We start from the raw sequence: 57671 nt of genomic DNA, 5'->3' as shown, positions 1-57671 counted from the left end.
AGTGTGTTAATAAACCATGTAGTCCAATGAGATACGTTTTATTGATATTGCTTACAGCTATAAGTGTGATTTCAGTGAATGGAGAGTCTGTTGATTCCCCTCTTGTTGTCGAGCATATCGGACTGAGGGATGGGCTGTCGAACAATTTTGTGACAGACATAACACAGGACAAACACGGATTTATATGGATTGGAACCGAGGCAGGACTGAACCTATTTGACGGAGAGAATTTCAAATTATTCAGTGAGAGTAACACTGAATTGAAAGGTAATTCAATCAATGCCTTGTTTTATGACGACAGGTTAGACAAACTTTGGATAGGCTCTAAAAAAGGACTGGATGTGCTTGATTGCAAGACATGGAAATTTGAGAAATTGAAATTGCCGGAAAATCTTGGTAGCATAAATGTTGTCGATTTCTGTAGATCTGCCGAGGGCGGTATATATATAGTTAACCATTATGATTTCATTCTGCATTATGATCCTAACGATAACAAATACACTATATATCGTCAAGAAGATTTACCTGGATTGCCGATGTCATTCAGAAGCATTGCCGATGACGGACAAGGCAAATTGTATATCGGGCATGCCAATTATGGATTCAGTGTCGTTAATCTTAAGACGAAAAAAATAGAAAATTTCATTCATGAACCGGGTCGCATCAACAGTCTCCCCGGTAATAATGTAAAAGATATATTTATTGACCGTTATAAAAATATCTGGCTTGGTACCGATTGCGGATTGGCCCTTTTCAATCCCGGGGCGAAAAACTTTTCTACATTCTCACATGGCAGCTCTGACTTGGGGGACTTGACCGCCCATAATGTTTATTCGATAATGGAGTCTAAAGACGGTTTGTTATGGATTGGTAGCGACATTGGCGGTGTGTGTATACTTGATATCCGTGATTTGTCATTGTCCAATTCGGATAGACTTAAATTTACCATGCTTCCATATGACGGAGACCGTAACGGTATATCATCTGTAAATGTTCATCGTGTTTTCCAAGATACATTCGGCAATATATGGATTGGTAATTATAGCGAGGGACTTGATTTTATAAGTAGAACACAACCTTCGTTTAGTCTATTGCCATATTATTCAACAAAGTATGGTCGTGTTAAAGAAAAACCTGTCTGGTCTATTTACACTGACAATGATGGAAATGTATGGGCCGGCGGAGAGAATGAAATAGTATTATTTGATAATGGGAAGATAAAGCGAATCTATAATCTCTCGACTTATCTTAAAGGTACTCGTAAATATGTATGTGCTTTGGTAAAAATTAATAATGAGATTCTTTTCAGTTCTTTTGAGGACGGCATATTTATCCTTGATGTCAATAGTGGGAATGTCAGGCAAATAAGTACATCTATTGACCGAAATTATGCCAACAGATTTGCCGTAATGCCGGATGGGAAGGTATTGTTGGGTATGCAAGGAGGCTTATTTGAATATTCCGGAGGACAAATTTATAAACTTGAGAAAATATCTGCGGCAATATCCAATCTTATTCCTAACGGAATTGAAGTAGATAGGCAAGGAAAGTTATGGATTGGCACTTATGGTAACGGAATTTTTATATTTGATAAAGAGGGAAATGTTAAATTTCATCTTGACAATGCGCATGGATTGTCCTCGAATGCGGTAAAACAGCTTTATATGGATTCACGGGGATGGATGTGGGTGGCCGGTCAAGACGGTTTGAGCCGGATAAAGGATACAGGTAATCCTCGTTCTATAGTCAATTATGATTATGAGTCAGGGCTTAATGACATTCATATTCGGGCGTTACAGGAGGACTCTGAAGGTAATATATGGTTCAGCACGAATAATGGTCTGTCCAAGTGGAATAAGGACAACTCTAAAATAGAGAATTATGATTATCATGACGGACTTCCGCATAGCAGTTTTATGGATAGGGCAGCATGTAAAGCTCCTGATGGCAACCTTTATTTCGGCTCGCTGAATGGTATCTGCATGTTTAATCCTGAACATTTCCATGATATAGAAGAAAGAATCCCTGTACGGATTGTGGAATGTCAGAGTATCATCACACCAAAAGAGAATATGCAGAATTTTATGGTAGACTCGAATGGTGAAAATGAAATCAAGATTCCATACGACATGAACTCTCTCCGTATTATATTCTCTGTGCCCGACTATTCACAAAGCCGTGTAGTCGAATATTCATATATGGTAGAAGGCCTTGATTATGGCTGGATAATGGCGGGTCGTGAACATGAGGCGACATTACGCAATCTTTCACCGGGAACATATACATTTAAAGTAAGGGTGCGTCTGAGGAATCAAGATTGGAATGATGCCAATGTTTCCGCATTGAAAATAATAGTGACTCCACCGATATGGCTTACATGGTATGCGAAACTTTTTTATCTGTTTGTAGTCGTTGGAATTGTCTATATTATAATACGTGTGTATAAGCACAGGCTGTTGCTGAAGAGCTCTTTGGAAATGGAGCGTCGTAAAAGCGTTGATGAACAGCAATTGAACAACGAGCGTCTGCGCTTCTATACCAATATCACGCATGAACTCCGTACACCTTTGACTCTTATACTTGGACCATTGGAAGACCTTGTTGCTGACAGACAACTCCCGGATGTTTATAAAAAGAGGATCAAAACGATTCATTCAAGTGCTTGCCGTCTTCTGAATCTTATCAATCAGATTCTTGAATTTCGCAAAACCGAGACGCAAAACAGACGATTGTCTGTCGCCAAAGGTCAGATTGTGCCTATTGTGACTGAAATAGGATTGAGATACAAGGAACTGGGACATAATGAAAGAGTCTCAATCGAACTGAATATTGACAATAATATTCCGGATATATATTTTGACAGTGATATTATTCACACAATCTTGAATAATCTTTTGAGCAATGCTGTCAAATACACTCCCGAAGGTTCTATTTCTCTTAGTACTAAAAACGTTAGCATTAACGGTGAAGATTTTGTAGAAATCGCAGTTTCTGATACCGGCTATGGTATTGAAGAGAAGTCGTTGCCTCATATTTTCGATAGGTATTACCAAGTCGTAGGCAAACATCAGGCATCCGGTACTGGCATTGGGCTTGCATTGGTAAGAGCATTGTCTGATTTGCATGAGGGAACTTTGTCGGTTGACAGTAAAGTAGGAAAAGGCACAGTCTTTACATTCAGATTGAAGGTAGACAATACTTATCCGACAGCTTTGCATAAGGAAAACACCAATAAGCCGATAGCGGAATCTGAAGATACGCAGGCTGATGAAACATCAGACAAGCAGCCGGTGATTCTTGTCGTGGAAGACGATGAGGGCATACGGGAATATATTGACGATTCGTTACAATCGAAATATCGTATACTGACAGCAACAAACGGAAAGGAAGGAATTGTGCTCGCCAGAAAACATATTCCGGATGTTATTATAAGTGATATAATGATGCCTGTGATGGATGGTATGGAATTATGCAAGTTAATCAAAGACGATATAAGTACAAGTCATATTCCCGTTATACTCCTGACTGCCAAAGATTCAATACAGGATAAAGAGGCTGGATATGAAACTGGAGCGGATTCCTATCTTACAAAACCGTTTAGTGCAAGGCTGCTAATAAGCAGGATAAACAATATTCTTGAATCAAGAAAGTTGCTTGCCTCAATCATTTCGGCGAATGCGAATGGTACTAATTCCGGTCCAGAAACTGTCATTGCCGAGACGCAGGAAGTAAAAACATACTCGCAGGCATTAAGGCTCAGTAAACTTGATGAAGAGTTTATTCAAAAATTCACAAAGATTGTGGAGGACAATCTGACTTTGTCAGAACTTGATATGACCTATATGCAAAAGTCTCTTAACATGAGTCATTCCACCCTTTATAGGAAAATAAAAGGGTTGACAGGCATGTCTGGCAATGAATTTATTCGTAAAATCAAATTGAAACGGGGGTATGAATTGCTTAAAGACGGATGTAATGTGTCAGAAGCGGCTTATTCGTGTGGATTCAATGATGTAGGATATTTCCGTAACTGTTTTAAGGATGTATACGGAATGTCGCCATCTCAATTTATAAAAACAACTTCACTAAAAATGGATGGATAAAATAAATTCGGTTCGCTTTAAGCCATAGAAACATATCAGATACTTCGGGCCTTCGGATTTGAGCCTACAGTCGAGCAAACGGTGGCCATAGGCATGTTCTGCCGTTTCTTGATTGACAGGGACTACAGGGTGGCCATGATACAGAACAAACGCGCGTGAGAATATATAGGCTATTGCGAATTTGTCTCAATTTGCGTTATATTGGTTTACCCTGTGCGCTCAATATCCCCCTTTGGGGGATTATAGGGGGTCGATCACCCCTTAGGGGAGGTCGGGAGGGACCACTTATGTCCATTCTTTTCTTAATTTTTCGCACATATTTTCTCTCATTCTGGAAAAACTGTAAGGCCCTCTCTGCTTTCTTTACACGCATTTCTTACATGGTTTTCTTGCCGTAAGGGCCTCCCGAGGTTCCCGTTACGGCCGTTTCGTCTTCCCGCGACGGCCTCGTCGCAATGCCGGGAGGCCCTTACGGCAATCTCGGGAGGGCCTCTCTGCTTTTCTTACATGGCGCTATTGTGATGTAATGCACGTAACTCGCTAATTATCAGAGTGTCCTGTTTTACCTAAAAATCGCGTTTTTCGGGCTCTCGGCGGCAAAACGCGATTTTGTGATGAGCGACGAAGTGATTTGTAAGAATAAATCAAGGCACTCTCTCAACCTCCACCAAAGGGGAGGGGTGGCAACCTATAATCCCTCCAAAGGGGATGTTGAGCGCACAGGATAAACCGATTTGGAGCATGGTTCGCGTGAGTAATAAAAGGATTATGCCGTTAAAAACTTACAAAGCCATCGGTAATACAAAAGATTTTTTGTAAGTTTGCAATTTGAATGATTGCAGACGAACTTACATATCAGATACTTCAGGCCTTCGGTTTTGCGCCTACGGCAGAGCAGGCCGCAGCCATCGGCACATTCTGCCGTTTCTTGATTGACAGGGACGACAGGGTGGCCATGATACTGCGCGGTTCGGCCGGTACGGGCAAGACCACGCTGGCCGGCGCAATGGTGAAGGCTCTCGCGGGACTGCATCAGCGCATGGTGCTGCTTGCTCCTACTGGCCGCGCGGCCAAGGTGTTTTCGATCGGGGCGGGCCATGCCGCATACACCATTCACCGCAGCATCTACCGGCAGAAGTCGATGGACGAGGCGGGCGCGGATTTCGGCCTTAACTTCAACAAACATTCCGACACGCTGTTTATCGTCGATGAGGCGTCGATGATTTCCGACAGCGGGCGCGGCTCGGAAATGCTGTCGTTCGGTACGGGGCGTCTGCTCGACGACCTTATAGAATATGTGTACAGCGGGCGCAACTGCCGGCTGATGCTCATCGGTGATCGTGCGCAGCTGCCGCCGGTGGGCGAGGAGGAGAGTCCGGCGCTGTCGGCCGAGGTGCTCGGCGGCTACGGGATGACGGTCTATGAGGCTGATCTTAACGAGGTGTTACGTCAGTCGGGAGAATCGGGCATACTGTGGAATGCCACAATGATACGCCGCATGATAACGCACGACGAGTTGACGAAGTTGCCGGAGGTACGTTTGAGTGGCTTTGCCGACATCCGTGTGGTGCCGGGTGACGAGCTGATAGAGTCGCTTGCCACGAGCTACAGCCGTGTGGGCCAGAATGAGACAATGGTTATCACGCGAAGCAACAAGCGTGCCAACGTTTACAACCGCGGCATACGAGCTATGGTGCTCGGACGCGAGGAGGAATTGTGTTCGGGCGATATGCTGATGGTGGTGAAGAACAAATACTTTGAGAATGAAGAATGCAATAAAAATGAAAAATTAAGAATGAAGAATGAAGAATTTGCTGCCGCTGTTCCTGATTATCGTCCCGAAAATTCATCGGGGGCTGCGGAATCGTGTACAGCCTTTGATGGCTCATTGTCATCATCTGGAATAGCTGGGGCAAATTCTTCATTCAAAGAAGATTCTTCATTTTTCATCGCCAACGGTGACCGCGCCAGTGTCCGTCGCGTGCGTAATATCCACGAGATGCACGGCTTCCGCTTTGCCGATGTCACTCTTCTGTTTCCTGATTATGATGACTACGAACTGACGGAGACTGTCATTCTCGACACACTGACTACCGATGCACCGGCGCTGACACGCGAGCAGAACGAACGGCTTTTCTCAGCCGTCATGGCCGACTATGCCGATGTGCCGCGCAAGGCGGAACGTATGAAGATGTTCAAGAAGGATAAATATTACAATGCCATGCAGGTGAAGTTTGCCTATGCAGTGACGTGCCATAAGGCGCAGGGCGGACAGTGGGCACACATATATATAGACCAAGGATATATGACCGACGACATGCTCACGCCCGACTATATCCACTGGCTATATACCGCTTTCACCCGCGCCACCGAACGGCTCTTTCTTGTCAACTGGCCCAAGACGCAGATTGCCGGAGAATAACATCGGTCATGGAATATGGAAAACAATGAGAAAGGATATCGTGAGTTTGACAATAACACATAATGATTATGCTTTATATAGACGATGACATCGAATCGCTTGATTGGGATAAACTCATCACCCGTATTCCACAACAACGGCGGGGGAAGATCATGAGTCTGCGCAATGAGCGTGACCGCAGGCTCGGTCTGGCGGCATATATGTTGCTGTGCGAGGCTCTGGCCGTAGAGTATGGCATCGAAGCTATGCCACATTTCGCTTATTATGAGGGTGGCAAGCCTTTCATTGCAGACCGGCCGGACATCTGTTTCAGTCTGAGCCATTGTCGCAAGGGAGCGGCATGTGTTGTGGACTACGCCCCTGTGGGTGTGGATATGGAGACAATACGTCGTTACAATCCGGAACTGGCCCGCAGGGTTCTCAGTGACGAAGAGTTGGCGGTGGTAGAGTCGTCTGTCAGGCCGGATATAGAGTTTATAAGGCTATGGACGATGAAGGAGAGCTATCTGAAAATGACCGGTGAGGGAATCCGCAGCGATTTGAAGAAAGTCCCGCTCTCGACAGCTGCCTTTGAAACAACTGTAAATACAGCCCGCGGTTATGTGTGTACCGTATGCCGCGGGATGAGGGAATAATAGTTTCACATCAATCAATTACATAAGACAAGCATGACAATATTATACATCATCATCGGTATGCTTATCGGAGCCGTTTCCGCATGGATAGTCGCAGGCCGAAAGGCATCGGAAAAAGCGGCAGACAGAGAGAGGTCAGCCGTGCAGCAGACTATTGAACTGGAGAAGCGGAACACGGAACTCGGGTTGCGTAACGAGCAGTTGCAGCATGTCACCGAACGTCTGGCCGAAGTCGAACGAGAAAACAAGTCGCTCATGGGCCGGACCGAGTCGCAGGCCCGCGAGATAGAGATATTGCGCAGGCAGGCGGTCGAGGAGGCGAACATGCGCAGTGAACAGTTTGCCGAGCAGCTGCGCACGGCCAAGGAGCAGATTGCCAATATGGCCGGTCGGATAATGGAGCAGAACGCCCGCAAGCTGAAAGAGGAAAACACCGAGAATATCGGTAATATCACTCAGCCGTTGAAAGATGCCATAAGCGAAATGCGCAAGGCCATCACTGACAACATCAAGGATTCGGCGCAAAACTCGGCGTCGTTCCGCGAGCAGATAAGGATGATAATCGAAAGCAACCGCGAGATAGGCGAGAAGGCCGAGTCGCTGACCAATGTGTTACGTCGTGATAACAAGGCTGCGGGCAACATGGGCGAAATAATACTCGGAGATCTGCTTGCCTCGCAGGGACTTACCGAAGGCATACATTATGAGGTGCAGGCGCGGCTGCGCGATGAGACCGGCCGTGCACTTAAGAACGATGACACCGGTCGCGAGATGCAGCCCGATGTCATATTGCACTATCCGCAGGGGCAGGATGCCATCATCGACTCTAAGGTGTCGCTTGTGGCTTATCGTAAGTATGTCAATGCCGATACTCAGGAGGATAAGGACCGCCATTTGCAGGATCATATCAAAAGCGTGCGCAGTCATGTCAATGAGCTGTCGCGCAAGGACTACAGCAAATACATCAAGGCACCGCGCGAGGCTGTCGACTTCGTAATCATGTTCATGCCGTTCGAATCATCGCTGCAGCTCGCTCTTGTCAACGATCCTACGCTTTGGCGCGAGGCTTTCGAGCGTAAGGTCTTCATCACCGGCGAACAGAATCTGCTCGGCATTCTCCACATGATACACATCGCGTGGGTGCAGAACCAACAGGCCGAGAACCAGAAAAAGGTGTTCGGACTGGCCGAACAGCTGCTCGACCGCCTTGGCGACTTCGTAAGGCGCTATAATGCACTTGGCGACACGCTTGCGAAAGCGCAGAAGGACTACGATTTTGCCAACAACAAACTGGCTACGGGCGCACAGAGTGTATTCAAGAAGGGGCGTGAGCTTGTGGACCTCGGTGCAAAAGAAAATCCTAACCGTCGTATTCCGCGTCCGGAGCCTGATTTGCTTGAGGGGAATATTTCATCGGAGTATTGATCTTGATCCGGATATAAGGGGCTGAGTTATGATTGACCGTAAGATTATACACATCGATATGGATGCTTTCTTTGCGTCTGTCGAACAACGTGACCGTCCCGAGTTGCGCGGACTGCCGGTGGCAGTGGGCCATGACGGTCCGCGAGGTGTCGTATCAACGGCGAGTTACGAGGCGCGGCGCTTCGGTGTCCGTTCGGCCATGCCGATGGTACGGGCAAAGCGTTTGTGTCCGCAACTCGTTATTGTTCCGGGACGTCACTCCGTGTATAAGGCTGTATCAAAGCGTATACATGAGATATTTTGCGACTATACCGACATTATAGAGCCGTTGTCGATTGACGAGGCCTTTCTTGATGTCACCGAAAACAAGCGTGGCATTTCCTTGGCTGCCGATATAGCCAGTGAGATACGCCGGCGGATACGCGATGAACTGCAACTCACGGCTTCGGCAGGTGTGTCGTATAACAAGTTTTTGGCTAAGATAGCTTCTGATATACGCAAGCCTGACGGTCTCACTGTGATACATCCCGACCGTGCTGCTGACTTCATTGCTGATTTGAAGATAGAGCAGTTTTGGGGTGTAGGTCCACGTACTGCTGACCGCATGCATTTTATGGGTATCTTTACCGGTCGTGACCTGTTGCGCTGTTCGCTGCGTCATCTTACTGAAGTGTTCGGCAAGATGGGGCGCACGTATTATGACTTTGCCCGGGGCATCGACCTGCGCCCTGTCGAGACGGAATATGTGCGCAAGTCAGTGGGCTGTGAGCACACGTTCGCCGAGGATATAAGTGCCTGTTCGGCCGTTATCATAGAGCTTTATCACACTGTCCTCGAACTTGTCGACCGCATAGATAAGGACCGTTTTGAGGGCCGCACGCTCACGCTCAAGATCAAGTTCGGTGACTTCACGCAGATCACGCGCAGTCTTACCCAGCAGAGAATCCTGACATCAAAGGACGATATTCTGCCTTTGTCAAAGCGGTTGTTGAAGGAGGTGGACTATTCAACGGACCGCTCCATCCGCCTTATAGGTCTGGCTGTGTCCAATCCATCCCAGGAGGCAAACATGCATATGGAAGAATGGGTGGAGGGATTTTTGGAGTTCGATGATTGGGAGTAAGGATAAGTAGGTATTCAAATGAGTTGTTGTTGTGATTCTCTAAGTAAATTTATATATCAAACTTATATCCCAAGGACAGTTGCAGCACACGGTTCTTTATGTTCTCCGATTTGACAATATCGGTAAGTCCGAAGTTGTAACGTGCGTCAACAATAATGTTTCCAAGTTCGTACGATATACCGATTGGAATAGAGAAATCAATATCATTCATGTCCGGTATATCTTCTGAGACAGACATGCCGGTACCGTTGATTATGTCTATTTTCTGCTTTCCGTGTACGCATAGCGACGGTTGCAGACCGGCTTTGATGGCAAGTCCTTTTGCCACGTATACGTTGGCGAGCAAGGGGATGCTTATATAGTTGAGCTCGACGCTCAGGTCGGCAACCTTAGTGCCATTGTATGCCAGTTTGTCGTATGTACATCCTTGCATGGAGAATAGTGCTCCGCCAGATACTGAGAATATTTTGCTTATCTGATATTCGGCTTCCATACCGAACACGAAGCCTGTTTTCGTTTTTGATTCGAGAACAATCTCAGTCGTATGACCTATGGTTGTTGGAAAGTTCGGAATATAGGCATCGGCATCAGTCAGATTGCTGAATGTTATTCCGAATTTAGGTTGGAGTGTAAGCGTACCGGCGGCTTTTTGTGCTATTGCGGTGTTGCTGCATGCCAGCCCGAGCAAGAGGGCTGCGGCTAATGTTTGCTTCTTCATAAATCAAATATAATTCGGTTGGTTTGTATTCTTGATATTTTTTACTTTTATTACTTCGTCACATTGGCATTTACGTGTTCGAGCAGCTTGACGGCGTCCACATATTGTGCTATTCCTTCGGCCACCTGTTTGGCGGCTTTCATGGCCAGTACTACCGTCTGCGGGCGGTGAACTACATCGCCTCCGGCAAATACGCCGCGGCGGGTTGTCATGCCGTATGGTCGTTCGGTAGTGATGACATAGCCTTTTTCATCGACGTCGATGCCCTCGGTTGTCGACACGATGCGGTTGGCCGGTCGCGAACCAATGGCGAGGAAGATACGGTCGAATGGTTCTGTGCGTTCGCCGTCTGGTGATACGAGGCGTACTTCTTTCAGACGTCCGCGGGCATCGCCGATGAATTCGGTGGCCTGTGTCTGCCACAGGAATTTCACTCCTTCCTCAACTGCTTCGGTGTATTCGCGCTCTATTGCCGGCATGTCGGCTTGTGTCTTGCGATAGATTACAGTGACGTCGGCACCCAGACGTATGCACGTGCGGGCGGCATCCATGGCCACGTTGCCGCCACCGATTACTCCTACACGTTCTCCGTCGCGCACTGGCACACGGCTGCGTATGGTTGCACCCTCGTTGTATGCCGCCACTTGATGGAGCAGGTGGATTGACTGTATCACTCCGTTGAGGCGTGCTCCTTTGGTGTCTACGGTCTGCGGTAGTGCGGTGCCTGTGCCGATGAAGATGGCGTCGTAGCCGTCTGAAAATATACTGTCGACGGTCATGTCATTGTGTCCTACCATGCAACCCGTACGGAACTCGACGCCCAAAGCTTCAATCTTCTTTATCTCGTTGCGTACCACTTGTTTGGGAAGCCGGTATTCGGGTATGCCGTACATCAGCACACCGCCCGGTTCGTCCTGACCTTCGAATATGGTCACTCCGAATCCTTGACGGGCAAGATCACCGGCGACGGTGAGGCCGGCAGGGCCAGAACCAATTACGGCTATACGCCCGCGTGTTTTTTGCGGTAGCTTTTCGCGGGTAAGATTCATTTCTGTGTCGAAGTCGGCCACGAAACTCTCCAAGCGTCCTATCTGTATAGGTTCGCCTTTCTTGCCGAGAACACAGCTGCCTTGACATTGTTTTTCGTGCGGACATACACGACCGCAGATGGCCGGCAGATTGCTGATTTCGTTTATCACATTCATGGCTTCGCCGAAATTGCCTTTCGACAGCTGGTGTATGAAGTCTGGAATATTGTTGCCTATGGGACATCCTTTTCTGCATTGCGGTACTTTGCAGTGCAAACAGCGCTTGGCCTCTGTGATGGCTTCAAGCGGTGTGAACGGCTCATGGATTACTTGAAACGGTGATTGTTGATCTTCCTGCATATTTCTTTTTTGAGTAGTTTGTGGAGTGGGGATGATTCATATATACGAAATAAGGACATATTCTTGTATTTGGTCGCCAAACATATATATTTGTTATCAACATATTGTAAAACGGACTAATACAAGAAAATGTCCTTACTCGGAGAATTGGATTCAGATATATCCTTTTTGAAAGATATTTACTTCCCGAATATCAGAGTTTGGCCAATTCCAAAACCTTGTCAACAGCAGCACTGAGTCCGTCGGGGTTTTTGCCTCCGGCAGTGGCATAATGTGGTTGTCCGCCACCGCCACCTAGAATCAGTCTGGCCGCTTCGCGTACCATTTGTCCGGCGTTCATACCGAAATCCTTAACCATGTCATCGCTCAGCATGACACTCAGCATGGGTTTGTCGGCAGATTTGGTTCCGATGACGCAGAGCAGACGCTCAGGTACGGCCTGACGTATCTTGAATACCAAATCCTTGGCTGCTGCGGCATCCATCGGGAGTACGGCTGTGATGACTTTTACGCCGTTGACCTCACGTGCTTTCTGTAACAGGCTGTCTTTGGTGCGCTCTACGGCTTGTGCGTGAAACTGCTCTATTTCCTTCTTCATCGTGTCGTGCTCATCGATATACTTCTGAATGACACCCTGCAGATCCTTGGTGTTGTTGAACAGAGCCTTGATAGCCTTGATGCCGTCTTCCAGATTATACATCAGTTCCTCACATTCGTGGCCGGTCTTGGCCTCGATGCGGCGCACGCCGGCGGCCACACTGCTCTCGCTGACAATCTTGAACATGCCTATCTTGCCCGTGGCCGAGGCATGGATTCCTCCGCAGAACTCGCAACTCGGACCGAAGCGCACCACGCGTACCTTGTCACCGTACTTCTCGCCGAAGAGTGCGATAGCTCCCATCTTCTTTGCTTCTTCAAGCGGAGTGTCGCGGTGCTCATCAAGCGGCAGGTTCTGGCGTATCATGTCATTGACGATGCGTTCGGCACGGCGCAACTCTTCGTCGGTAACTTTCTGGAAGTGGGAGAAGTCGAAGCGCAACGTGTCGGCACTGACGTACGAACCTTTTTGTTCCACATGGTCGCCCAGCACCTGCTTCAGTGCATAGTCCAAAAGGTGGGTTGCCGTGTGGTTGGCAGCGCTGCCGTCGCGCTTGTCCGTATCAACGCAGGCCATGAAGTCGGCCTCAGGATGCTTTGGCAGTTCCTTTACGATGTGTATGCTTTGGTTGTTCTCGCGTTTTGTGTCGACCACGGTCACGGTTTCGTATTCGCTCACAAGTACGCCGCAGTCGCCTACCTGTCCACCCATCTCACCGTAGAACGGTGTGTGGTCGAGTACGAGTTCGTAGTATGTATTCTTTTTCTGTGTTACCTTGCGGTAGCGCAGTATGCGGCACTCATGCTCGGTGTAGTCGTAGCCTACGAACTGCTGTTCGCCTGGCATGAGTTCGGTCCAGTCGGAGCTTTCCACTTGTGCGGCGTTGCGTGCGCGCTCTTTCTGCTTCTGCATTTCTGCGTCAAACTGCTGTTCGTCGACCGTCAGTCCGTTCTCGCGGCATATCAACTCGGTCAGGTCAAGCGGGAAACCGTAGGTGTCGAACAGGCGGAATGCCTGTGTGCCGTCGAGTTCTGTGCTGTCTTTGGCCTTTGTCTCTTCCATAGCGGCGTTGAGCAGGGTGATACCTTTGTCGAGGGTGCGTAGGAACGAGTCTTCCTCTTCCTTCATCACGCGTCCTATGAGCTCCCGCTGTGCCACCAGTTCGGGATAGGCACCGCCCATCTCACCGATGAACACAGGCAGCAGACGGTGGATAAAGGCCTCTTTCTGTCCGAGGAACGTATATGCGTAGCGCACGGCACGGCGCAAGATGCGGCGGATTACGTATCCGGCCTTGGCGTTGCCCGGCAGCTGGCCGTCGGCGATGGAGAACGAAACGGCGCGCAGATGGTCGGCTATCACGCGCATGGCCACGTCCACATTCTCTTCCTTGCCGTATTCCTTACCCGAGAGGCGCGCGATTTCCTTGATGATGGGTTGGAAGACATCCGTGTCATAGTTTGAATGCTTGCCTTGCATGGCACGCACCAGTCGCTCAAATCCCATGCCGGTGTCAATGACGTTCATAGAGAGCTTTTCGAGAGATCCGTCGGCTTTACGGTTGAACTGCATGAAGACGAGATTCCATATCTCTATTACCTGCGGGTCGTCTTTGTTTACGAGTTCGCGCCCGGGAACTTTGGCCTTCTCTTCGTCGGTACGCGAGTCGAGGTGAATCTCCGAACAGGGACCGCATGGGCCTGTATCACCCATTTCCCAAAAGTTGTCGTGCTTGTTTCCGTTGATTATGTGGTCGGCCGGTACATGCTTTGCCCAAATGGCTGCGGCTTCGTTGTCGCGTTCGAGATTTTCTTCCTTCGAACCTTCGAATACGGTTACGTAGAGGTCTTTCGGATCGAGTTTGAGCACGTCTACCAGATACTCCCATGCCATGTCGATGGCACCTTCCTTGAAATAGTCGCCGAAACTCCAGTTGCCCAGCATCTCGAACATCGTGTGATGATAGGTGTCATGTCCCACCTCTTCCAGGTCGTTGTGCTTTCCGCTTACGCGCAGACACTTCTGCGAGTCGGCACGGCGGCGTGGTTCGGGCTCGCGTGTGCCCAGAATGATGTCTTTCCACTGGTTCATTCCGGCATTTGTAAACATTAGAGTGGGGTCGTCTTTGATAACCATAGGTGCAGAAGGCACAATGGCGTGTTCCTTTGACTCGAAAAACTTCTTGAACGAGTCGCGGATTTCATTTGCTGTCATCATATTTGATAAGTCCTTTGTTATTTTCCTTTAAAAGTTTTGCAAAGATACGCCCTTTTTGGTTTATGTGCAAATCTTTTTTTATAAATGATAAGCAATGGTTGTTTTTTATTCGTAGTTATAAAAAATATTCCGTATATTTGCCACATCGTTAAATTGATAATATAATCTTAAAGAAACTGTAATGAAGAAACTGCTTATTGTAGTGCTGTTGGTCGTATGTGCCACCGGCGTCTATGCGAAGAAGAAAACTCCTCGGCAGACAGACAGGGAGTATTGGTGTGAACAGGCCTACAGGATGGCACAGCCCGTATTGGAGAATATGGCCAAGGGAGAGCTGCGCAAGAACATGAAGACGGAGTTCAGTCCGTCGTTCGACAAAAGGGACCGCAGGGTGGTATACATGGAGACTTTCGGACGGCTGATGGCCGGAGTGGCTCCGTGGATAGCGCTGCCCGACGACGGGACGGCAGAGGGAGCCAGGCGTAAGCAGTTGCGCGAGTGGGCTTTGGCTGCTTACAGGAATGCCGTCGATCCGCAGTCGCCCGACTATCTGTGTTGGGGCGTGGCAGGACAGAATCTTGTCGATGCCGCCTATATAGCGGAGAGTTTTCTCAGAGCATACGACCGATTGTGGATGCCGCTCGACGATGTCACCAAGCAGCGGTATATTGAGGAGTTTACAAAGTTGCGTAAGATAGATCCTCCATATACCAACTGGTTCCTTTTCTCGTCGGTGATAGAGAGTTTCATGGCCAAGGCCGGAGCACCGTATGATGAATTTCGTGTGAACACGGCCTGCCGCAAGGTGGAGGAATGGTATGTTGGTGACGGATGGTATGCCGACGGACCGGTATTCGCTTTCGACTATTATTCGAGCTACGTATTCCATGCAATGTATCTTGAGACGCTGCAGGCAATGGTCGATGCCAAAGCCAACACGCGCCTTGACTATGCCAGATATCATGCTCGTGCGCTGAAGCGTGCACAGAAGTTCTCCATCATTCTTGAGCGTTTCATATCGCCCGAAGGCACTTTCCCCGTCGTAGGCCGTAGCACGCCATACCGTCTGGCCGCCATGCAGCCGCTGGCCCTCATGGCATGGTACGGAAAACTGCCAGAGGAACTGACAAACGGACAGGTGCGCGCAGCACTGACACAGGTGATGCACCGCATGTTTGACCATCAGAACAACTACAACGACGGCGGATATCTCACGATAGGATTCTGCGGCAGCCAGCCCGAAACGGCCGACTGGTATACCAACAACGGTTCGCTTTACATGACGTCGCTTGCATTCATGCCCCTTGGGCTTCCGGAGTCGCATCCCTTTTGGGCCGACGAGGCGCAGCCGTGGACACAGGTGAAGGCTTGGGGCGGACAGCCGTTTCCAAAGGACCATCGTTGGGGCGATGATATTCAGACGAAGGACAAGTGGTGAATGTGAATCGGGTTGATGATGTATTTTTTGCATAAGAACAGATGAAGACAGCAATATTATCGGTGATGGTGATTGTCATGGCGGTGGCGGCACAGGCCAAGGGAGGGCTTGACAATACCATACGTCCGGGCGAGATATGGCCCGATGACAAAGGTGTGCACATCAATGCCCACGGTGGCGGAGTGATGGAATATAAGGGCATGTATTACTGGTTTGGCGAGCATAAGTCGGACAATACGTCAGCGGCTCTCGTCGGGGTGACATGTTATGCCTCGAAAGACCTTGTGCATTGGAAGAACATGGGTGTGGCGTTGAGCGTGAGCGACGAACCGGGGAGTGACATTGAGCGCGGATGCACCCTCGAACGTCCCAAGGTGGTGTACAATCCGGCAACGAAGAAGTTTGTCATGTGGTTTCATCTCGAATTGAAAGGTCTTGGATATCGTGCTGCACGCGCTGCCGTAGCCGTGAGCGACAAGCCGGCCGGCCCGTACCGTTTTATCCGTTCGGGTCGTGTCAATGCGTATAGGTATGCAGAGGGCGTGACCAGGGACGACATTGCCGAATTGGAGACTATAAGGCTTAACGAATACGAATGGTGGACACCGGAGTGGCGCAAGGTGGTGGAGCGTGGAGCATTCATGCAGCGCGACTTCGAAGGGGGCCAGATGGCCCGTGATATGACAATATTTGTTGATGACGACGGCAAGGCGTATCATATATATTCGTCGGAAGAGAACCTGACATTGCAGATTGCCGAGCTGAGTGCCGACTACACTTTCCATACCGGCCGCTATGTGCGTGTGGCACCGGGCGGGCAGAACGAGGCACCGGCCATATTCAAGAAAGACGGTAAGTACTGGATGATAACATCCGGGTGCACCGGATGGGACCCCAACGAGGCGCGCATGTTCTCCGCCGACAATATCTTCGGTCCGTGGACACAGCATCCCAGTCCGTGTGTCGGACCCAATGCCAAACTGACATTCGGAGGACAGAGCATGTATATATTAAAGGTGAAGGACAAATTCATATTCATGGCCGACATATGGCGGCCCAATCATCCGAGCGACGCGCGATATATATGGTTGCCTATAGAGTTTGATGCGGCCGGAGTTCCTGTGATACGGTGGCGTGACAGTTGGAACATGGACTGACATGTCGGCTTGACACAGGGAATGTAAGGTGGATTATAAAAAACACTTGAAAATGTTTTGCAGAGAAATGCCGTTTTGGTATCTTTGCAAAACATTTTTCATATTGTTTCACAAATACCGTTGAAGTAATGGCTTTGAACACCAACAAGAATCTGAAATTGTATTATTCCATAAGTGAGGTTGCCGCTATGTTCGACCTCAACGAAAGCACTTTGCGGTATTGGGAGCAGATGTTCCCTTACTTGAAGCCAAAGACAAAAGGACCGAGTAAGGTGCGCCAATACAGCGAAAAGGACATAGAGCAGATTCGCCTGATACACAACCTTGTGAAGGTGCGCGGCTTTAAGCTGGATGCCGCGAAGAAGATAATAAACAGCAACCGCAACGGTGCCGAAAGGACGGCCGAGGTTCTCGACAGGCTGATGTCTGTCAGGGATGAGCTGGTGATGCTGAAAAAACAGCTCGATTATTTGGAGTGATGGGAGGAAAAGAACAAAAAGTGACTCTGTGGGTATTTCGTATTTCTTACAGAGTCATATTTTTATTTATATGCCATTTGCTCGTAGTAATTCCTGTATTTCGGCGTCTGTAATGGTCGACTTTTCTGATTTGTCATAAATGGTTAGAAGTTTTATTTCTGTATCATAAGCGGCTACGATAACATTGTACGTAATCACTCTGGCTACGCCGCTTTTACCTTTTCCTTTGGATGTTATACCCCAGTTCGGGATAAGAAAGCACAAAAATAGTAAGCAAAAAGATTGGTAGTCTAATAAATATTTTGTACCTTTATAGGTGAAAATTAAACAGTTACAAAAATATTGATTATGACTACCAGTTACAAAGTTACTGAATTATTTTGTATTATTGATGAGTTCTGCAAACTTTTTGAGGCAGAGAATGCCGGAAAATTGCTTTTAGCGGATGATGGCACAAGGCATAGAAGACGTAAGGCCTCTTTGTCAGACAGCGAGATTATGACCATCTTGTTGCTTTTTCATTTTGGCTCTTTCCGCAATTTCAAGCATTACTATCTGTTTTACATAAAAGGTACGTTAAAGTCTTATTTCCCTGATGCGGTTTCGTATAACCGTTTTGTAGAAATTGAGAGCCGTGTATTCTTCCCGCTTATGTTCTTCCTTAACCTTAAAGCATTCGGCAGATGCACTGGCATCACATTTGTTGACTCCACAATGATACCCGTATGCCATAATCTCAGGCGTTATGCCAACAAGGTATTTAAAGGTATGGCTACTGACGGAAAGGGGACTATGGGCTGGTGTCATGGCTTCAAACTGCACCTGGCATGCAACGACAGAGGGGAGATTATTGCATTTGTGCTTACCGGTGCCAATGTCAGCGACAAAGATCCGGAAGTGTTCAAAGTGTTGGCTAAACGGCTGTACGGGAAGTTGTTCGCTGATAAAGGATATGTCTCTCAAAAACTTTTTGACTCACTTTTTGAAGACGGCATCCAACTTGTGACGGGACTTAGGGTAAACATGAAGAACAAACTGATGCCTTTTTATGACAAGATGATGCTGCGCAAAAGATACATCATTGAAACTATTAATGACCTGCTCAAGAATACTGCTCAAATAGTACATTCACGTCACAGGTCTGTTACGAACTTTATCATGAATCTCATATCGGCATTGGGAGCATACTGCTTCTTTGACAATAAGCCAAAGGCTCTTGTTGGTTATACTATTGAAAACACGAGACAACGGAATTTCTTCTGATTTCTTGTATTTAGCTTTGAGATAACATTACTTGATCCCATCTTCAACTAACGAGGATGGTAAATGCTTCATGCCATTAGGCTAAATACAATATTATCGATGGATATTAGTTTTTTTATCCCGAACTGGGGTATGTTATGGCCATACGTACTTTGCGTATACCTTGACCGAGACCTACCGGTAGTTTCAACTGGCAAGTGCAAAATTAATGATTTGTTTGAAGAATTCTTCTTTCGGGGTTGAGAAATTTAGTTTCTTTCTCGGTCTGAGGTTCAATTTCTTTGCCACTTTCTTGATATAGTTGTCCGAGAATTCATTGAAATTTGCTTTCTTGTGTATATATTGCCTGATGAGTTTGTTAACATTCTCTACCGCTCCTTTCTGCCATGAGCAGTAGCTGTCGGCAAAATAAACAGTCACATCCTCAAGTCCTTTCATCCTTAATCCTGCGGTTATGTCCCGATGTGCAGCAAACTCGCTGCCGTTGTCAGTAGTGATTGTTCTGATGTATTTACGATATGCGAACAAGATTCTCACCACGACTTTTGCCAGTGGCTTTGCTTTCTTTCCATGCTTCAGTCTTTCCATCATGACAAAGCCCGTCATCCTCTCGAGTAACACGAGTATGGCATGTCCGTAAGCGTCAACGATGAGATCCATCTCGAAGTCTCCGAACCGCTTCCCGTCAGCTTCGGCCGGCCTGTCGTGTATGCTTGTGCGGTCGGCTATGTTAGTCGCTTTAGTGGGTTTGCGTTCTCCTTTGGGTCTGCGTTTGAAATTGGGATGGCGGCAGTGCTTGCGCAGTTCCCCGCTTTCATCGGCATTGATGATGTTGTAGATGCTTTGTATGGAAATGCTTATGCCTTCTTTGGACAGCACGCCGCGGATCTGTTCAGGTGACCATTGGTTATTGAGAATCATCTGCTTGATGCGCCAGACGAGAAGACGGTCAAGACGTTTGTTCGTTGTGGTTCGTTTACGACGCTCCAAGGCCTTTGCGTGGGCCTTGTCCCACAGATAGTTACCCGTGGCCGTGGAATTACGTCTGATTTCACGTGAGAGCGCTGATTGACTGCACCCTACTATCAGGGCGATTTCTTTTTTCGATGTTTTTCTTTGCAGTAAGGCGAAAATTTGCGACCTTTGCTGCGAGGTTAATTGTTTATACTTCATATGACAAAACAAAGATAGTTAATCTCGGGGAGACTTCGGTCTCCTTTTTTTGTTTTGTCAGTTAAAAACTTTGGCTCCGTCCTCTCTTGGGGGCGCGCCCCCAAGAGAGGACGGACAATAATCTGAAAGAGGTAATTCCTAAATCAAAATTTTGCACTTCGATTTGGAATCTTCATTAAGAAAAAAGAGGACTATTTATATGAAGTGACTGTGTGTCTCGCTACATGACATATGAAATATGGTAATATGGGGCTTTCTCTGTATTTTTATCGAGGTTGGGATAGAGTTGTTTTTACGGAAATATAACTTTGAAGCTGTACAGTCTCGAATATTTGTGCTACCTTTGCATTCAAACAAGACAATATAATCATTTCAATGAATACGTGGCATACATGAATCGTGGTGCTTTGGAAACAGACCTCAGACAGCCGAAGTCAAGCCTGATAAAAAAGATTGGCTGCAATGCCCGCAATGGAGATATTTGAGGTTATCAAACTCTTGAACGATGACGAACAATAGAGCAGAAATATGGCGAAAGAAAGGGAATATAGAAGCGACATGGCAAAAGAACAGGTCGCAAATGGCGGTCAGTTACTCGAAGTAATCAATATCCAACCGATGATTCGTATTATAAGAGACCGGCAAGTAATGCTTGACAGTGATTTGTCAAAATTGTACGGTGTGGAAACACGAAGGTTGAACGAGCAGGTGAAGCGTAACATAGACCGCTTCCCAGATGATTTCATGTTCCAACTTAGCAAAGACGAACTTGATGACTTGAAGTCGCAAAATGCGACATCAAGTTGGGGTGGAGTACGAAAGTTGCCATATGCGTTCACGGAACAGGGCATAGCCATGCTCAGTTCGGTTTTGAAGTCAAAGACGGCTGTAGAGGTGAACATCCGCATTATGAGGACTTTTGTGTATATGCGTCGCTTCATCGCCACCAACGCCCAGCTGTTCCAACGACTTGAGGCTATCGAGTATAATCAACTGGAGATGAAACAGCATCAGGACATGGCCGACAAACGCATTGATGAGGTTTTCAAGCGTTTGGATGCCAATGTCCTTCCAAAGCAGGGCATATTCTATGACGGACAAGTGTTTGACGCATACCGTTTTGTGTCAGATTTGATACGGAAAGCCAAGTGCTCCATTGTACTGATTGACAACTATTTGGATGACACAGTTCTTACTTTACTTGATAAAAGGGAACAGGGTGTATCTGCCACAGTCTATACGCAGCGTATCAGTGGACAGTTACAGCTGGATGTTGATCGTCACAACGTTCAATATCCGCTTATTGAGATAAAACGGTTTAACAAGGCGCATGACCGCTTCTTGTTCATAGACGATGAGGTATACCACATAGGGGCATCAATTAAAGATTTGGGCAGAAAGTGGTTCGGATTTACCCTTATGCGGGATATCACGGCAAAAGAACTCATCAATAAAATCCGAGACTGATTTGTCTTTTTTGTGCATAATGTACGTTGTAATGGATAAAAAAGAGTTTTTTTGTCCATTACAGTGCGCGTTTTTGGATAAAAAAGTGTATTTTTGCCGTTGGAGAACAAAACGATGAGCGTTATGAAGACAGTTATAATGAATCAGAAGAAGGAGCGTGACGAACTGTTGTCACGCAGTTATCTTATGCGTCATAGCAAGTACGATGCACATGAGTTGCTTGCTAACCCGTTGATAAAGCTGATAACCGGTCCGCGGCGGGTGGGCAAGTCGGTGTATGCCCTGCTCATGCTGCGTGGCACCAATTTCGCATATCTTAATTTCGACGACAAGCTGTTGCTTGATTCGTGGGATGAGGATTTGATTATGGCACTGCTTGACGACGTTTACAGCGGATACGACTTTATGATGCTTGACGAGGTTCAGAACCTGGACGGCTGGGATCTGTGGGTGTCAAAGCTCTATCGCCGTGGTAAGAATCTGGTTATAACAGGCAGCAATGCCAATATGCTTTCGAGCGAAATGGCGACGGTTCTCACCGGACGGTATGTTCAGATAGAGATGTTGCCTTTCAGCTTGCATGAAGTTATGGAGTGGAACGGGCTGGACCATGCCGCCATACAGCCGGAACAGAGCATAAAGGTTGTTGCAGTGAAGGACGACTATATGCGCAACGGCGGGTTTCCCGAGACGATAGGGGCGCGTGGAATAACGCATAACTATCTGTCGACACTGTTCGATTCGATATTGCTTAAAGATGTGTCGCACCGCCACAAGATACGTAACACGAGCGATTTGTATACTCTGGCGGGTTGGTTTCTGGCCAATTTCTGCAACCCTTTCACTGCCAATGGCGTAGCGGAAGAATTGGGATTGGGCAGTGTTACCACGGTGCGGAAATATTGCGACTATCTGTGCGAGCCGTATCTGTTTTATTTTCTGCCGCGTTTCAACAACAAACTGAAACTGATGCTGCGTGCCGCCCAAAAGGTGTATGTGGTGGATAACGGTTTTGTGGGTGCGGCGGCGTTCAACGTTAGTGAGAATCTCGGTCGCCTGCTTGAGAATCAGGTCTTTGTTGAGTTGTTACGCCGTGGTTGTGAGGTGGGTAAGACATTGTTCTATTACAGGTCGCGCAATGACAAGGAGGTGGATTTTGTGGTGCGTCGTGGTGTAAGTGTGGAGATGCTTGTGCAGGTGTGTTACGACTTGTCGTCGGCAAAGACACGCAAGCGCGAAACGGAATCGCTTACCGAATGTGCCGGTGAATTGAACTGTGACAATCTGTTGATCGTGACAAACGACACGACGGAAACGATAGAGCGTGACGGCTATATGATAAAGGTGGTGGCAGTCTCCGATTTCTGAATATTCAGGCGCAGATTGCACGGACACACAATTATTATTCCTTCCGTGCAATCTGCGCCATGTCTTATCTTTCTTATAGTCTGCTTATTTGCTTTTCGGGCATGACGGGGCCCATGTGTCGTTGATGGCGAACACCGTTTCCATCGTTATTTTCTGTGCTTCTTTCTTTGTGAGCTGGCGGGTCCATGCGGCGCGCTTGTCGGTGGCGGCGCCTTCGCCGCGGTTGTTGTACTCCATGTAGCGGGCGGTCTGCTGACGTTCTTTCTGCCAGTGGTGCCATCCCTCAGGACGTATGTGGCGGCCCATGTCGCAGTTCATGAACAGGGTGTAGCCGTAGTCGCGCCACGGACGGCCGAGGTAAACCTTGTCAATATCGGCGTCGGCAGTGAGACGGCAGTTGTTGAAAACGTATCCGTAGGGACGGTCCTGCGGTGTAGATGCGGCCGTGATGTAAGAGTTGGCGCGGCTGTGTATCTCGCAGTTTTCGAACCATGCCGTCGACGGACCGAAGATAAAGTCGGTGGTGCCCTCGATATAACAGTCCTTGAAAAACAACCGCGTGCCGGCTATGCCGGTGTATACTGTGTCCTGATGGCCGAGCAGACGGCAGTTTATGAATATCAGGCGGTCGCCCTCTGTGTGCAGTGCCACGGCCTGACCGAGGCGTGCCGAGTTGTTCTCGATGGTGATGTTCTTGAATGTGATGCTGCTTCCTTCCACCTTCACCGTATATGTTCGGAAAGTGCCCATGCCTTTGCCCGTGAGCGGATTGACGATGTTGGCATGGTCATCGTAGGTGATGACGGTGGCGTCGCGGTCTTCGCCGAGTATCTCGATGTTGGTGAGCCACTGCGGTATGATGAGCTTCTCTTTGTATATGCCTTTCTTTACGTATATCACCTTGTGATACTCCATGAATGCCCGGCACACTTCCACGGCCTCGGAAACGGTGCGGAATTCGCCTGTACCGTCGCGTGCCACAACGATGGTGTCGGGGTTGTCGTATTTGTCTGCCGCTGATGCGCCTGCGGCGAGTGCCAGTATCAGACTGAGCAGTGTAAGTTTAAGTTTCATTGTTACATTATTTGTGTTACTTTTTGCAGATTATCCACTTTTTTCAGGCTTTCGATAATGGCTTTCACATCGTCCTTGTCGTGTATCCTCACTTCGAGAGTACCTTTGAATATTCCCTCCTCACAGCTCAGAACAACCTTGTGCATGTTGATGTTCATTTGCTCTGATATGATTCTTGTCACCTCGTTGAGCAGTCCGATGCGGTCGATGCCTTCTATATGTATGGTGGCGTCGAAGTACAATTTGCGGTGCATGTCCCATTTGGCGTCGAGAATGTGGTTGCCGAAGCTGGTTTTCAGTTTTGCGGCCACAGGGCAGGAACGTTTGTGTATTTCGATTTGTTTCTTTGTATCGATGAATCCGAGTATGTCGTCACCGGGAATCGGATGACAACAGTGCATGAACTTATATTGTCCGATGTTGTCGTCAGTGATGAAGATGGGCTTCTTGCGGTTGAACTTTTCAGGTACGACGAACAGGCTCATCTGTTGTTGCTCGTTGTTCTTGTCTTTGTCCGACTTGATGAACGGCACATACTTGCGCCATCCCTTGCTTTTCTGCGACTTGGCTTTCTTGCCTTTGAGCACGTTGAGGTCGCTATCACCGAGCAGTATGGTCCTTTCGCCCAATGCCTGCAGAAAACTCTCGCGTTTCGGAATGTTGTGTATGGCGGCCAGTTGGTCGGCGGTGGTGTTGGTGTATTGTATGTCGTTCTTTTCGAGAAAGGCACACAGAGTCTCCTCTCCGCGCTTCTGTGTTTCTCTGCTGTCGCGCCGCAATATGGCTTCAATCTTTGCTTTGGCCTTTGCCGTGGATGCAAAGTTTATCCATGACGGCTGTACGTGCTGCGACTTTGAGGTGAGTATCTCCACCTGGTCGCCGCTCTGCAGCTTGTGGCTTAGCGGCACTAACTTGTGGTTGACCTTGGCGCCTATGCAGTGGCTGCCGAGGAATGTGTGGATGGAAAAGGCGAAGTCGAGCGCCGTGCATCCGGCGGGCATGGTCTTTATCTCGCCTTTGGGGGTGAACACGAATATCTCGGATGCAAAAAGATTGAGCTTGATGGCGTCGAGGAAGTCCATTGCGTTGGGTTGCGGGTCGTCGAGTATCTCTTTGATTGTGTGCAGCCAGTCGTTCAGTTCGCCGTCGTCCTCGCTCATTTCAATGTTGCCGTCTTCCTTGTATTTCCAGTGGGCGGCAAATCCCTGTTCGGCCACCTCGTCCATCTTGTCCGAACGTATCTGCACTTCTATCCATCGTCCCTGTTTGGACATCAGTGTGACATGCAGCGCCTGATAGCCGTTGGCCTTAGGATGGTTTATCCAGTCGCGCAGGCGGTCCGGATGCGACTGGTATATCTTGCTTATGGCAACATATATTTTGAAGCACTCGTTGATTTCGTCCTCACGGTTCTGTGGTGTGAAGATGATGCGCACAGCCAAGATGTCGTATATCTCGTCAAACGTTACGTGTTTGGTCTGCATCTTGTGCCATATGGAGTAGGGGCTTTTGACACGTTCCTTTATCACATATTTGATGCCCATCTCCTTCATTGCTTTTTCTATAGGTGCAGTGAAACTGTCGAACAGGATGTGTCTCGATGCTTGTGTAGATTCCAGTTTCTTCTGTATTGCGGCATATTGCTCGGGGTGCTCATAGCAGAAACTGAGGTTCTCCAGTTCGGTCTTTATCTTGTTCAGTCCGAGACGGTTGGCCAAAGGAGCATATATATATAATGTCTCTCCGGCTATCTTATACTGTTTGTTGGCAGGTTGGCTCTGAAGTGTGCGCATGTTGTGCAGACGGTCGCAAATCTTTATCAGTATAACGCGTATGTCGTCGCTCATGGTGAGCAGCAGTTTCTTGAAGTTCTCGGCCTGTGCCGATGCCTTATCGCCGAAGATGCCGCCGCTGATCTTTGTCAGGCCGTCAACAATCTGTGCCACTTTCGCCCCGAAAATGTTCTCTATGTCTTCGGTGGTATAGTCGGTGTCCTCCACCACATCGTGCAGCAGTGCCGCGCATATACTCGTGGAGCCGAGGCCCACTTCTTCGCAGGCTATCTGGGCCACGGCTATCGGATGCAATATGTATGGTTCGCCTGAAAGCCGCCGTACACCTTTGTGAGCCTGACGGGCAAAGTTGAAAGCCTTGGTTATAACGTCTACTTTTTTGCGGTGGCGTGATGCCATGTAGGTGTCAATCAGGTGTTGGAAAGCATCGTCTATCAGTTTTGCGTCGTCGGCTTCTCTCTTTATCTGGTCGTCATTCATGGGGCATATCCTCCTATTGTATAGTTATTTATATTGAAGTATAACTGCTGTTTGTCGTTTATGTTATAAAAAATCTCTTTATCTTATAAACAGTAAACACAATCCCCTGCTTTCTCATCTTCGTGTGAAGATTGAGATTGCAGGGGATCGGTTTATCGTTTTATCTTACTCTGAGTTTCTTTCCGGCACGGATATTGCTGTTTTTCAGACCGTTCAGCCGTTTCAGCTTGGCAACGGTGGTGCCGTTACGCTTGGCTATTTCTGACAGCGTTTGTCCGCTACGGATGGTTATTGTCTTGCCGCCGGAGACTTTGCGGTTGCGTGCCGATCTGCCGGAACGTGCCTTCGGGCGGGAAGATATGGCAGGAGTATTGTCGTTCACAATCACCACACTACGTTTGGGGAGCAGCTCGTCCGCCTTGTATTCATATACTTCTTCTTCATTGTCTATGAATTTGCCTATATCTGTCTGTGGCAGTCTTACGCTTGCTTCTATGGCTGTGGTACCGGGTATGATGTCGCGGCGGTACGACGGGTTGAGAGCCCTCAGCTGCTCGATGTCGATATTGCATACGGCGGCTATCTGCTCCAGATGTACATTGCGCTTGACTACCACGGTGTCTGTCTGTGCCGGCAGTCGTGTGGTCATCGGACAGATGTTGTGTTCGCAGTAATAGTTCATTATGTAGTTGGCGGCGATGAATGCCGGCACGTATCCTCGTGTTTCTTTTGGCAGATACGGGTATATCTGCCAGTAGTCCCGTTCTCCGTCGGCTCTGTGTATGGCCTTGTTTATCTGTGCCGGTCCGCAGTTGTATGCCGCGATAACCAGGTTCCAGTCACCGAATATCTTGTACAGATCGCTCAGATAGTGGGCTGCGGCATATGACGACTTGACGGGGTCACAACGTTCGTCTATCAGCGAGTTCACTTTCAGGTCGTATTGCTTTCCGGTGGCCAGCATGAACTGCCACAGTCCGGTTGCTCCCACGCGTGATACGGCTTTAGGATTGAGTGCCGACTCTATTATCGGCAGATACTTCAGCTCCAGCGGCAGGTTGTAAGCCTCGAGAGCCTCTTCGAATATGGGCATGTAGAAATTGGATGCTCCGAGCATGTAGCTCACCGAATGGCGCAGCCGTCCGCTGTATCTGTCTATAAATTTCTGTACAACGTCGTTATACGGCATCTCTATCACGGTGGGCATGTGTTTGAGCCGCTCTATGTACACTTCTTTTGCAAAGACCGGATTGACATCCTTCATCTGACAGTCGTTGTCCTCGTCAAGATAAGTCTTCGACATATATAGATTCATGAGACTGTCAAGGTCGTAGTTCATTGCTTCCGGAAATGCCACAACTTCCTTGATGCCTTTGTCGTCGGTCACTGTTATCTCGTCAACGGTGACAGTATCGTTTTGTGCCAGTATCGTGCTGCTTCCGCCAATACACATCGTGATGGCCAGCAATATCGTTTTCTTGTTCATTATATAATATGTCAGTATCTGTATTCAGTATGATATTCAAATTGTTCATATTCATGCACGTTTTCTCGCCATGGCAGAGTTTGAGCAAGCTCACTCTGCTCATCTGGCTTAACGAAAACGTTGGATTTCATCCCGCGTTTTCTCGCCTAAAAAGTAAGGCTGCACTGCAATCCCAATGCTGCCGAACCGTCGAGCAGGCTGCACGGACGGTTGCCGCCGATGACGGCAGGCTCTACTTTCAGACTGAGGTCTTTGGATATGTCGAACTCCGACAACTCGGCGTCGACGTATGCGTCTATCACCGAGAGGGCGTACACTCCCACAAGACAGAAGAAACTCATGTCGCGCCACCTGCGGTATCTGTCCTTGCGGCTTTTGAACAGTTTCTTGTAGCGTTCTTCGTTCGAACTGTCAATCTGCTTCCCAAGATGCAGGAACTTGTTGTAGCTCTGCGTTGTAGGGTCATCGTCCATTATGTCGAGATATGCCTGCGAGTAGTCTTTGTACATCATGTTGTTCCAGTTCATGGCGTATAGGCATCCCATCATTCCGCCGTAGAATATAGGCAACTTCCAATATTTTCTGTTGTATATCTGTCCGGCACCGGGCAAAACCATGGCGAGCCATAAGGCCCGTTGCGGATTGGGTGTCCATGTGGCCCAGTCGCGCTTCGTCTTGATTACCGTCAGTGTGTCGTCATCGGCCGTGCCATTTCTCTTTTTCAGCGCTTTCGCCTTGTGGCCGGACACTGACTCTGCCGTTGTCATCATCCTTTCGAGGCTGTCGGCTGATATGGTGTCAGGCGTCGCTTCATAGGTCATGCCAGCCGCCTCCTGTGCCGATGCGACAATATGGCCTGCCGCCAGCAGAAGGCCAAGGGTCAGCATGCGTAGTGTATATGTTATTCCGTAGCTTTTCAAAACATCTGTTTATTTGTTGCCCACACTGTCAAGAGCATTCATGATGCGCTCCAGCTCTTCTTCGTTGGCAAAGGGAATGCTTATTTTGCCTTTCCCTTTTGGCGAGCATGTCATCTGTACTTTGGTCTTGAAGAAGCCCGACAGACGTTCGCGCAGCACGGCAAAATCCTCGGGCAACTGCGCGTGTGCGGCAATCTTCTTTTTGGCCGTCACCACGTCCTCACCGTTTTTCAGCATGTTCACCATCTCTTCAACCTTGCGTACCGAGTATCCGTTCTTCTGAATCTCTCTGAACAGCTTTATCTGTACGCTCGGACTGTCGAGTGCCAGCAGTGCCCGTGCATGGCCCATGTCTATCTCGCGGTTCTTAAGAGCCATCTGTACCTGTGCCGGCAACTTGAGCAGCCGCATGTAATTGGTCACGGCGGCGCGGCTCTTGCCCACACGTTCCGAAATCTTCTCCTGTGTCATGCCGGTGGTCTCCGACAGATGTTCGTATGCCAGAGCTATTTCGATGGCATTCAGGTCCTCGCGCTGTATGTTTTCGACGAGGGCCATTTCCATCACGTTTTCGTCCTCGACAGTACGTATATATGCCGGAATGGCGGTCAGTCCGGCTATCTGCGACGCTCTCCAGCGGCGTTCGCCGGCTATTATCTGATAGCGGCCGTCGGCTGTCTGACGCAGCGTGACGGGTTGTATGATGCCTATCTCGCGTATGCTCGCAGCCAATTCCTGCAGCGCTTCCTCGTCAAATTCGCGTCGTGGCTGGTTGGGGTTAGGCTCGATATGGTCAATGGCTATCTCGTTCAGATTAGACGACCCCTGTGTCTGCACCTCGCCGGTGTCAATCAGAGCGTCGAGTCCGCGCCCGTTGCCCAAGTCGTCAAGTCCGCGTCCCAATACGCTTTTGTTGTATTTCTTGTGTACTGCCATTTCTTTTTCGTTGAAGAATGATTATTGATTGTCGGTCGTGACTGTTTCCCGTCCTCTTGTTCGTGTCCGTCAGCCTTGGGTTTGGCTCAGCCGAGGTGTCCTCGTCAGTTCTTGTTTATTATCTCCTTGGCCAGTGCCAGATGGTTCTTGCTGCCGGTGGAGTCGGCGTCGTAGAGAATCACGGGCAGACCGTGGCTCGGGCTTTCGCTCAGTTTGACGTTGCGCTGTATCACGGTCTTGAACACCAGTTCCTGGAAGTGGCGTTTCACCTCGTCGTAAATCTGGTTGGCCAGACGCAGGCGCGAGTCGTACATCGTCAGCAGGAATCCCTCTATCTCAAGCCTCGGGTTCAGCTTGCTTTTTATTATCTTGATGGTGTTGAGCAGCTTGCTGATGCCTTCAAGGGCGAAGTATTCGCACTGTACGGGTATTATCACCGAGTCGGCTGCCGTGAGCGAGTTGACCGTTATCAGTCCGAGCGACGGGCTGCAGTCTATCAGAATGTAGTCGTATTCGCCGCGTATCGGCTCAAGCATCTTCTTGAGCACTCTCTCGCGGTCGTTGAGGTTGAGCATCTCAATCTCCGCGCCCACAAGGTCGATGTGGCTCGGGATGATGTCCAGACCTTCGATATCGGTGGTATAAATGGCGTCTCTTACATCGGCACGGTCGATGATACACTCGTACAGAGAGCAATCTACAATCTTTATGTCTACTCCGAGACCGCTCGAAGCGTTGGCCTGAGGGTCGGCATCTACCACCAGCACGCTCTTTTCAAGTGTGGCGAGCGATGCTGCCAGATTGATGGTTGTTGTGGTTTTGCCCACCCCTCCTTTTTGGTTTGCTAATGCGATGATTTTTCCCATTTTCGATTTTCCCAAGGTTTAAATCGGTATTCCCGATGTTCGAAGTCCGTTTCAATGTCGGAACACGCGGTGTGTCTCGTCTCGGTGAGCCGCCGGATTTCGCTGTATTTTGCCGCAAAGATACTAAATTTATGCGAGAAAATGTTATTTATGAGCCTTTTTTTGACTGTGACAGGGGCTGAATATATCTTCAGCCGTTATGTCGGGACTGTTGAGAATGTACATAAATATTGCCAATATTTCCATGCATGAAAAACAATGAAATAGAAACGGAGAAATGGAAGATGTGAGTCGTTTTATCGGTTTTTGTCTCTTTTGTTTACAAATAATGGCGGTTGGCCTGTCGCGGCGGCCGTTTGGGGTTCCGATAAGGGCCTTATTGCAATGTCATAAGGCCGTTATCACGATGCAATACGGCCTTTATTGCAATGCAATATGGCCCTTATCGCGTCTTGAAAGAGCCTGGGAAATTGCACACTTCGATACAGAGTGACGTAACGCTGTGGTATACAGAGTGTTGTGTTTGCATGCTCAAAACTCGCGAATTTCGCATTACGGATTCTCTGTTTCAGAATAATCGACGTATGAGAGCTTGTTTGTAATGATTATTCGGATATGTGACATAGCTCTTGGAGTAGTCTGTCCGGCAATTGCGGAATATGCCCGGACCTGCTTGCAGCTTGCCCGGCATGACTTCATGGTGGAGATGCCGTGTGGCATTTGCTTTCATTCTTTATCATAAGTGGGTGTTCTCCCTTTTCAGACATGATAGTGATGAGGGCATATATGACGGGCAATCTGGCGATGATTAATTTTGAATACATGCCTGCTTCTTTCGTTTGTTACGCGGATTTTTAGTAATTTTGCGGAACGATAATACAAAGACGATTATGGAAAAGAAAAGACCGTTGATACTGATATCAAACGACGACGGATACCATTCCAAGGGCCTCAGAAGCCTGATAGAGATGGTGAGTCCGTTGGCCGACCTGCTCGTGTGTGCCCCTGAGTCGGCCCGTAGCGGATTCTCGTGTGCATTCTCGGCCGTCGAACCGCTCAGGCTGAAGTTGCGCCGCCGATGGGAGGGCGTGGATGTGTGGTCGTGCAGCGGCACTCCCGTCGACTGTGTGAAGATTGCTCTCGACCGGTTGTGCGGCGGGCGACGCCCGGACATGGTGATAGGAGGTATCAATCATGGCGACAATGCGTCGGTGAACAGCCATTATTCCGGCACGATGGGTGTCACGATGGAGGGCTGCATGAAGTATATCCCCTCTGTGGCCTTTTCGCTCTGCGACCATAGTGACGATGCCGACTTCGCGCCGCTCGCTCCATTTGTGCGCAGCATCACGGAGCGTGTGCTCGGCGAGGGGCTGCCACGGGGAGTGTGTCTCAATGTAAACTTCCCGCGGCTGAAAGAGTTCAAGGGTGTGCGCATATGCCGTATGGCGCGCGGCACATGGGGCAACGAGGTCGTGCGGTGTGTCCATCCTCATGGGTATGACTACTACTGGATGACCGGCGAATATACCAACGACGAGCCGGATGCCGACGATACGGACAACTGGGCTCTCACTAACGGATATGTGGCCATCACGCCGACGCAGGTGGACGTGACGGACTATGGGATGATGGAGCGGATGAAGAGCGAATGGACATTCTTGAACGTAATGTGACAATCTGGACAAAGAGCGGAGGCGAGAGATGAAATATTATTTGATAGCGGGCGAGGCGAGCGGCGACCTGCATGCGTCGCGGCTGATGCACGCACTGAAGGAATATGACGTTGAGGCCGAGTTCCGGTTTATCGGAGGCGACCTGATGGCAGCCGAGGGCGGTACGATGGTCAGGCATTATCGTGAGCTGGCCTATATGGGGTTTGTTCCGGTGCTGCTGCATCTGCCCGCCATACTCGGCAACATGCGCCGTTGCAAGCATGATATAGTGCGGTGGCGGCCCGACGCGGTGATACTGACAGACTATCCGGGGTTCAATCTCAGCATTGCCAAGTATGTGAAAGCCCGCACGGATATCCCCGTATATTATTATATATCACCTAAGATATGGGCGTGGAAGGAGTATCGCATCAAGAATATAAAGCGCGATGTGGACGAACTGTTTTCCATCTTGCCGTTTGAAGTGCCTTTTTTCGAGCAGAAGCACGGCTATCCGATACACTATGTAGGCAATCCCACGGCCGAAGAGGTGGGCGGGTTCCTGTCCGGATATTCGCCGTCGGCCGACGCTTTGGCTCTGCCTTCGGGTGATGTCGGGGCATCGTCAAAGGGCATTATCGCCCTTCTTGCCGGGTCGCGCCGTCAGGAGATAAAGGACAATCTGCCTGCAATGATTGAGGCCGTGCGTGAGTTTATGGGCGATTACAGGGTGGTGCTGGCCGGTGCTCCGTCCATTCCGGCGGAGTATTACGGGAGTTTTGTCAGCGGTACGGGCGTGGAGGTGGTGTACGACAGCACCTACCGGTTGCTGGCCTGCTCCACGGCAGCTCTCGTCACCAGTGGCACGGCCACGCTCGAGACAGCTCTGTTCGGCGTGCCGCAGGTGGTATGTTACGAGACACCTATACCCAAGGTCATGGCTTTTCTGCGCAGACATTTGCTCAAAGTACGATATATATCGCTTGTCAATCTCATCGCCGACAGCGAGGTTGTGATGGAACTCGTTGCCGATACGTTTTCAGTGGACAACATACGCCGCGAACTGCGGCGCATATTGCCGGGGCAGCCGGCACGTGAGGCTATGTTGCGCGGCTATGACGAGGTGCGCCGTCGTCTCGGTACGGAGAAGGCTCCCGACAATGCTGCACGGATAATTACGGGTTTGCTTGGCGGTGCCGACGGGCGGAACAAGTCTGCCAAGTGCCTTGAAAGTCAATGATGCCACCGTACGGAAATACTGTATCATGCCTTATGCCGTGATGGATTGGATGGCGGCATAATCGTAAATTGATTGTTTTTTTATCCGTAGAATAAAAAAATACGGCGCAAGGCTTTGCTGTCTGTCTAAAGTTTTGTATATTTGCTGTATAAAAATAACAACAAAAGAAATGGAAAACTTTACGGAACGACTGAAACGTCTTTGCATGCCGGCGTCCCGGCTTGAATGGTGGTTGTCGTGGATAGGCATCTTCGCTGGCTGTACGGTCATGGCGGCAGGATTCGTTTTTTTTATCAACCCTTATAACATTGTGCCCGGCGGTGTGTATGGTGCAAGCATTGTTCTTCACAATCTTTTCCCGTCGATACAGGTGGGAACGTTCGGATACATGTTCGATATCCCGTTGCTCATATTGTCGGCTCTGCTGCTCGGTGCCAAGCTGGGGGCGCGTACAACGGTGGCGGCGCTTACCACACCGCTTATTATGAACGTCATGTCCATGGCGGTATATCCCACCCGGGATGCTCTGCACAGTCTCGATCCGGCGATGTTGCTCGGCGGTTGCATGGATATGACCGACCATCTGATGCTTACGAGCATCATCGGTGCCACGGTGATAGGCATAGGGCAGGGTATCGTGGTGCGCAATCAGGCCACCACCGGGGGCAGTGATATAGTGGCAATGATAATACAGAAGTATTTCCATATGCGTTTCTCTACAGCCATATTGCTGGTCGACGCGGCCGTGGTGGCTTTCGGATTGGTGGTGATAGGTTTCGGTATAGGCAGTGCCGACGATGTTTCGTCGCCGTCGTGGCATCTTTCGTTCTATTCGCTTATAGCCATATTCGTGTCTTCGCGCGTGCTGGCATATATGCTCAATGGTGCCAAGGACGACAAGCTGCTGTTTGTGATAAGTGACAAGAGGATGATTGATCTGCATCGCTTCATCCTTAAGGACCTTGACCGTTCGGCAACACTCATAAAGAGCAGCGGACTGTATACGGGCGCGGAGAAGGAAATGCTCTTCCTTGTGGTGAGCCACAAGGAGGTGACGGCCGTGAAACATAAGATAAAGGAGGTCGATCCGAGGGCCTTTGTCGTGGTTACCGATGCTTACGATACGTTTGGCGAAGGTTGGAAGCAGTTGCCTTCGGTTGGCGAGGTGCAGCCGGAGTGACGTGGTTTTTTTCTTCGGCAGACATGGAAGCAAGGTCCTCACGGTGTATAAACGGTTAAAAGGGCATTATTGAAATCTGCATACAGGAATCGATAATGCCCTTTTAACCGTCTTTAGTGTATATTGCTATTGGTCTTGTCGTCTTTATTTTTTGTACAGCCTGTCGGTAATCAGAACAGTGTGAGCGTATACAGATATACTACAGCGGCGGGTATGGCGAGCAATGACGAGTCGAACCGGTCGAGCATACCGCCATGGCCCGGCAGGATTGAGCCGCTGTCCTTGACCCCGAGTGTGCGTTTGAAGAGGCTTTCCACGAGGTCGCCCCATGTCCCGAATACCACGACTACAAGTCCGAGACCCATCCATTCGTAAATGCTGAGACCGAGGTCGTTTATCCCATAGTATTCCGTGAGATGCCATATAAGCGCAGATGCGGCTACTACGAATACAGCGCCTCCGGCAGAACCTTCCCAACTCTTTCCCGGACTGATGCGCGGGAACAGCTTGTTGCGTCCGAAGAGCGAACCGCAACAGTAGGCTCCGGTATCGTTTATCCACAGGAAAACGAAAACGCTGAGCGGCATAAGCCATATATAGGCCACGCCGTCGGGAGTGGCACGGAATGCCAATACACTGAGCAGAGAGAAAGGCAAGGCGATGTACATCTGTGTCATCATTGTATATGCCCAGTTGTTTATGGGATCTTTGCTTTTGGCATACAATTCCGATATGAGAAGATAGATGATCGTGATGAGATATGGTATGAATACGGTGGGAGGGGTGATGCTGCCGCAGAAGCCAGTCATGGCAAAATACAGGTAAACTCCGGCCACGGTGCATATGAAGCGGTTGGTGTCCACACCGTCGCGCATGTTGACAAGTCCGGTGAATTCCCATACGGTTAGACCTGTGACAAGGGCAAACAACACTGCCATTGCTATGGGGTTGATGAAGCACACGACAATGGCTGACACGAAGAATATGCCGGTTATGGCACGTATTATGAAATTTTTCATCAGATATGTTTATTATTCTTTTGCAAAGGTAATGCAAATCGTGATAATGGCAAAAGAATAGCCCTAAAAGTCTGATAAAAACTTTTAGGGCTTATTTTAGGACTCGGATGATATTCTTTCAATCATACATCGGGATGCGGCAAACCTGTCATTGGGCACTTGTCTCACCGTCTTCCTGTGCTTGCTGTTCCTTACTGTCATTTTCAGCTTTGGCTGCGGCCTCGCGTTCCAGTTCCTTGGCGCGCCGTTCGGCCATAGCCTCGGCTTCAGCCCGCTGTTGTGCTTCGAGCAGTTCCTCGGCCCTGCTTGCCCATGGGCGCTTTCCGAAGATGCGTTCCACGTCCTCCGCGAAGATTACCTCCCGGCTCACGAGCAGGTCGGCCAGTTGGGCGTGGCCTTCCTTGTGTTCTGTCAGGATGCTTTTGGCACGGTCATACTGCTCGTTTATCATCTTCAGCACCTCGTCGTCCATAATCTTGGCAGTGGTCTCGGAGTAAGGACGCTGGAAGTTGTATTCGTTGTTGTTGTAGTAGCATATGTTGGGCAGCTTGTCGCTCATACCTGCATATGCTATCATTCCGTATGCACTTTTGGTGACGCGTTCGAGGTCGTTCATGGCGCCGGTCGATATCCGGCCGATGAACAGTTCTTCGGCGGCGCGGCCTCCGAGCGTGGCACACATCTCGTCAAGCATTTCTTCTTTTGTCGTGATGGCGCGCTCTTCAGGCATATACCATGCGGCACCAAGGGCGCGTCCGCGTGGCACGATACTCACTTTGACCAGCGGGTTGGCGTGTTCCGTAAACCATGAGATGGTGGCGTGTCCGGCCTCGTGTATGGCTATGGCGCGCTTTTCGGCGGATGTCATTATCTTGGTCTTCTTCTCCAGTCCGCCGATGATGCGGTCTACAGCGTCAAGAAAGTCCTGTTTGCCCACTGTCTTGCTGTTGTGGCGGGCTGCTATCAGTGCGGCCTCGTTGCATACGTTGGCTATGTCGGCTCCGGAGAATCCCGGGGTCTGGCGTGCCAGATAGTCTATGTCAAGTGTCTCGTCGGTCTTCAGCGGTTTCAGGTGTACGCGGAAGATATCCTTGCGTTCGCTTAAGTCGGGCAGGTCGACGTGTATCTGGCGGTCGAATCGTCCGGCACGCAACAGTGCAGAGTCGAGCATGTCGGCGCGGTTTGTGGCTGCGAGGATTATCACACCGCTGTTGGTGCCGAATCCGTCCATCTCCGTCAGCAGCGCGTTGAGTGTGTTTTCGCGTTCGTCGTTGCCTCCCATGGCCGGATTCTTGCTGCGGGCACGGCCCACGGCGTCGATTTCGTCTATAAAGATGATACATGGCGACTTCTCCTTGGCCTGACGGAAAAGGTCGCGTACGCGGCTTGCACCCACACCTACGAACATCTCCACGAAGTCGCTTCCGCTCATCGAGAAGAAAGGAACTCCTGCCTCACCGGCTACGGCCTTTGCCAACAATGTCTTACCCGTGCCCGGAGGACCTACGAGCAGTGCACCCTTGGGTATCTTTCCGCCAAGTTCGGTGTATTTCTGAGGGTTTTTCAGGAAGTCAACAATCTCCTGAACTTCTTGCTTGGCTCCCACTTGTCCGGCCACATCCTTGAACGTAACGTTCAGTTCGCCGCCTTTCTCATACATCTTGGCCTTGCTCTTGCCCACGTTGAACACTCCTCCTGCGCCACCGGAGCCTCCGCTCATGCGGCGCATGATGATGCCTATTATCAATACGAAGGGCAAGAGGTTGTATATGATCATGTTGATCATGTTGTTCTCTTTCTGATTGTCGTATTGATATTCGCCGGTGAACTTTTTCTGTGCGCGGGCCTCATCGACAAACTGTTCCACTTTGTCTACCGAGCCGAACTCCACGTTTACGGCAGGGTCTTTGCCGGTCTTGTCCGAGCCTTGTTTGAACACATCACGTATATGTTCCGGCTTTACATACATCCGTAGCTTGTTCTGTTCTTTATTGACAACGATTTTCGACGCATAGCCTTTCATCACCATTGTCTTGAACTGGTCGTAGGATGTCTCGGTTGTCACGCTCGAGTTTGCGGCTCCTCCTCCTCTCATGTAGAGCGCGATGAGCGTGACAATGACGATGCCGTAAATCCAGTTCATGTTGAATCTCGGCATGTTCATCTTCGGGTTATTCTGATTCTTTTTGTCCATTATGTCCTGTTCGTCGGTTTATTTTCAATCGAGGTCGGGGATGCGCGTTATAGGTGCGTCTTCCCAAAGGTGTTCCAAGTCGTAATATTCGCGTAAATCGGGCAGAAATATGTGCACCAATACGTCTCCGTAGTCCATGGCCACCCATTGCGCGTTGCCAAGACCGTTGACCTTGATTGGTTTTTCCTTGGCGTTTATGCGTGTAAACTCTGCCACGGAGTCGGCTATGGCTTCAACCTGTGCAGGTGACGAGCCCTGACATATTACGAAGTAGTGGCAGATGGCTCCGGCAATGCCGCCGAGGTCTGCTATTGCGATATTGCTTCCTTTTTTCTCCTGTATACCCTTTGTTATTGCTTCTACAAGCTGTTTTGTTTGTTCCATTTATATTTATATTACGTTTGTATATTCGGTAAATTTCGGACAAAGTTACTGCAAATCAGCATAATGGCAAAATAAATTGGGATTTATTAGCATTTATGATACGGTTGGAAAGGGGTGATAAAAAATAAAGAGGCAAGCAACCTTTTACGGTGTACTTGCCTCTTTTACTTGTTGGGATACTCGGACTCGAACCAAGAATGACAGGACCAGAATCTGTAGTGTTACCATTACACCATATCCCAATTGTTTTATTGCCGTCCGGTATATTTCCGAATTGCGAGTGCAAAGGTAGCGGAATTTTCGTAAACTGCAAAATTTTTAGTGAAAAAATGTGTTTATGATTACTCTTTTTTCTGCTTTTTATACAAAAAGACATGCTCATTTAATTCCTGCTGTGCATTATTACATATATTATTACAGGAGCACCCATTATTGGTGTGACTGCATTGAGCGGAATGATACCTATATTGCCCGGAAGCACACAGATGATATTGCATGTCAAAGCGACTATGGAACCGCAGAAGATGGTGGCGGGCATGAGGTGTCGGTGATTGTCGGTGCCGGTTATCATGCGTGCGATGTGCGGCACGGCCAGTCCGATGAAAGCCACAGGACCGCAAAAAGCCGTGGTAACAGCTGTGAGCAGGCCGGTGGTGAAGAGCAGTGTATTGCGTACGAGAGTGATGTTCACGCCAAGATTCTCGGCATATCGCTCGCCAAGCAGCAACGCATTTAGCGGCTTGACCAGCAGTAACGAGCCGATGAGTCCGGCAACGGTGACACCGGCAAACCACGGCATCTGTGACATGGACACACCACCGAAGTTTCCGAGTCCCCAGACCATGTACGACTGTACGCCTTCTTCGGTGGCGAAGAAATTGAGCAGGGCTATGGCCGACGACGCTATATAGCCAATCATAATGCCGATGATGAGCAACATTACGTTGCTGCGTACGATGTTGGCGAAGAAGAGAATCAGGCCCATCACGGCCATGGCTCCGGCAAAAGCGGCCGCGAGTACGGCCATGAAGCCTGATAGCGATACATTGCCGGCTGTGATGTTGCCGCCGAGCAGTAGCATGACCAATGCAACGCCAAGGCTGGCTCCGCTGTTGATGCCGAAGACACTCGGTCCGGCCAGGGGATTACGGAAAGCCGTCTGAAGCATCAGTCCTGACACAGCGAGCGCGCCGCCGCAGAGTGTGGCCGTGATGGCTTGTGGCAGACGCGACTCCATGACGATATATTGCCACGAGGCGTGACTGCCGGTATGTCCTGCAAGTATGGAAAACACTTCGGATGCAGGAATGTTTACGGCTCCTACGAGAAGATTTGCCGTAAAGAGAACGGCGGCCAAAAATGGCATCAAGATGAATGTCGGCTTCATTTCTTTTCTTTTATTAGAGGTAACACAAGCATACCATTGATATAATCCGGAACATCTTTGAAGCAGTGTAATATGGGGCTTTCGGTGTTTCTATTTCATTCTGACGAAATATTCCGGTTGGCCGAGACTGTCGGCGAGAGAGGGATGACAGATGATGATAAGATCGCGCAGCAGCCTGTCGGGATTGAACGGAGTATCTTCGTAGTACGTACTGTGATTGGTGTTGCATCCGTATACATTTCCTGTCTGCCAGGCGTCGAAACGGCTGTACCCGTCCTTGTCGGTCTTGAGGTCGGCAAGTGTCAGGTCGCGTGGAGAATTATAGCGTATCATCCATACGTTGCAGTGTGCTGCGCGTTCGAGAACACTCTCGAATGGCAGTGCCACACTACCACTGTGTCTGTCGTCGGCAAAGGGATTGTCTGCGCAGGCGTCGCGCAGCAATCCTCCGATGGTGCTGTGCCCTCCGGGTACATACCATGCCGCACCGTTCTGCCGGTCGAACAGTACCGAACTGCGTTCCTTGGCACGTGCGGCCATGATTTTGAGTTCACCGTAACGCTGTTCTATATCGGCAAACATGTTGTTTGCACGTTCTTCTGCTCCGAATAGCATGCCGTAAAACTTCATCCACTCGGCGCGGCCAAGGGCCGACGATTCCATATAGTCGGCGGCTTCGATGATGGGGATGCCTGTCTTCTCTATCTTGCCGTATCCGCCACTGTTCTGGAACGGTGAGAGCAATATGGCGTCGGCATCGATGTCGATTATCTTCTCTACCGTGGGAGTGATTCCGTTGCCGCAGTCGGCGATGGAACCTCTGGTGATGCCGAGTGTAATCTCTGGCAGATTGATGTATTGCGGGTCGCATACTCCGGCGATGGATTTTATACATCCCAATGAAGAAATCAGACCGCAATGTACCGATGTGGCCACTACGGCGCGCTGCAGCGGAGTGCGTACCACAGTGCCTTGCGGCAATGTTTCGGGCATGTCGTTATCTGCGGGGATTAGAAGGTATGTGTGCAGTGTGCGTCCGCTGTTCCACGGGTCGGCCATGTCCACACGGGTGAAGCCGTCGCCACGGCTTATCTTGAGTAGTGAGGAGTGGCTTAGAGAGTCGGTAGTGCAATCTGAAGAAGCTGCGGTCTTGCCTCTTCCGCCGCATGAGCAGAAAAGCAGGACCGCAGCAATAATCCGGCATATGCCAATGGCAATGTTATTCATACACTACGGTTGTGTTTTGGATTATGGCCGTCGGACCAACACCCGTCGGACATGTTTTCACGAGCTTGCCGTTCAAGTCGTATACATTGAGATAGCCGTTGGCTTTGTAGTCAGGATAACCGGTGTCTTCATTTTTTATGTACGACGCTATGTACACGTATCCGCGGATGGGATCGGCAGATATTGCAGCTGCCGAGAACGGTGCGTCGTTGGAGTCGGCTGCAATGAATTCGGCTGTCTTTCCGGTTGTCATGTCATATACGCTGTATGACGGAACTGTGGCAGGAGTGGTGTACGGGGCATTGTATGTGTAAATCTTCGTTCCGGCAACAGCCATATTGGTGGCCGGAACAACGTCGCTGACCTTGCCGCCCGATATTTTCTTAACTCCGGCGCCCACCTGGTTCCAGCTTGCATCGTATTTGCCGTAGTCGAGCACATAGAGGTCATTGCCCGATGCGTATACGGCATTGGGGTTGTTTATGAGTTCGTCGGTGAAGAGAGTCACATTGCCGGTTGTCAGGTCTATTTTGCCGATTGACGGGAATTGTCCGTTGCCATAGCTTGAGTTTGCCACATAGAGCGTATTGCCATTCACGGCCATTCCTTCGGGATACACTTTGTTTACATTTTCTGTTTCGGGTGTCGTGGGGTATGTCTTCACCACTTCGTAGGTAGCGGTGTCGATGGCTGCCACATATCCTGCAAATGTCGACACATATATACATCCGTTGCCGGCTGCAAAATGGCGCGGCTGGTTGCCTTTGCCTTCACCTATGGCGTTGACTGTGTTTATCTGCTTCAGTGACTTTAGTGTGCTGTTGTCCATTACCTCGATGGTGTTCTCGCCGGTGACAGCTATATACAGTTTCGTGCCGTATACGATGCCGTCGTTGGCTGTGATGCCGAGGCTGCGGCCGTTGGCTTTGGCAAACACGTCTTTTTCCGAAGCCCATGTCTCCGCGTTCAGATATGTCAGGCCTCCGTCAATCTGTCCGCTCTGATTTCCTGAGTTGACAACATATACGCCAAGATTCACATCCACCGGGCATGTTACATGAGGCGGATTGACATTGTCATCATCATCGTCGTCACACGATGTCAGTACGGTTGTACCCATGAGTAGCACTGCAATGCTCAACAAATACTTTTTCATATTCTTTCCAAGTTTTAAAATGATATTATAGTTTATAGTTTAATGATAACGTATAACTACGGCCCGGCATGGGATAGCGTGCTACGAGCTCGTACTGTTTGTTGAAGATATTCTTTGCATCGGCCCTTATCTCGATACGATGGTGTCCTATGGGGATTTGGCGGTATGCCGTGATTCCCGTTTCAACGTATCCGTTCACCTTTGTTCCGTCATAGTGCTCGTTGTTGGCATAGCGGCTGCTCATGCCCGTGGCGTGCAGTGAAAGGCATATCCATGGATTGTCGTAGCCGATGGCGGCACTGCCGCTGTGTATAGGAATGTAGGCAAGCTGATTCTTGTAGTAATTTGACGCCGGATTGGTGTGGTTCTCCACCCGTTGATGGCTGTAACTTGCCGATGCCGACAATGAGTGACGGCTTGTTCCGAAGCGGTGGGTTGCATTCAATGTGGCGTCAAATCCTCTGGCAAGCACTTTGCCAACGTTGATGTTGGTCCATACAAACATGTTGTACGGCACGGCCACTATCTTGTCTTTCACGTGGTTGACATATCCGTCGGCTATAATCCGAATGCCGGAACCGTTGCCGTACGATGTGCTCCATGTCACACCGATGTTGTATTGATCGGTCGATTCGGGCAGAAGGTCTGTGCTGCCGTAGTGGAAGAAGTAGGATTCGTTGAAGGTCGGACTGCGGAAAATGTTCTTGTATGATGCTCTCAGATACAGTTCATGTCCGTTGAGTATTTTGTAGGATACCGATACTGACGGCGATAGTCTGCGTGTGTTGCGTGCTCCGGGGCCGTCCTTGGCATCGTTGAGATATAGCGAGTGGAGCAGGCGTGTCGTAGCAGTGACTCTCGCTGTGCGGTATTTTCCGGTGAGCGATTGCAGAACAGTGTGTCGGAACGGGCGTATGTCGGTCGGCAGGCTGCTTGAAAGGTTGTTGAAGCTGTAATCGGCGGAGTAGTCAACGGCCCATGCCGATGCGGGTGCATATAGCACGCATATTGATGTGTATGCCTCGCGCTGCCTGTATGTGGCGTCTTTCACGCCTCCACCGTAAGTACCGTCGGTATATACCGATTCGGCATAGTTGTACTTGACAAACCACTTCATTGACAGCTTCTCACCGTGGCGCGTGCTGTATAGCAGTTGTGCAAAGGCGTTGCGGTCGTGCAGTTGTTCGTTGCTGATGTTGGTGTAGTATCTGACCTGACCGGGCAACTGCCTGTCATTGTCATAGTAGTAAGCCTTTCCTGTGAGCATGTTCCGTTTGTCAGGCATCCATGTGAAATTCATTTCGCCGTGGCCTTGGTTCATCCGGCTGTTTGTGCGGCGTTCGTGTGTCACGATTGATATGTTGCGGAGTATGAACGGATAGTCGTTTTCTGCATATATATATTCGCCTGTAGCCGATATCGCAAACTTCTCCGACAGGCTCTGCTCGTATTTTATGAATGGACTGACATATCCGAACGAGCCGGTCTTGACTTGCGCCGTGAGACGTGGACGTGTATAGGATGAGGGTGGGGGAAAGGTCTGTATGGACAGTACTGCGGCCGATGCCGAGTTTTTGGCCGGAACGAATATGTCGTCGTTGTCACCGATGGTGAGCGAGATACGGGCCACATTGTCCAGTGAATATCTTGATATGTCGATGTCACCGCTTTGACAGTCGCTCAGCATTATGCCGTCATAGGATACGCCTGTGTGCTGTGTGCCGAATCCGCGCACGGATACGGTCTTCATGCCGCCCGCACCGCCATAGTCGCGCAGGGTTATGCCGGGCAGACGGTTCAGCGCGTCGGCAATGTCGGTGATGCCGAATGTGCCGAACTGTTCCTGTGTAAGCATGTGTACCGGTGCGGTGCTCGTCACTTCCCGTATCTTGCGCGTGCCTATCACGTCGACATTGTCCAACCGGTGTGCGGTTGAGTTCGTGCTGTCTGTTTGTGCTGCAGCGTTGTTGAAAGCCATTCCCGCCAACAGCGTCGACACGAATGCCGTTGCTTTGATCTTAATTTTCTCTCTCATAGCTTGTCTGTATTCTCCGGGCTTTCCTCGAGCCGTGGAAAAACATTGTATGTCAACGGCAGGTCTTCTGGCTTCGTTGTCTGCGGCGGACGCCTTCCCGAAAAAATGTCAGTGGCATCGTGTCCGTCCGTATAAAAGACAACTTACAGCAGCGGGACTGCTCAGGATTTTCACCTGATTCCCTTTTAATCACAATGGTGTGTGAACCTGTTGACGGGTGCAAAGATAGTGCTTTTTGATGAAAAGCACAAACTTTTGTGTATGAAAATGAAAAGAGCCATATCACTCTACCCGTTGTGGGAGTATATGATATGGCTCTTTATTGTTAATGTGATAGACTTCTGTTACTTGTTTTCTGCGTCGATAGCCTTGATTTTCTCGCGTACCAGATTCATGTCATCCTTGAGTTTCTGTACCTTGCGGTTCATTTCGTCGATAAGGCTGTTGCCTTTCTTGCTCGATGCGTTTAGGAATCCGAGGTTGTTCTCATATGTCTGTACTTCGCTGCGAATGGCCTCATATTGGCGTACCAGACGTGCGCGTTCGTTGTCGAGTGCGTTTTCGCCTTGCTCTGCCACATTCTTCAACTTGTTCTTGAAGTTGTTGAGGCGGCGGCGTGCCACGCTGATATTCAGTTCCTTGTATATCTTGTCAATAATGGCATGATACTCTTCGTATAGTTTGTCTTTTTCTTTATAGGGTACGTGGCCTATGGCGTTGTACTCCTCCACCAATTTCTGCACGGCTTCCTGTGTATTGTCTCCCGGCTCTTCCTTCAGTGCTTTCAACTTTTCAATCACTCCGCGTTTCTTTTCCAGATTGGCGTGTTCTTCGCTGCGCTGGCCTGCGTTGGCGGCGTTTCGGGCTTCAAAGAACCGGTTGCAGGCTCCGAGAAATTCCTCCCAAAGCTGGTCTCCTAACTTCTTTGGAACCATTCCGATGGTCTTCCACTCTTTTTGCAGAGCCATGAGTTTGTCTGATGTCGATTTCCATTCGGTGCTGTCCTGCAATGCTTTTGCCTTTTCTACAAGTGCGCGTTTCTTATCGGCGTTTTCCTTGAATGTATCTTTAAGCGTCTTGAAGTATTCGGCCTTACGTCCGAAGAAATCGTCGCATGTGGCACGGAAACGCTCGAAAATCTTGACGTTCATCTTCTGCGGAGCAAAACCGATAGTCTTCCATTCTGCCTGTATGGCTATAATTTCCTTCGTGTGGCGTTCCCAGTCTCCCGAGCCTTTGTTCTCTTCTGCCGCAATGGCTTTGGCTTTCTCGCATAAAGCCGTCTTACGGGCAAGATTCTCCTCTTCCTTTGAACGCAGATTCTCGAAATGCTGCTGGTGGCGCTTGTTGATTACAGTAGATGCAGCCTTGAAGCGTATCCATATCTCTTCGCGCAGTTCTTTGGCTACGGGGCCTATTTCCCTATATTCGGCATGTAGCTTTTGCAACTGGTGGAAAGCACTTATCAGGTCTTCTTCATCAGCCAGTTTCTCTGCAGCCTCACAGATGCGTATTTTCTGTTCAAGGTTTTTCTTGAAATCATATTCGCGTGCTTCGCTGTTGAGCTTGAGAAGGTCGTAATACTGTTCTACATACAATTGGTAGTTGCGCCACAATTCGTTGGCCCTTGTAGCCGGAACATTCTTTATCTCTTTCCATTCCTGTTGCAGAGCCTTGAATTCCTGATATGATTTGTTGGCATCCTCGGGCGAGGTTGCCATGGCTTTTATCTTTTCTATTATGTCGAGTTTCTTCTTGAGATTCTCTTCCTTTTCAGCTTCCTGCTCTTTGAATATTTTTGTGCGTTTTTCTTTGATGATGGTCATTTCAGCCTTGAATGCCTCTTCTTCATCGTCGGGCACAAGCTGGTAGTTCTCAGGATCACCGCCCCCGTCTATATAGCTCTTGAGCGCAGCGTCGCGCTCTGTGATGTGTATTTTATAGAATGCGGTCTTCAGCTGGTCAATCTCGTCTTTCTGTGGCGCTTCATCGCTGTGCGCGATCTCTCTTATTCTTTCGAGCACTTCTTTCTTTGACGTGTACACCTTGCGTTCGGTCTCCTTGTCGGGTGTCTCGGTTGTCTCCTCTTGGGTGTTCTCTACTTGAGATAGTTCGGTCTGGTCTGTTGCTTCAGCTGTAGGAACCGCAGTCTCTTCCATTTTGTTCACTTCTTCTTTTTTGCCCATTTCAATGGCGTTTTCTTGAGAGTCCATCATTTAAACTTTTTAGTTAATGATTCGGTTTTTTCAATATCTCTTTATCCGTCGTTTCCGTATCATGCACGTATGGTGTCTATGTTTGTACACAATTCTGTCCGCGAGGATTTTTCATGTAAAATCAAGCGCAAACTTACTTAAAAATATTGTAAACGCCTAATTTTCAGTCGCTTTTTTTCAAATTTATTCTTAAATGAGCCTTTTGTGACGGAAAATCCACCAGAATATGCCTGAAATGCCTACAGAAAGGACCATTGCTATGGCAAAGCCGTAACGGCTGTTTTCCATTCCGTTGACGAGGTTCATGCCGAAAAGACTTGCTATGAGTGTGGGGAACATCATAAGTATGGACACGGAGGTAAGCGTACGCATCACGGTGTTCATGTTGTTGTTGATAATGCTTTGGTAGGTATCCATGGTTGATTCGAGAATGTTCGAGTAGATATTGGTCGTTTCCCGTGCCTGTGTTATCTCGATGTTTACATCTTCGATAAGGTCGGCGTCGAGTTCGTCTATCTGTAGTTTGAATTTCAACTTTGACAGCAGTGTCTCGTTTCCTCGAATTGAGGTGATGAAATATGTCAGCGAGTCCTGCAGACGGCTCAGACCGATGAGTGATTCGTTGTTCACTTCGCGGTCAAGGTTGCGCTTGGCCTTTTCGATGAGACTGCTTATCTGTTTCAGACGCTTCAGATACCATACGGCCGATGAGAGGAACAGACGGAATATCATGTCCACATGGTCTGTAAATCCTTCGCCTCGCTTCTGTTGGAAACTCACAAAGTCTATCATCATGTTTGTTTCGTAGTAACATACAGTGATAGTAACGTCGCGCTTGTGGATTATGCCAAGCGGAACGGTGGTGTAAGGGGTTCGTGAGCGTATTTCCTTGACGTAGGGTATACGCAGGATGATGAGCATCCATCCGTCGTCATATTCGTAACGGGCACGCTCGTCGGTATCGCTGATATCGGAGAAGAAGTAGTCGGGTATTTTGAACCGCTTTTCCAGTTCGTCCTGATCTTCCTCCGTCGGACATGTCACCTGTATCCAGCAATTGGGCTGCCACTCCTCGAGTGTGCTGAGCCCTCCGATAGTATTCCAATAAGTTTTCATAATGGCTAATCCTCCGTTTTTTCTGTGGGCAAACAACAGGTACGGTGGATTAACCTTGCGGGCTATCCACGGCACCTACAATGTTAAGTTCTCCGCGTGATAATCGTCCATAATTCTGTTTTGAAATTATATTTTGCGTTGCAAAGGTAAGAAAAAAGTTTGAAACATGGATAAAACATATAAAGTATTATGTTATGGTATATGAAAAAACAAGCACATTGCGTGTGTCTGACGGACATTGCAATGTGCTTGTTTTCCTGTTTCAGGTTTTCCGAAGGATTGCTGCGGTGATTCTTATTTCACCGGCACTTCTTCAAGTGTCTTCTTAAGCAAAGCCCAGAACGGCTCGACTGTCTCGATCAGGGCACGCTCATTTGTAGTATGCGGAGAGCGCATTGTCGGACCGAGCGACACAACGTCGAGGTGAGGATATTTGCCGAGGATGATGGAGCACTCCAGCCCGGCGTGGTCCACCTGTATGATTCCGTCTTCACCGTTGAGCTCCTTGTATATGCGCAGCAGCAGATGCAGTATCTCACTTTGCGGGTTGGGATCCCATCCGCAATAGCTTCCTGATGTCTCGACCTTCATGCCGGCCATGCTGAAACAGCTTTCAATCATTGTCGTGACATATTCTTTCATGTCCTCGCGTGAACTGCGTGGCAGGAGCTTGATGGCTGCTTTTCCTCCCTCGATATCTATGATGGCGAGGTTGCTCGATGTCTCCACCACGTCAGGATATGATGTTATCATGCGTATCACACCGTCGTGGCAGGCATAGATTGCGTTGACAAGGTTGTCCTGTATCTCGACAGGCACCTCTGTCTTGGGTGTCTCCACGTCTTCAGCACGGAAAGTCAAACCGTTCTCTATGCCTTTATATTCATCGACGAAATCCTTTTCCCACTCGCTTACCAGTTCTTTCAGCACTTCTACATTCTCCTTCGGAAGCGTGAGCACCACTTCCGCTTTGAATGGGATGGCGTTGCGCATGTTGCCTCCGTGCCATGATGCCAGACGGGCCTCGCACTCTTCGATGGCCTCACGCACGAATCGCACCATCAGTTTGTTCGCATTGCCGCGTCCTTCGTGTATCTCCAGTCCGGAGTGACCGCCTTTGAGTCCCTGCAATGTTACGCGCACGGCTGCATCTTCGGAGTCTGTGTCGGCCTCTTTGTAATCGAGTGTGGCATTTACGTCAATGCCTCCGGCACTTCCTATCACAAATTTGCCCCATGTCTCTGAGTCGAGATTGAGCAGTATGTCGCCATGAAGTTCACCCTCCGGCAGATTGTTGGCACCGTACAGGCCTGTCTCCTCGTCGGCCGTGATGAGTGCTTCCACAGGACCGTGTTTCAGTGTCTTGTCTTCCATTACAGCCATGATGGCGGCTACGCCCAAGCCATTGTCAGCGCCTAAAGTGGTGCCTTTGGCCTTGACCCATCCGTCTTCGATGTATGTCTGTATCGGATCGTTCACGAAGTCGTGTTCGATCTCGGGCGATTTCTGCGGAACCATGTCCATGTGTGCCTGCATGATGATGCCTTTGCGGTTTTCCATGCCCGGTGTGGCGGGCTTGCGCATCACGATGTTGTCGGCCGGATCCTTGAATGCCTCGACACCGGCCTCTTTTGCGAAATCGAGCAGGAACTGCTGTACTTTATCCAAATGTCCGGAAGGACGTGGAATCTGTGTAAGTGCGTGGAAGTTGCGCCAGATGCACTCAGGGTTGAGATTCTTGATTTCTGTTGTCATAATCGGTTATTTTTTTAGGTTTATTGTATTAATGCGTTTTGTAAAGGACAGTATGCCCCATGCCCATACGCCAAGCAGTATCACCAATATTGTCTGCACCGTATGCACGATGAGCACGAAATACAGGGCATCGGATTCGGCCACGCCATAGAGTATCAGCATGGTCTTCACAGCAAAATGCCACGGACCGGCACCGTTTGGGGTGGGCACGAGTACGGCTATGCTGCCAACGACAAATGTTACCAGTGCGCAGGCTATACCAAGGTCTGCCGTAAATCCGAAACAGAAGAACGTGAGATAATAATGCAGAAAATAGCTGACCCAGATACCGATGGTGAAAATGATGAACAACGGCACGTTTCTGACCTTGTGCAGCGACGTCACTCCTTGGAAGATTCCGCTGAGCGTCGCTTTCACCTTATTATATATGGAGAGCTTTTTCAACAGTATGTGCAGCAGTCCGAGCGCGGCCGCACCGCATATGGCCGTCACGGCATAACCTGTGGCAGAAAAACCGCGCATTATGGTTTCGAGGCTTGTCCCTGTCCTTTCGAAGAACGTGTCGAACACGTGAAACTGCATCAACAGCGTGAGTCCTGTTACCATAGCCACGACGATGGAGTCGATGGCTCGCTCGGTGACCACAGTGCCCAATGCTTTGGCAAACGATACTCCGTCGTAACGCTTGAGTATGCCGCACCGTGTGAATTCGCCTACGCGCGGAATGATGAGGCTGGCCGCATATGAAAGAAACACCGAGTTGATGCATGTGTTCAGGCGCGGATGTTCTCCGACAGGTTCGAGTGTCTGTCGCCAGCGCCACCCGCGTAACATCTGTGCCAATATACCGAACGGGAACGACAGCAACATCCATGTCCAGTTCATATCATTGAGCATGAACCGGCCGACGGAATTGAAGTCGAAACCGCGGTACATCCAATAGAGAATGGCTCCGCCGAGTGTCAGCGGCATCATTATCTTAACGATGATATTCGCTATCTTTCTAAATTCCATATCATCTGCAAAAATACATCATTTTGGGCGTAACACAAAATAATCGCATGTCTTTCAGCCGTGCTATAATCATTTTCTTTGTCGGGCAGCAATGCAATTTTTTATTTTTTTGTAACTTTCCTCTAAAGAAAAACTCAAATCTTTATCCTGCCGGTGTATGAATCTTGGATTTTATATTTATCTTTGCCGATGATTATGAAGCAAGTAAGACCAAAGAAGAATCTCGGCCAGCATTTTCTGACCGATCTGAGCATAGCCAAGAGCATAGCCGACACGGTGGATGTCTGTCCGTCGCTGCCGGTGCTCGAAGTGGGGCCGGGTATGGGAGTGCTCACGCAGTATCTTGTGGAGAAACCGCGCGAGGTGAGGGTAGTGGAGATAGACCGCGAGTCGGTAGCCTATCTTCATGAGCATTTTCCGAAGCTGGCGAATAATATAATAGGTGAGGATTTCCTGCATATGGACCTTGAAGGACTGTTCGGCGGCGGGCAGTTTGTACTCACGGGTAACTATCCGTACGATATATCGTCGCAGATATTTTTCAAGATGCTCGACAACAAAGACTTGATACCATGCTGCACGGGCATGATACAGCGTGAGGTGGCATTGCGTATGGCATCGGCTCCCGGTAACAAGAACTATGGCATATTGAGTGTGCTGATACAGGCATGGTACGACGTGGAGTACCTGTTCACCGTAGACGAAAATGTGTTCAATCCGCCACCGAAGGTGAAGAGTGCCGTGATACGCATGACGCGCAACAGCGTGACCGACCTCGGATGTGACTGGCAGTTGTTTCGGCGTGTGGTGAAGACGGTGTTCAACCAGCGTCGAAAGATGTTGCGCGTCAGTCTGCGCCAGTTGCTCAGTGCAGACAGTGTTTCTCCGGGATTTTTTGACCGCGAATTGATGACATGCCGCCCGGAACAGCTCTCTGTGGCTCAGTTTGTCGAACTGACAAATCTTGTGTCCTGGCAGCTAAAGACAAGTGACTGATATTGATATGTCGGTCGAAGGTTGCGGCAGAATATGGAATATATAAGTTGTCAACAAAATAAAGTTGTCAACAAAATAAATCTATATTATCTCCGGACATTGTACGGATGTGCCTTGAATGAACGCGCCCCAACGGGGCAATAAGCACATAGCCCGGGGCAGAGCGAAGCGGCACCCCGGGGACAACACGATTGCATCCATTCGCCCTGAAAGGGCAAAAGCATTAATTATCAGACAATTACATTTTCATATCCGATATGTTTTTATGCTTTTGCCCTTGCAGGGCGCGGGGATTGGCAATGTTTGAATTCCGGGGTGCCGCTTCGCTCTGCCCCGGGCTATGTGCTCGTTGCCCCGTTGGGGCGCGTTCTAGTTTAATGCTGTGACTGACTTAATATTTATTTGACTATGATTTCAGAAATGAACGACAAGTTTTGGACACCCTACCCGTTGGGGCGCGTTCATTCATGGCGTATCCATCTTATCTGTACTATAATATAGTTTAATTTTGTTGACTAACTTATATTAAACGTCTGTCTATAGATGTGTGCGCACACAAATACATTGTGTGCGCACACTGTGTTATTGATTTATGTCAAATAGTAACTATATTTTAGTGCAAATTCCAAGTTTTCTTATTGCCTGATTTTAATATTCGCATTATCTTTGCATCGTCAAAAGGATAATGATCGAGCCGTGAGAATCGGAACAGATTATAAAGATGATTTTGGATGAAAGTCAGTAGAAATGTAAGTCAGTAGTTTGATATAAATAGTATTTGGTTATATGATTAAGTGGTAAAAGATTGTGGTCAGGAAGATAGAAATTGTAGCGAGGTAAGAGATTGTGAGCGATTAAGGATAACGGAAAGTCTGGGTATTGGTAGAGGTAAGGATTGTCAGGTAACATGAAAAAAAGAGAGAGAAGGTAGACGGGCGAATGAAAAGAGAGGTGCCCGCTACCATGATTGTTGGACAAGACATGCATAAAATGAAGGTTTTTAGTTATTAATAGCATTCCGGTGCGGCTTCGGGTCAAGAGCGACACGATAGCTGCATCTTTTTTTTGTATGCTCGGTAAATGTGTGACATTTACAAGAATCATTACTTTAACATGTGTTAAGAGGCATCGGCCGAACGTTTCTCAACCGATACCTCGAAAATCGCGATTTTTGCTTCAAATGGGAAGTGCTGATAGTCAGCTTGTTACGCTGATGGAGAATTGTCAAGAAAGCAGAGAGGGCCGGTTTCGCAATGCAATAAGGCCCTTATTGCATTGCGAAACCGGCCTCGTTGCACTGCGAAACGGCCCTCGCGGGAGTGCCGGGAGGCCCTTACGGCAAGTCTGTATGGCAAAAAACGCGTGTAAAGGAAGCAGAGACGGCCTTACTGCTTTTCTATTTCACGAAAAAAGAAAAGTTAAATTTTCGGAATTAACCGGACATTTATTACCGTATGTCCGGTTCTGAAAACATATCGCAACAGATGAGCCGGCCCTTTAAAAAAACATTCACAGCGTCTGTCAGTCGGCATTGCTGCCGGCAGGGCGGTATGGCCCGGTGATTACAGTCCTGAGTATTCTAATGTCGTTCACAGGCCGGTCGTCATAGTCTGTATATGCACGCTGTATCTTCTCAACCACGTCGAGCCCTTCGGTCACTTCTCCGAACACAGTGTATGTGCCGTCAAGATGCGGAGTGCCGCCTGTCTTGCGGTAGGTGGTCTTCATCTCGGGAGTCATTTTTATGCGTCCGCCGCTGACAGTGTCAAGATGTTCGGCCATATGCTCGATGTCGGCCGTAGAGAAGCGTTTGCCCCATACTATGTAAAACTGACTATAGCTTGAGCGTCGTTCCGGATTGACGTCGTCGCTTTCCCGTGCCATGGCTACGGCTCCACGCTTATGGTATATTCCCGGTATACGGATTTCGGCCGGCAGTGTGTTTCCGCACGAATCCTCACCAAGCACCTGACCGGCTTGGGCATGACGGCTTGCAGGGTCGCCGGCCTGAATCATGAAATTGCGTATCACGCGGTGGAAGAGCAGACTGTCGTAAAAGTGGCTGTCGGCAAGTTTCAGGAAATTGTCGCGGTGCAGCGGTGTTTCGTTATACAGTGCTATGCGTATGTTGCCCTCGGTGGTCTCAAGTGTCACTTCGGTCCGTGTCTTTTCTTCGTGATCTTTTGTTTGTCGGCTTTGTGCCTTTGCCGTATAACCTGTTATCAGCAGTATTGCTGCGGTAAGTGTGAATATTCTTTTCATATCTATTTAGGGATACTTTTTCATTCGTATGCAAAAATAGCCAATAGTTTTCATAAACATGTCATATTGCCGCCTTTATTTTTCAATAAGCCAGTCATCAGAATTAAACTGTATTATCGTTCGGGCATAGGATGGATGTGCCACGCATAGGATGAACGCGCCCTGAATGAACGCGCCCCGCCGGGGCAACGAGCGCATAGCCCGGGGCAGAGTGCAGCGGCACCCCGGGAACAACACGATTGCACACATCCGCCCTGGAAGGGCAAAAGCGTTATTTATCAAGTACTTACTATTTATGCTTTGCATATGTTTTAATGCTTTTGCTCTTGTAGGGCGTGTGGATTGTCAATGTTTGATTCCCGCTGCACCGTTGCGCTCAGCCCTGGGCTATGTGCTCGTTGCCCCGGCGGGGCGCGTTCATCCATGGTGCATCCTTCATATGCCCGGACGATAATGCAGTTTGATTTGTTGGCTGACTTACTAATTTTGTTATTATAATGAATAATTATTTTCAACTCTAAATAACATTATATTAAATATTATTTAGTAACTTTGCACCCGCAATCTTTCTCATGCGGAGAGATATATCAAAAAAGAAGAGTTGTTTTCGTCAAGCCGACAGGAACAGAGCAAGTTCGCTTGAATTTTGCCATGACGAGAAAATGAAAGATGAGATCCTGATATAAGGATAAAGTCCGGTAGTTTTTTACAGAAGACAACACTTTCAGAAGACAAGGTAATGCCCTTTGTCCGAATGAATACAAAAACAAAACGGATTGCATGGGGATTTCTCCTGTAATGTTTATGAGTAAATTTTGTAACTGCTTGATTTACAATGAAGTTTGTAATCTCGCAGGATTAGGAGAAGTGTCTTCAGTCTAAGTTTTAATCATGTATTTCGTTTGATGTCAATGGATAAGCCGGACGTTCCGCAATCACATTTTTTTGACGATGCGAGCCGTTGTTTCTGTACAGAGAATCGGTTTGCATCTGAACGAAAACAATGGTTTGTAATGCGTGATCTGAAGCGTTCCAATGCCAAGGTTCCCGCATACTTATTGCTTGCATCTATGCAAGTGGAGGTTTTCACACCTATGAAATGGGTGTTGAGAATCCGTGCCGGCAAGCGTGTACGCGAGCAGATTCCGTTTATCTCCGATCTCCTCTTCGTTCATGACACGGCGGAGGCTCTGAATCCCATTGTTTCCAAAACACCGACATTGCAGTACCGTTACCGCAAAGGTGGTGCCTATTGTGAACCCGTGACCGTGCCCGACAGGGATATGCAGCGTTTCATTCATGCTATCGGCACGACAGAATCTCCGCGTTTCTATCTTCCCGAAGAAATAACTCCGTCCATGTACGGCCGGCGCATCCGCATCGTTGGCGGCCCGCTTGACGGCTACGAGGGTAGCCTCATCACCACCCGCGGCTCGCGCGTCAAGCGTCTGCTTGTGGAACTTCCACGTCTGCTGGCAGTAGGGGTGGAGGTGAGTCCGGAGTATGTGCAGGTGGTGGGGTGAATGATATAATAAAGTCAAAGAAACTATATCCGCTTTTGCAACTTTTCGTTGGATATACGTTTGGGATTTTTTAAGTAATAGATAAATGTTAAAGGTAAGCGCCATATTATGAATTGTTTCCGATATTATTCATCAATTTTTTAAATTAAGAAAGATTACAATGGCTGTTTGTTGTGGTTTTAATGATCTTAAGCATGATCTTGAAAGGAAAAAGCAGATTGTTCTATTTGTCGGTGCTGGAATAAATGCTACTTCAGATCCTGTCATAGACATGTCGTGGAATTCGCTTATGGACATGTTGTTTAGTGACGCTTTGCGATTTTTGGCAATAGAGAAAGATATCTCTACTGTGGAAATGAACATTATCAGGCAAGGATTGAATAAAAAATCACTTGACAATCAAAATAAGTTTTTTAGCGATTTGCTTAGAATTAATGAAACTCTTGACTATGAATTAACACAACAGATTAAGGCTTCAATAGTAAAGGAAATTTTAGGAGACAATTATATCATGGCTATTCAGAAATTTCTGTATAGTCAGTGTAATAAGCGACTGATAAGGCGGAAATTTCAAGAAGCATATTCATTGAAAAACAAGGAGAAAGAGAAAAAAACATATCCTTTTTATACGCTTTATACAATGGCAAGGATGATAATTCTGTATCCGTATATCAAGGCCGTAGTAACATACAACTATGATAATTTTTTGAAAGAAGCTATATCAATTTTATTGGAAAGTAGAGAGGAGTATTTTACACTTGATGAGTTGGAGCGGATAGGTAAACGCAATCTTGTGATTCAAGATGTTTCTGGGTTCGTATACGCTCAGGAGATGACGGATGATATTTTGTCAATCTATCATGTGCATGGTTATATTCAACCACCATCGGAATCATTTATTGCAGATAATAATCAAATAGTATTGTCTCTTGATGAATATCATGAGAATGAGAAGAATATCTATTCATGGCCTACAGCAACACAATTGCATTTTCTTAGTCATTATACTTGTATACTTGCAGGTATGTCACTAACCGACCCGACGCCGCAAAGAATGCTATATTTTGTAAAGCGTAGTGGAAATGATGATAAGATTTATTATTTGTCGGCAAATGGCAATCCTAATATTAAGAATGAGCAATATCTTAAAGCATATAGTTCGATACGCGAGGTGAAGAATGTCTACCATGCAAAGTGCGGATTGAATGTAATATATAATAGGGAGGGATATTTTCAATTATACAAAGAATTGAATACAATAGTAGACAACTTAAATATTTAATGTCATGGGAGTATTTGATAATGCCAAAAAGGTTCCTACCGGAGTATGCGGATTGGACTCTTTGTTTTATGATGGTTTACAGTTGCAGAATTTCAATGAGAAAGACTCCTCTTCGGAAAATAAATCGCGAAACAAAGAGAAGGGATTGATAATTATGCTTAAGGGAGTCAGAGGCATAAACAAAATGCATTTGGCTATGCAGATGCTTCATGGTATATCAAGATCTATATACAGTATCCCTGGTTTGTCTAAATATGCATCGGTTCCATATTTCTTTTCTTTGAACAAAACAAAGGAAGATCTCTCTGATTTTTTCTTGGATTATCTGATAACACGACAAATAGACATTATCATTCGGAAGAGTGCCAGTGGAGAAGATGCTTCATGGAAACAGGATATTTTGGCTAAAAGTCTTTTTACAGTGGATAGATGCTCAGAACAATGTGTACAGAATGCAAATCACTCGGTCTATCTTCCGAAAGACTACCGGAATTGTTTGGACAAATATCTATGTGACAGGATTATATATTATAATAATCGTACAAATGCCCTTCATTTTCTTAGGGATTATGAGGGTGATGATGATGATAACCTTCTATTTCACCGCCGTAGTGATGACCTTACGTATTATTGGGGAAAAGGCAAGGACAATCTAAGGTTTCTTCCGCAATATATGCGGGATGATTTCTTTGATGTACGGTTTAACGAACGTCTGTCTGGTGAAGACTTCTTTGATTGTGACAATACGATGTATTCATATTCCGCAGGTCAGAAATTTCAAAAGGTTTTGGATTGTCTTGAGAATATAGAAATGGAGAATGCTGAGAAGCAAGAAGTGGCAGAGGATAATGATAGAGACAAACAGAATGGTTGTAGTCGGTCATGGGCAAGGCAATATAGTCCGTGTATTGTCATTGACGGATTTGCTCAACTACATACCGATGAATTGGAACGACTGTCGTTTCCGCATATAGAGAAAGTGCTTAGGCGGCTGTCCATGGTATCGATTCTAGTCTTTGACGAGAGAGCAAATAATATAACTTGTAATGCTGATATTGTCATAGACATGAGGAAAAAGGAGTATGCTGATGAAGACTATGCTTTTCATGAGTTGCAGATATCAAAAAGTGTATTTCAGCCTGCAGCATTCGGGTGGCATAAGTATAAAATCCGTAACTGTGGTATAGAAGTGTATCCAAGCATACATCGCCTCTTGCAACGAAGAAATTATATGTCAAAGATATTGACACATACGCATGCTAATATATTGGATGAATCGTATGAACGCTTTATGAGGACTGAACGTCTCCAGTATCACAATATAGCAGATCCGAATATTTCTTATGATAATTATCAGGCTGAAAAATCCGATAGGGAGATGGACTTGCTTAAAGAAATGTACCGAAAAGGAAAGGAAGCTCGCTTACGACTGACGAAAAAAATAATTCCAAAGCATTATGCGACTGATATTTTAGAGGCAGTATTATTGGGTGGTCCTATG

The 57671-nt window shown here is 48.3% G+C and carries 39 protein-coding genes, 1 tRNA gene, 2 pseudogenes and 1 riboswitch (1 of these 43 cut by a window edge); of the genes and pseudogenes, 18 read left to right on the top strand and 24 right to left on the bottom strand.

The genetic code is table 11. The features are described 5' to 3' along the window. Positions 1 to 26: 26 nt before the first annotated feature. From HPS55_RS04670 to dinB, 5 genes are all read left to right on the top strand, one after another. Positions 27 to 4103, top strand: coding sequence for a hybrid sensor histidine kinase/response regulator transcription factor (locus HPS55_RS04670; RefSeq protein WP_172178225.1), 4077 nt, complete (start codon positions 27 to 29; stop codon positions 4101 to 4103). Positions 4104 to 4935: 832 nt separating this feature from the next. After that, positions 4936 to 6525, top strand: coding sequence for an ATP-dependent DNA helicase (locus HPS55_RS04665; RefSeq protein ID WP_172178227.1), 1590 nt, complete (start codon positions 4936 to 4938; stop codon positions 6523 to 6525). Positions 6526 to 6593: 68 nt separating this feature from the next. Further along, on the top strand, positions 6594 to 7160 hold the full coding sequence (locus HPS55_RS04660; RefSeq protein ID WP_172178229.1) for a 4'-phosphopantetheinyl transferase family protein: 567 nt from the start codon (positions 6594 to 6596) through the stop codon (positions 7158 to 7160). A 33-nt stretch (positions 7161 to 7193) separates the two neighbouring features. After that, positions 7194 to 8585 (top strand): DNA recombination protein RmuC, encoded by a 1392-nt coding sequence (locus HPS55_RS04655; RefSeq protein ID WP_172178231.1) that lies wholly within the window; start codon positions 7194 to 7196, stop codon positions 8583 to 8585. 28 nt (positions 8586 to 8613) lie between these two features. After that, positions 8614 to 9708, top strand: coding sequence for a DNA polymerase IV (gene dinB, locus HPS55_RS04650; protein ID WP_172178233.1), 1095 nt, complete (start codon positions 8614 to 8616; stop codon positions 9706 to 9708). Positions 9709 to 9757: 49 nt separating this feature from the next. Here dinB and HPS55_RS04645 read toward each other — a convergent pair whose 3' ends face one another. The 3 genes from HPS55_RS04645 to alaS form a co-directional block, all read right to left on the bottom strand. Then, positions 9758 to 10426, bottom strand: coding sequence for a porin family protein (locus tag HPS55_RS04645; protein WP_172178235.1), 669 nt, complete (start codon positions 10424 to 10426; stop codon positions 9758 to 9760). A gap of 50 nt (positions 10427 to 10476) precedes the next feature. Then, positions 10477 to 11814, bottom strand: coding sequence for an NAD(P)-dependent oxidoreductase (locus HPS55_RS04640; RefSeq protein WP_172178237.1), 1338 nt, complete (start codon positions 11812 to 11814; stop codon positions 10477 to 10479). 193 nt (positions 11815 to 12007) lie between these two features. Further along, positions 12008 to 14629 carry an alanine--tRNA ligase gene (gene alaS, locus HPS55_RS04635; protein WP_172178239.1) on the bottom strand — a complete coding sequence of 874 codons (2622 nt, stop codon included), beginning with the start codon at positions 14627 to 14629 and terminating at the stop codon, positions 12008 to 12010. A 181-nt stretch (positions 14630 to 14810) separates the two neighbouring features. Here alaS and HPS55_RS04630 point away from each other — a divergent pair, with 181 nt between their 5' ends. The 3 genes from HPS55_RS04630 (at position 14811) to HPS55_RS04620 (ending at position 17703) form a co-directional block, all read left to right on the top strand. Then, positions 14811 to 16067: a DUF2264 domain-containing protein gene (locus HPS55_RS04630; RefSeq protein WP_172178241.1), complete on the top strand. Its 1257-nt coding sequence runs from the start codon at positions 14811 to 14813 to the stop codon at positions 16065 to 16067. A gap of 65 nt (positions 16068 to 16132) precedes the next feature. Further along, complete coding sequence (locus HPS55_RS04625) at positions 16133 to 17224, top strand: glycoside hydrolase family 43 protein (RefSeq protein WP_253945879.1); 1092 nt, start codon at positions 16133 to 16135, stop codon at positions 17222 to 17224. A 128-nt stretch (positions 17225 to 17352) separates the two neighbouring features. Then, positions 17353 to 17703 carry a MerR family transcriptional regulator gene (locus HPS55_RS04620; protein WP_172178244.1) on the top strand — a complete coding sequence of 117 codons (351 nt, stop codon included), beginning with the start codon at positions 17353 to 17355 and terminating at the stop codon, positions 17701 to 17703. A gap of 66 nt (positions 17704 to 17769) precedes the next feature. Here HPS55_RS04620 and HPS55_RS14200 read toward each other — a convergent pair. After that, a pseudogene (locus tag HPS55_RS14200) lies at positions 17770 to 17940 on the bottom strand (addiction module toxin RelE); the annotation flags it as partial. A gap of 111 nt (positions 17941 to 18051) precedes the next feature. Between HPS55_RS14200 and HPS55_RS04615 the strand changes: the two are divergent. After that, positions 18052 to 18966 (top strand): IS982 family transposase, encoded by a 915-nt coding sequence (locus HPS55_RS04615; protein WP_172178246.1) that lies wholly within the window; start codon positions 18052 to 18054, stop codon positions 18964 to 18966. 186 nt (positions 18967 to 19152) lie between these two features. Here the strand turns inward: HPS55_RS04615 and HPS55_RS04610 are convergent, their stop codons facing one another. Next, positions 19153 to 20139 carry an IS30 family transposase gene (locus tag HPS55_RS04610; RefSeq protein WP_172324720.1) on the bottom strand — a complete coding sequence of 329 codons (987 nt, stop codon included), beginning with the start codon at positions 20137 to 20139 and terminating at the stop codon, positions 19153 to 19155. 528 nt (positions 20140 to 20667) lie between these two features. On the opposite strand from HPS55_RS04610, the gene HPS55_RS04605 reads away from it, so the two are divergent. Next, positions 20668 to 21606 (top strand): ORF6N domain-containing protein, encoded by a 939-nt coding sequence (locus HPS55_RS04605; RefSeq protein WP_253945820.1) that lies wholly within the window; start codon positions 20668 to 20670, stop codon positions 21604 to 21606. Between the two features lie 123 nt (positions 21607 to 21729). Further along, entirely contained in the window at positions 21730 to 22974 is a 1245-nt protein-coding gene (locus tag HPS55_RS04600) for an ATP-binding protein (RefSeq protein WP_172176209.1), read from the top strand. Between the two features lie 84 nt (positions 22975 to 23058). Here HPS55_RS04600 and HPS55_RS04595 read toward each other — a convergent pair whose 3' ends face one another. The 6 genes from HPS55_RS04595 to HPS55_RS04570 all read right to left on the bottom strand — a co-directional run bounded on the left by HPS55_RS04595 (position 23059) and on the right by HPS55_RS04570 (position 30529). After that, positions 23059 to 24048: a pectinesterase family protein gene (locus tag HPS55_RS04595; RefSeq protein WP_172176207.1), complete on the bottom strand. Its 990-nt coding sequence runs from the start codon at positions 24046 to 24048 to the stop codon at positions 23059 to 23061. Between the two features lie 2 nt (positions 24049 to 24050). After that, positions 24051 to 26321: a RelA/SpoT family protein gene (locus HPS55_RS04590; protein WP_172176205.1), complete on the bottom strand. Its 2271-nt coding sequence runs from the start codon at positions 26319 to 26321 to the stop codon at positions 24051 to 24053. A 160-nt stretch (positions 26322 to 26481) separates the two neighbouring features. Next, positions 26482 to 27774 (bottom strand): lytic transglycosylase domain-containing protein, encoded by a 1293-nt coding sequence (locus HPS55_RS04585; RefSeq protein WP_253945824.1) that lies wholly within the window; start codon positions 27772 to 27774, stop codon positions 26482 to 26484. Between the two features lie 179 nt (positions 27775 to 27953). Then, complete coding sequence (locus HPS55_RS04580) at positions 27954 to 28628, bottom strand: DUF5683 domain-containing protein (RefSeq protein ID WP_410543856.1); 675 nt, start codon at positions 28626 to 28628, stop codon at positions 27954 to 27956. 108 nt (positions 28629 to 28736) lie between these two features. After that, positions 28737 to 29663, bottom strand: coding sequence for a ParB/RepB/Spo0J family partition protein (locus HPS55_RS04575; RefSeq protein WP_172176201.1), 927 nt, complete (start codon positions 29661 to 29663; stop codon positions 28737 to 28739). A gap of 104 nt (positions 29664 to 29767) precedes the next feature. Further along, positions 29768 to 30529: a ParA family protein gene (locus HPS55_RS04570; protein WP_172176199.1), complete on the bottom strand. Its 762-nt coding sequence runs from the start codon at positions 30527 to 30529 to the stop codon at positions 29768 to 29770. 890 nt (positions 30530 to 31419) lie between these two features. On the opposite strand from HPS55_RS04570, the gene surE reads away from it, so the two are divergent. The 3 genes from surE (at position 31420) to HPS55_RS04555 (ending at position 34604) form a co-directional block, all read left to right on the top strand. After that, positions 31420 to 32205, top strand: coding sequence for a 5'/3'-nucleotidase SurE (gene surE / locus HPS55_RS04565; protein ID WP_172176197.1), 786 nt, complete (start codon positions 31420 to 31422; stop codon positions 32203 to 32205). A gap of 28 nt (positions 32206 to 32233) precedes the next feature. Next, complete coding sequence (gene lpxB, locus HPS55_RS04560) at positions 32234 to 33424, top strand: lipid-A-disaccharide synthase (protein ID WP_172324718.1); 1191 nt, start codon at positions 32234 to 32236, stop codon at positions 33422 to 33424. A 205-nt stretch (positions 33425 to 33629) separates the two neighbouring features. Beyond that, complete coding sequence (locus HPS55_RS04555) at positions 33630 to 34604, top strand: YitT family protein (protein ID WP_172176240.1); 975 nt, start codon at positions 33630 to 33632, stop codon at positions 34602 to 34604. 170 nt (positions 34605 to 34774) lie between these two features. Here the strand turns inward: HPS55_RS04555 and HPS55_RS04550 are convergent, their stop codons facing one another. The 12 genes from HPS55_RS04550 to HPS55_RS04495 form a co-directional block, all read right to left on the bottom strand. Then, the gene (locus HPS55_RS04550) at positions 34775 to 35623 is read right to left on the bottom strand and encodes a phosphatidate cytidylyltransferase (RefSeq protein ID WP_172176193.1); all 849 of its coding nucleotides are present in this window, start codon (positions 35621 to 35623) and stop codon (positions 34775 to 34777) included. Positions 35624 to 35771: 148 nt separating this feature from the next. Next, entirely contained in the window at positions 35772 to 37817 is a 2046-nt protein-coding gene (gene ftsH / locus HPS55_RS04545; protein ID WP_172324716.1) for an ATP-dependent zinc metalloprotease FtsH, read from the bottom strand. A gap of 24 nt (positions 37818 to 37841) precedes the next feature. After that, positions 37842 to 38201 (bottom strand): ribosome silencing factor, encoded by a 360-nt coding sequence (gene rsfS, locus HPS55_RS04540; RefSeq protein WP_172176189.1) that lies wholly within the window; start codon positions 38199 to 38201, stop codon positions 37842 to 37844. Positions 38202 to 38372: 171 nt separating this feature from the next. After that, positions 38373 to 38443 (bottom strand) — tRNA-Gln (locus HPS55_RS04535). A gap of 140 nt (positions 38444 to 38583) precedes the next feature. Next, positions 38584 to 39588, bottom strand: coding sequence for an iron ABC transporter permease (locus tag HPS55_RS04530; protein WP_172176187.1), 1005 nt, complete (start codon positions 39586 to 39588; stop codon positions 38584 to 38586). Positions 39589 to 39678: 90 nt separating this feature from the next. Continuing rightward, the gene (locus tag HPS55_RS04525) at positions 39679 to 40815 is read right to left on the bottom strand and encodes an ABC transporter substrate-binding protein (protein ID WP_172176185.1); all 1137 of its coding nucleotides are present in this window, start codon (positions 40813 to 40815) and stop codon (positions 39679 to 39681) included. Then, positions 40808 to 41971, bottom strand: a complete 1164-nt coding sequence (locus HPS55_RS04520) for a DUF5074 domain-containing protein (RefSeq protein WP_172176183.1) — start codon at positions 41969 to 41971, stop codon at positions 40808 to 40810. The genes HPS55_RS04525 and HPS55_RS04520 overlap by 8 nt, the downstream gene beginning before the upstream one ends. A gap of 25 nt (positions 41972 to 41996) precedes the next feature. Beyond that, positions 41997 to 44006, bottom strand: a complete 2010-nt coding sequence (locus tag HPS55_RS04515) for a TonB-dependent receptor (RefSeq protein ID WP_253945818.1) — start codon at positions 44004 to 44006, stop codon at positions 41997 to 41999. A 41-nt stretch (positions 44007 to 44047) separates the two neighbouring features. After that, positions 44048 to 44232, bottom strand: a riboswitch (cobalamin riboswitch). Between the two features lie 118 nt (positions 44233 to 44350). Then, positions 44351 to 46222 carry a DUF349 domain-containing protein gene (locus tag HPS55_RS04510; RefSeq protein WP_172176181.1) on the bottom strand — a complete coding sequence of 624 codons (1872 nt, stop codon included), beginning with the start codon at positions 46220 to 46222 and terminating at the stop codon, positions 44351 to 44353. Positions 46223 to 46411: 189 nt separating this feature from the next. Next, positions 46412 to 47338: a magnesium transporter CorA family protein gene (locus HPS55_RS04505; RefSeq protein ID WP_172176179.1), complete on the bottom strand. Its 927-nt coding sequence runs from the start codon at positions 47336 to 47338 to the stop codon at positions 46412 to 46414. A gap of 294 nt (positions 47339 to 47632) precedes the next feature. After that, positions 47633 to 49093 (bottom strand): aminoacyl-histidine dipeptidase, encoded by a 1461-nt coding sequence (locus HPS55_RS04500; protein ID WP_172176177.1) that lies wholly within the window; start codon positions 49091 to 49093, stop codon positions 47633 to 47635. A 6-nt stretch (positions 49094 to 49099) separates the two neighbouring features. Further along, the gene (locus HPS55_RS04495) at positions 49100 to 50107 is read right to left on the bottom strand and encodes a lysylphosphatidylglycerol synthase transmembrane domain-containing protein (RefSeq protein WP_172176175.1); all 1008 of its coding nucleotides are present in this window, start codon (positions 50105 to 50107) and stop codon (positions 49100 to 49102) included. A gap of 195 nt (positions 50108 to 50302) precedes the next feature. Here HPS55_RS04495 and rsmA point away from each other — a divergent pair, with 195 nt between their 5' ends. Beyond that, complete coding sequence (gene rsmA / locus HPS55_RS04490) at positions 50303 to 51103, top strand: 16S rRNA (adenine(1518)-N(6)/adenine(1519)-N(6))-dimethyltransferase RsmA (protein WP_172176173.1); 801 nt, start codon at positions 50303 to 50305, stop codon at positions 51101 to 51103. A gap of 1521 nt (positions 51104 to 52624) precedes the next feature. Here the strand turns inward: rsmA and HPS55_RS04485 are convergent. Then, complete coding sequence (locus tag HPS55_RS04485) at positions 52625 to 53365, bottom strand: peptidylprolyl isomerase (RefSeq protein WP_172176171.1); 741 nt, start codon at positions 53363 to 53365, stop codon at positions 52625 to 52627. A gap of 1004 nt (positions 53366 to 54369) precedes the next feature. On the opposite strand from HPS55_RS04485, the pseudogene HPS55_RS04480 reads away from it, so the two are divergent. From HPS55_RS04480 to HPS55_RS04470, 3 genes and pseudogenes are all read left to right on the top strand, one after another. Continuing rightward, positions 54370 to 54888 (top strand): annotated as a pseudogene (locus tag HPS55_RS04480) (UpxY family transcription antiterminator); the annotation flags it as partial. Positions 54889 to 55048: 160 nt separating this feature from the next. Then, the gene (locus tag HPS55_RS04475; RefSeq protein WP_172176167.1) at positions 55049 to 56170 is read left to right on the top strand and encodes an SIR2 family protein; all 1122 of its coding nucleotides are present in this window, start codon (positions 55049 to 55051) and stop codon (positions 56168 to 56170) included. A 4-nt stretch (positions 56171 to 56174) separates the two neighbouring features. Continuing rightward, a protein-coding gene (locus HPS55_RS04470) for a hypothetical protein (RefSeq protein ID WP_172176165.1) crosses the window boundary here: on the top strand, positions 56175 to 57671 show its 5' portion. 1086 nt of this gene lie beyond the right edge of the window; the window shows 1497 of its 2583 coding nt (coding positions 1-1497); the start codon lies at positions 56175 to 56177; its stop codon lies off the right edge, out of view.

The sequence above is a fragment of the Xylanibacter rodentium genome (genome assembly GCF_013166575.1).
Lineage (GTDB): Bacteria > Bacteroidota > Bacteroidia > Bacteroidales > Bacteroidaceae > Prevotella > Prevotella rodentium.
This window is presented reverse-complemented; position numbering and strand designations above follow the sequence as displayed.

Bases quoted from the DNA above. Each gene is read 5' to 3' on its own strand.
- HPS55_RS04670 (WP_172178225.1), top strand. From the start codon at position 27: ATGAGATACGTTTTATTGATATTGCTTACAGCTATAAGTGTGATTTCA.
- HPS55_RS04665 (WP_172178227.1), top strand. From the start codon at position 4,936: ATGATTGCAGACGAACTTACATATCAGATACTTCAGGCCTTCGGTTTT.
- HPS55_RS04660 (WP_172178229.1), top strand. From the start codon at position 6,594: ATGCTTTATATAGACGATGACATCGAATCGCTTGATTGGGATAAACTC.
- HPS55_RS04655 (WP_172178231.1), top strand. From the start codon at position 7,194: ATGACAATATTATACATCATCATCGGTATGCTTATCGGAGCCGTTTCC.
- dinB (WP_172178233.1), top strand. From the start codon at position 8,614: ATGATTGACCGTAAGATTATACACATCGATATGGATGCTTTCTTTGCG.
- HPS55_RS04645 (WP_172178235.1), bottom strand. From the start codon at position 10,426: ATGAAGAAGCAAACATTAGCCGCAGCCCTCTTGCTCGGGCTGGCATGC.
- HPS55_RS04640 (WP_172178237.1), bottom strand. From the start codon at position 11,814: ATGCAGGAAGATCAACAATCACCGTTTCAAGTAATCCATGAGCCGTTC.
- alaS (WP_172178239.1), bottom strand. From the start codon at position 14,629: ATGATGACAGCAAATGAAATCCGCGACTCGTTCAAGAAGTTTTTCGAG.
- HPS55_RS04630 (WP_172178241.1), top strand. From the start codon at position 14,811: ATGAAGAAACTGCTTATTGTAGTGCTGTTGGTCGTATGTGCCACCGGC.
- HPS55_RS04625 (WP_253945879.1), top strand. From the start codon at position 16,133: ATGGTGATTGTCATGGCGGTGGCGGCACAGGCCAAGGGAGGGCTTGAC.
- HPS55_RS04620 (WP_172178244.1), top strand. From the start codon at position 17,353: ATGGCTTTGAACACCAACAAGAATCTGAAATTGTATTATTCCATAAGT.
- HPS55_RS04615 (WP_172178246.1), top strand. From the start codon at position 18,052: ATGACTACCAGTTACAAAGTTACTGAATTATTTTGTATTATTGATGAG.
- HPS55_RS04610 (WP_172324720.1), bottom strand. From the start codon at position 20,139: ATGAAGTATAAACAATTAACCTCGCAGCAAAGGTCGCAAATTTTCGCC.
- HPS55_RS04605 (WP_253945820.1), top strand. From the start codon at position 20,668: ATGGCGAAAGAAAGGGAATATAGAAGCGACATGGCAAAAGAACAGGTC.
- HPS55_RS04600 (WP_172176209.1), top strand. From the start codon at position 21,730: ATGAAGACAGTTATAATGAATCAGAAGAAGGAGCGTGACGAACTGTTG.
- HPS55_RS04595 (WP_172176207.1), bottom strand. From the start codon at position 24,048: ATGAAACTTAAACTTACACTGCTCAGTCTGATACTGGCACTCGCCGCA.
- HPS55_RS04590 (WP_172176205.1), bottom strand. From the start codon at position 26,321: ATGAATGACGACCAGATAAAGAGAGAAGCCGACGACGCAAAACTGATA.
- HPS55_RS04585 (WP_253945824.1), bottom strand. From the start codon at position 27,774: ATGTGTATTGGCGGAAGCAGCACGATACTGGCACAAAACGATACTGTC.
- HPS55_RS04580 (WP_410543856.1), bottom strand. From the start codon at position 28,628: ATGACCTATGAAGCGACGCCTGACACCATATCAGCCGACAGCCTCGAA.
- HPS55_RS04575 (WP_172176201.1), bottom strand. From the start codon at position 29,663: ATGGCAGTACACAAGAAATACAACAAAAGCGTATTGGGACGCGGACTT.
- HPS55_RS04570 (WP_172176199.1), bottom strand. From the start codon at position 30,529: ATGGGAAAAATCATCGCATTAGCAAACCAAAAAGGAGGGGTGGGCAAA.
- surE (WP_172176197.1), top strand. From the start codon at position 31,420: ATGGAAAAGAAAAGACCGTTGATACTGATATCAAACGACGACGGATAC.
- lpxB (WP_172324718.1), top strand. From the start codon at position 32,234: ATGAAATATTATTTGATAGCGGGCGAGGCGAGCGGCGACCTGCATGCG.
- HPS55_RS04555 (WP_172176240.1), top strand. From the start codon at position 33,630: ATGCCGGCGTCCCGGCTTGAATGGTGGTTGTCGTGGATAGGCATCTTC.
- HPS55_RS04550 (WP_172176193.1), bottom strand. From the start codon at position 35,623: ATGAAAAATTTCATAATACGTGCCATAACCGGCATATTCTTCGTGTCA.
- ftsH (WP_172324716.1), bottom strand. From the start codon at position 37,817: ATGGACAAAAAGAATCAGAATAACCCGAAGATGAACATGCCGAGATTC.
- rsfS (WP_172176189.1), bottom strand. From the start codon at position 38,201: ATGGAACAAACAAAACAGCTTGTAGAAGCAATAACAAAGGGTATACAG.
- HPS55_RS04530 (WP_172176187.1), bottom strand. From the start codon at position 39,588: ATGAAGCCGACATTCATCTTGATGCCATTTTTGGCCGCCGTTCTCTTT.
- HPS55_RS04525 (WP_172176185.1), bottom strand. From the start codon at position 40,815: ATGAATAACATTGCCATTGGCATATGCCGGATTATTGCTGCGGTCCTG.
- HPS55_RS04520 (WP_172176183.1), bottom strand. From the start codon at position 41,971: ATGAAAAAGTATTTGTTGAGCATTGCAGTGCTACTCATGGGTACAACC.
- HPS55_RS04515 (WP_253945818.1), bottom strand. From the start codon at position 44,006: ATGAGAGAGAAAATTAAGATCAAAGCAACGGCATTCGTGTCGACGCTG.
- HPS55_RS04510 (WP_172176181.1), bottom strand. From the start codon at position 46,222: ATGATGGACTCTCAAGAAAACGCCATTGAAATGGGCAAAAAAGAAGAA.
- HPS55_RS04505 (WP_172176179.1), bottom strand. From the start codon at position 47,338: ATGAAAACTTATTGGAATACTATCGGAGGGCTCAGCACACTCGAGGAG.
- HPS55_RS04500 (WP_172176177.1), bottom strand. From the start codon at position 49,093: ATGACAACAGAAATCAAGAATCTCAACCCTGAGTGCATCTGGCGCAAC.
- HPS55_RS04495 (WP_172176175.1), bottom strand. From the start codon at position 50,107: ATGGAATTTAGAAAGATAGCGAATATCATCGTTAAGATAATGATGCCG.
- rsmA (WP_172176173.1), top strand. From the start codon at position 50,303: ATGAAGCAAGTAAGACCAAAGAAGAATCTCGGCCAGCATTTTCTGACC.
- HPS55_RS04485 (WP_172176171.1), bottom strand. From the start codon at position 53,365: ATGAAAAGAATATTCACACTTACCGCAGCAATACTGCTGATAACAGGT.
- HPS55_RS04475 (WP_172176167.1), top strand. From the start codon at position 55,049: ATGGCTGTTTGTTGTGGTTTTAATGATCTTAAGCATGATCTTGAAAGG.